Genomic DNA, 56667 nt, shown 5'->3' on the forward strand with positions numbered 1-56667 from the left:
ACGAGGAACAACAACGCGAGCGCAGCATCGCCGCGCTAAAACGCCGAGCAGCCACGCTCGGATTCCAGATCAACCCCATCGGGACCGCTGCATGAAAACCGCCCTGGCTATTTTTGTTTCTTGAGAGAAGCGGGCGCATGGCTTCGTTGCCGCTCAGCACGCCGGACGACAGGCCGCGGTGCTGCTGGAGCAGCTGGATCACCTTGAGCACGCGGGGCAGACGCTCACTGGCATCCAGCTCCTTCTCGGCATAGGCGATGCTCTCCCGCAACGACAGGGCCAGCTGGAACAGAAGCGCGCCGACCACCAGCAGGGCGATCAGCCCGAGCAGGACAAACTTGACCGGGAAACGCAGCCGATTGAGCAGCAGGATCGCAGGGGCAAATAGTACTTTCATGGGATCTCCGACAGGGGGGCTGCACCGAATGTGAAAAAGTTTTCAGCTTATCGACCGCCCTGCCGGTGAACTTGAGGGCTCCCCGCCACGATAAACCCGCAGCGCTCGGCCCGCCCGGGACAGACGCCGCCTACCCCGCCAGCTCCCCGTCGCGCAGGTGCAGCACCCGGCTGGTCCGGCTGGCCAGCTGCGGGTCGTGGGTGACGATGACGAAGGCCGTGCCCTGCTCCTCGGCCAGCTCCAGCATCAGCGCGAACACCTTCTCGGCGGTCTGGCGGTCGAGGTTGCCGGTGGGCTCGTCGGCGAGCACGCAGGCCGGCCGGGTCACCAGCGCGCGGGCGATGGCCGCCCGCTGGCGCTCGCCGCCGGAAAGCTCGCCCGGCGTGTGCTCGAGGCGATGCCCGAGGCCCACCGCCTTCAGCGTCTCGGCGGCGCGGGCCAGGGCCTCCTCCCGCGGCAGGCGTCGCACGAAGAGCGGCATCGCCACGTTCTCGAGGGCCGAGAACTCGCCCAGCAGGTGGTGGAACTGGTAGATGAAGCCCAGCGACTCGTTGCGCAGGCGGCCCCGCTCGGCGTCGGAGATGGCCGAGAAGTCGCGGCCGAGCAGCTTCACCTCGCCCGCCGAGGGCACGTCCAGCCCGCCCAGCAGGTGCAGCAGCGTGCTCTTGCCCGAGCCCGACGAGCCGATCACCGAAACCCGCTCGCCCCGCGCCACCGACAGGCTGACGCCGCGCAGCACGTCCACCGCGTCGGCCCCCTCGCGGAACGACTTGGACAGGCCCCGGCACTCGATCACCGGCCGATCCATCGGCACATCACTCATAACGCAGGGCCTCCGCCGGGTTGAGCCGCGACGCGCGCCAGCTCGGATAAAGGGTCGCCACCAGCGTGAGCACGAAGGAGACGCTGGAGATCGCGATCACGTCGGCCCACTGCAGCTCGGAGGGCAGGTCGGAGATGTAGTAAACATCCTTGGCCAGGAACTGGATGCCGAAGGCCCGCTCGATGGCCGGCACCACCACGTCGATGTTGAGGGCCAGCGAGACCCCGCCGAGCACCCCGAGCCCCAGTCCGATCAGGCCGATCAGCGCCCCCTGGATCACGAAGATGGCCATGATCGAGCCCGGGCTCGCGCCCAGGGTGCGCAGGATCGCGATGTCGGCCTGCTTGTCCTGCACCGCCATCACCAGCGTGGACACGATGTTGAAGGCCGCCACCGCGACGATCAGCAGCAGGATGATGAACATCACGTTCTTCTCGATCTGGACGGCGCGGAAGAAGTTGGCGTGGCTCCTGGTCCAGTCGGAGATCAGGGTGTCGGCGTCCACATACTGCATCAGCTCGCGGGCCACCCGCGGCGCGGCGAAGAGGTCGTCGAGCTTGAGGCGCACGCCGGAGACGCGGTCTTCCATGCGGTAGAGCGCCTGGGCGTCCTGCAGGTGGATGAGCGCCAGGCTGGAGTCGTACTCGAACATCCCCACCTCGAAGATGCCCACCACCGTGAACTGCTTGAGCCGCGGCAGGATCGCCGCCGGCGTGACGAGGCCCTGGGGCGCGATCAGGGTCACCTTCTCGCCCGGGCCCACCCGTAGCGCCCGTGCCAGGTCGGCCCCCAGCACGATGCCGAAGGTGCCCGGCTGCAGATCGTCAAAGCGGCCAAAGCGCATGTGCTTGGCGAAGTCGGCCACCTTGTCCTCGGCATCCGGCAGCACGCCGCGGACCAGCGTGCCGCGCACGGTCTGGTCGAAGGACAGCATGCCCTGGGCCTGCACGAAGGGCGCCGCGGCGCGCACCTGCGGGTGTCTGGCCGCATCGTCGGCGACCCGCTGCCAGTTGGACAGCTCGCCGTCGAAGCCGGAGATCTGCACATGGGACGCGACGCCCAGGATGCGCGTGCGCAGCTCGGTCTGGAAGCCGTTCATCACCGACAGCACGACGATCAGCGCCGCCACGCCGAGGGCAATGCCCAGCATCGAGACCAGCGAAATGAAGGATATGAAGCGATTGCGGCCCTGCGCCCTCCGCCTGGAGCGGGTGTAGCGCAGCCCGACGAGGAATTCGTAGGACATCAGCAATGAACCGTGAGCGCCCGGGAAGGCACGAGGCCGCATTGTGCCGGAGTTGGGCAGCGCTGGGTATCTCGCCCGCCGCGACGGCGGCACGGGTGTCAGCCCTGTCACGCCGACGCCATGACTCCGGGTGACAACTTTGCAAATCATTGTCATGCTGCCACAAAACACTCCGGCCCCCGTGGCCGCCTCCTTCGTACGCGCCGAAAGCCCCCATGACCCTCAGGTTACGCCTCGCCCTCGCCGTGGCCTTGCTGGCCGCGAGCCCCGTCACCCGCGCCCAGACCGCCACCGTCACCCACGCCAGCGCCCTGCGCGAACACCCGGACAACAGCGCCCGCAGCATCATGGAAGTGCACCGGCGGGCAAGCGTGCGCATCCTCGAAACCCGCCGCGACTGGATCAAGGTCGAAGCCGACGGCCTGCGCAGCGGCTGGCTCCCCGAGCGCGACCTGGACATCGGCGCCGGCGAGGCCTTTGTCGCCCTGCAGACGCCCCCGGCCCCGCCCGCCGCCATCGAGCTGCCCCGCGTGCAGCCGCGCAGCCAGCCGCGCGCCTCCCATCACGCGTTGCTGCTGCCCGTCGGCGGCAGCGCGGACAACGCCACCGACGCGAACGCCATCGCCCGCCTGATGGGCGTACCCGACGCCAACATCCAGCAACCGCCCCCCGAGGGCCTCGCCACGCCCGACGGGCTGCGCGAGGCCCTGGCCCGCTTCGACGCCCGCGTCGGCCCGGGCGACCGGGCCTTCATCTACCTCGCCGGCCCGGGTGGCCCTTGCGCCGAGGGCGTGCTCACCGCCTCCCGCCAGACCTTCGGCGTCGACGAGCTGGCGCGCCACGCCGGTCTCCTCGCCCGCAAGGCCGGACGGCTGGTGGTGGTCACCGACATCGCCGCGGGCGGCGCGGGGGCCTGCCGCGGCGAGGCCCGACCGCGCTTCCCGGCCGGCCACAACATGCTGGTGATCCGCGCCGGCGGCAGGCACGAAGACGGCGCGAGCGGCATCGCCACCCGGGCACTGCGCGCCTGCCTCGACGGCAGCGCCCCGCTGGAGAGCCGCAGCGGACTGCCGGGCGGCGAGGACTGGCGCCGCTGCGCCCAGCAGCAACTCGACCCGCGCACCGGCGGGCGCCTGCAGCTGAGCCTCGCCGGCAACCCGGCCCTGGCGCCAGCCCCGGCACAGGCGCCGGTCGGCGGCGCCGTCCAGCCGGCCGACCTGCTCGAAGCCCTGCACGCCCAGCGCAGCGAGGCGCGGCGGGTCAGCGCCACCCTCGCCAGCAGCATCGTGCCCGAGGGCGGGGCGCGTCGCCTCATCGTGACCGGCCCGGAGGGCGGCCACCTCTACGTGCTGGGCACCCACAACGGCGCGTTCACCCTGCTCCATCCGGGTGCCGCCTCCAGCGTCGAGCGCTTCGGCGGCCAGGCCACCGTCCCGCTGCCGCCGGGCCGGCTGCGCGTCCTCGCCCTCGTCACCGACGCGCCGCGCAACTTCCTGCGGGCCGGCTTCGGCGGCAACGGCACCTACGCCATCGCCCCCGCCGACGGACGCACCCTGCGCGACCTGCCGCTGGAGGTCATCGACGGCGACAACAGCCCCGCCTGCACCCGCAGCGAAACCCGCAACATGGGCCCGGAGCAGGCCCGGCGCTGCTCGACGGCCTTCGGCTCGGCCCTCGTCGACCTGCCGGCGGACCCCTGAGCCGCAGCGGGGGGCGCCCCGTGATAGACTCGCGGCCGGTTTTTTGTTTGCCGATCCGGCACTTACCTGCCCTTCAGGTCGCCCGCCCATGCAGTTTCACCTCGTCTTGCCCGGCCTCGGCTGGGCCGCCGGCCCGTCGGCCGCCCAGCCCGAGCTGCCCGCCCTCGCCGCCCTGCTCGGCCATGCGCAACACCGCTGGCTGCCGGCGACGGCCCCCGAACCCTGGCTCGCCGGGCGTTTCGGGCTGGCCTCCACCCGGCTCCCCTACGCCGCCCTGCGCCGCGCCGGCGAAGCCACGCCCTCCCGGGCCGACACCCACTGGCTGTGCGCCGACCCGGTGCATCTGCGCTTCGCCCGCGAGCACCTGATCCTCACCGACGCCGGCACGCTCGCCGTCCGCCGCGACGAAGCCGACACCCTCATCGCCGGCCTCAACGAGACCTTCGCCGACATCGGCCGCTTCGAGGCGCCGACGCCCGAGCGCTGGTACCTGGCCCTGGCCGACGAACCGCAGCCCTTCTTCCACCCCCTGGCCGACGTCAATGGCCGGCCGGTACAGCTCTTCATGCCGGAGGGCAACGACATCGCGCGCTGGGCCCGCCTCTCCAACGAGATCGAGGTGTGGCTCTACAACCACCCGGTCAATGCCGCCCGCGAGGCCGCCGGCCAGCGCACCATCAACGGCGTATGGCTGTGGGGCGCCGGCCCCCAGGGCATGCCGCTCAAGGCCCCGGCCCCCCACGTCCAGGCCGACACGCCGGTGACCCGCGGCCTGGCCCACCAAGCCGGCGCCAGCCTGAGCCCGGCCGACCGCTTCCGCCCACCGGCCGGCGACGGCTTCGCTCATGTGGACCACCTCCACCTGCCGGCCCTGCACCATGACGCCGACGCCTGGCGGGCCGCCCTCGAGCGCATCGAGCGCGACTGGTTCGCGCCGCTCCTCGCCGCCCTCAAGGCCAAGCGGATCCGCCGCCTGCTGATCAGCGCCCCCGGCGACAAGCACAGCCTCGAGATTTCGGTCGAAGCCGGCGGCTTCTGGAAGTTCTGGCGCAAGCCCAGGCCCCTCGCCGCCCTGCTCGCCACCGCCCCGCAAGCCCAAGCCCAGAATCCATGACCCGCATCCTGCCCCGCCCGGCGCCTGCCCGCGCCGTGACCCGCCTGATCGAGGCCGGCACCCACCCGCTCCTCGCCCGCATCTACGCCGCCCGCGGCATCGAGAGCCGCGACGAGCTCGACTACAGCCTCAAGTCGCTGCTCCCGCCGGCCCGCCTGAAGGGCGTCGAGGACGCCGCCCGCCTGCTCGCCGACGCCATCGAGGCCGGCGCGCGGATGGTCATCGTCGCCGACTACGACTGCGACGGCGCCACCGCCTGCGCGGTGGGCATCCGCGCGCTGCGGGCCTTCGGTGCGGAGGTCGGCTACCTCGTGCCCAACCGCTTCGAATACGGCTACGGCCTCACCCCGGCCATCGTCGAGCTGGCCATGGGCCTCGAACCCGAGGTGCTGATCACCGTCGACAACGGCATCGCCAGCGTCGAGGGCGTCGCCGCCGCGCGGGACCACGGCATCGCCACCGTCATCACCGACCACCACCTGCCCGGCGACGACCTGCCCGAGGCCGACGTGATCGTGAACCCCAACCAGCCCGGCTGCGACTTCCCGAGCAAGGCGCTGGCGGGCGTCGGCGTGATGTTCTACACCATGCTCGCCCTGCGCGCCGAGCTGCGCGAGCGCGGCGCCTTCGCGGGCAAGGCCGAACCCAACCTGGCCGAGCTGCTCGACCTGGTGGCGCTGGGCACCGTCGCCGACGTGGTCAGGCTCGACCACAACAACCGCATCCTGGTCGCCCAGGGCCTCCAGCGGATGCGCGCCGACCGTATGCAGCCGGGCATCCGCGCCCTGTTCGCGGCGGCCGGCCGCGACGCCAGCCGGGCCACCACCTTCGACATGGGCTTCGCCCTCGGCCCGCGCCTCAACGCCGCCGGCCGCCTGGCCGACATGTCGCTGGGCATCGAGTGCCTGATCACCGACGACATGGGCCGCGCTCTCAACATCGCCCAGGAGCTCGACAGCCTCAACCGCGAACGCCGCGCCATCGAGGCCGACATGCAGCAGGAGGCCATGGCCGGGCTCGAGCACCTCGACCCGGGCAGCCGCGCCAGCCTGACCCTCTTCGAGCCCGAGTGGCACCAGGGCGTGATCGGCATCCTGGCCGGCCGGATCAAGGAGAAGTTCCACCGCCCGACCATCGCCTTCGCCCGGGGCAACGACGGCGAGATCAAGGGCTCGGGGCGCTCCATCCCCGGCCTGCACCTGCGCGACGCGCTGGATCTGGTCACCAAGCAGGCGCCGGACCTCATCCTGCGCTTCGGCGGCCACGCGATGGCCGCCGGCCTGACGATCCGCGAGCACGACCTGCCCCGCTTCGAGGCGCTCTTCGAGGAGGTGGTGCGGAACCTGATCGACCCGGCCGACCTCACCCGCCGCCTCGAGACCGACGGCGCCCTCGAGGACAGCCTCTACAACCTCGAGACCGCCCGCCTGCTGGAGCGCGAAATCTGGGGCCAGGGCTTCGCCCCGCCGGTGTTCGACGACGTGTTCCGGGTCGAGAACCAGCGCATCCTCAAGGAAAAGCACCTCAAGCTGCAGCTGCGCAAGGGCAACACCCGCATCGACGCGATCCAGTTCAACAACGCCGAACCCGCCGCCCAGAACATCCACGCGGCCTTCCGGCTGGCGGTGAATGAATACAACGGGGTCGCCGGCGTCCAGCTGATGCTGGAGCACTTCGAGGCCGCCTGACGCCCCTCGGCGACCGGCGCAAAAAAACCCGCTCGCGCGGGTTTTTTTATTCGGCGCCCCCTCGACAGGGCTGATGCGGCCAACCGGGGGAAGCGTGGCGGCCGCCAGGACAGCCGCAGGCCGGGTCAGTAACGACCACCGCCGCCAAAACCACCGCCACTGCCGGGACCGCGCCGGCCGGCACCACCGCTGCCACCGAAGCCACCCGAACCACCACCCGGGCCGCGGCGACCGCCACCACCAAAGCCACCGCTGCGGGGCTCCGGCGGGCGGGCTTCGTTAACCGTGAGGTTGCGGCCGTCCATGTTCTTGCCGTTGAGCGCGGCGATGGCCGCCTGCGCCTCCTGCTCCGACCCCATCTCGACGAAGCCGAACCCCTTCGAACGGTTGGTCTCGCGATCCATGATCACCTGCGCCGACAGCACGGCGCCGAAGCCGGCGAACATCTCTTCAAGGCGGCTCTTGTCCACGCTGTAGGCAAGGTTGCCCACATAAAGCTTAGTACCCAATTGACGCGCTCCATTTGTGAAAGGCGGCCAGGAAGAGGTCCGCTAAACCACACAATAGCAAGGCATTTCGGCAACGTCGAATGTTTTTGCCCGTTTTGACAAGGCCCGGGGCGGCGGCTCCGGCTGCCCCCGGCTCAGGCCGCCAGCCAGCTCGCGCCGCCGGCCACCAGGATCAGCGCCGGGATCACCACGAAATACATGCGCATCGCGGCGCGCAGGCGCGAGCCCTGGCCGACGAGCCCCATGTAGTGGCGGATCACCAGCAGCCCCTTGACCGCCACGATGAGCGCCACCAGCAGGGCGGTGGCGGGCGCCGGCCAGCCCTCCTCGCCGAGCCAGGCGCTGCCCAGGGTCAGCGTCACCAGCGCCAGCCACACCAGGGTGATGCGTTGTTCCCGTGTCCTCATGGTCTGGCCCTCCCTCAGCGCAACACGTAGAGCAGCGGAAAGATCACGATCCAGGCTAGGTCGGTGGCGTGCCAGTACAGCGTGGCCGCCTCGAGGCCCTCGTGGTCGTCGGCGCTGTAGGCACCGAAGGCATTGCGCAGGATGACCCAGATCAGGCCCAGGCAGCCCCACACCACGTGCACCAGGTGATTGAAGGTGAGGTAGTAGTACATGGCCACGAAGCTGTTGCCGGTGCCGACGACGCCATGCTCGACGTTCCAGTTGAACTCCCAGGCCTTGATGCCCAGAAAGGCGAGGCCGCCGATGAGGGTGAGGATCAGCCAGTTGCCGGCACGGCGCCGGTCGTTGCGCTGGATCGCCAGCAGGGCCCGCACGGCACAGTAGCCGCTGGTCAGCATCACCACGGTGTTGGCCACGCCGCAGGCGGTGTACAGCATCGCCGGCCCGCGCTGGAAGTCTTCCGGGTGGCTGTGCTTGAACCAGGCGTAGGCAAGGAACATCAGCGCGAACTCGGTGAGCTCGCACAGGATGCCCACCCAGATGCCCCGGTTGCCGGGCACCTGGCCCTCGAGCTCCGTCGATGGCGGCCCCATCGACCCGATCGCGCCCATCGGCTTCATTGCCAGCTCCATCGTGCCTGCTCCTGTAGGGGGGTGTCCGCGGAGGATGCGGACCACCCATCACATACCCTACCGCTTTATCGGAACACGCTGGGCGGCAAATTTTTCCGTCGTTTGACGGTTGTCAAGGAGCGCGTTTTTGCCCGGCGGGGCGCCCCGCCGGAAGGTCACTTCTTGGCGTGGGGGTTCAGGAAGCCCCGCATCCAGCGGGTGAGGCGCGGCATCACGACCCAGGTCATGGTCATCACGATCAGCGCGGTGAGCAGGGCCGTGCGCGGCAGGAAGGGCAGCCCCTGAAGGTAGGGCAGCACGAAATACAGGAAGAAGGACACCGTGGGGAAGATGCCCAGCCAGGTCACCAGCGCCATCCGGGCGCGGGGCGGATGCATCGACGCCGGCACCACCGCCGGCGCGAACCAGGCCTCGAGGCCCGACAGGCTGCGGTACTCGGGCTCGGCCTCGGCCACCTCGCGCATGCGGGCATGGATCGCCGAGCGGGCCGGGCAGGCGTCCCAGGCCGCCAGGTCGGCCTCGGAGGCAAAGTTGACCACCACCTGATAGTCGCCACCCGGCGCCTCGGGGGGCAGCAGGTCGGCCGCCAGGAAGCCCTTGCTGGCCCGCATCTGGCCGAACATCTCGCGGACGAGCGCCTCGTAGGCGGCCTCCTGGCCCGGCCGGGCGCGCCGGCGGGCGATGCGGGTCACGTGGCCGGGCATGGCCGGCGCCGAAGCGGCGATGGGTTTGCTGGGTTCCATTTTTGGGGCGATCAAAAGGGGGTACGGGGTTGTACGAAGGGAGGGTTCCGCCCGGAGCCGGGGGCCCGCCGACAAGGCCGGCAGCCCCCCGGTGCAGGGCTTACACGTTGGCGATCGAGACCGCGCGGCTGTTGAGGTAGGGCTCGAGGGCTTCCGGGCCGCCCTCGGAGCCGTAGCCGGAATCCTTCACGCCGCCGAAGGGCATCTCGGGCAGCGGCAGCGCCGGCTGGTTGATCCACAGCATGCCGGCCTCGACGCGCTGGCTCAGCAGGTGGGCGTTCTTCAGCGAACGGGTGAAGGCGTAGGCGGCCAGGCCGTAGGGCAGGCGGTTGGCCTCGGCGATGGCTTCCTCGAGGGTGTTGAAACCGCGGATCGCCGCCACCGGGCCAAAGGGCTCGTCGTTGAAGACCCTGGCGTCGAGGGGCACGTCGGTGATCACCGTGGGGGCGAAGAAGTTGCCCTGCTCGCCCAGGCGGACACCGCCGGCGACCACCGTGGCGCCGCGTTGCACGGCGTCTTCAAGCAGGCTGGTCATAGCCACGACGCGGCGCGGGTTGGCCAGCGGGCCCATCTGGGTGCCTTCGGCCAGGCCGTCGCCCACCTTAAGGGACTGGGCGTGGCGGGCCAGCGCGGCGGCAAAGTCGTTGCGGACGCTCTCGTGCACCAGGAAGCGGGTCGGCGAGATGCACACCTGGCCGGCATTCCGGAACTTGGCCGCGCCGGAGCTCTTGACGGCCAGTTCGAGGTCGGCATCTTCGGCGATGATCACCGGGGCGTGGCCGCCCAGCTCCATCGTGACGCGCTTCATGTGCTGGCCGGCCAGGGCGGCGAGCTGCTTGCCGACCACCGTCGAGCCGGTGAAGCTGACCTTGCGGATCACCGGATGGGGGATCAGGTAGCTGGAGATCTCGGCCGGGTTGCCATACACCAGGCCGACCACGCCGGCCGGCACACCGGCATCGACGAAGGCGCGCAGCAGCGCGGCGGGCGCAGCCGGGGTCTCCTCGGCGGCCTTGACGAGGATCGAACAGCCGGTGGTCAGCGCCGCCGACACCTTGCGCACGGCCTGGTTGATCGGGAAGTTCCACGGCGTGAAGGCGGCCACCGGGCCCACCGGGTCCTTCACCACCATCTGGCGCACCGCCGGGTTGCGGCTCGGCACGAGGCGGCCATAGACGCGCAGGCCCTCGTCGGCGAACCACTCGATGATGTCGGCCGCCGCCATCGTCTCGATCTTCGCTTCGGCCAGGGGCTTGCCGTTTTCCTGGGTCAGGACGGCGGCGATGCTGTCGGCGCGCTCGCGGACCAGGGCAGCGGCGCGGCGCATGGTGCGGGCCCGCTCGATGGCCGGCACGTCGCGCCAGGCCTCGAAGCCCTTCTGGGCCGCGGCCAGCGCCCGGTCCAGGTCGGCGACACCGGCGTGGGCGACGCGGCCGATCTCGGCACCGGTGGCCGGGTTGAAGACGGGCAGCGTGCGCCCGTCGGCGGCATCCTGCCATTCGCCATTGATCAGCAACTGGGTGTTCGGGTAGCTCATTCGGCAATCCTTTCCGGTGGGGGTTGATTCAGCCGCCGATTGTCGGGCATCCGTCGCCGGCCGGTCCAGCACAACCGCGGTGGCTCGGACGCAGCCACTCAGGCCGGGCAGTTGCCCCGTCCCAGCTGGCCGAGGGACTTCTTGAGGCTGCCGATCACCTCGCTCAGCACCCGGTGCTGGCTGTGCCAGATGGGGGCGGCGGCGATGGCCTGGTCGGCGGTCTTGAGGGCGTTGCGGAAGAGCGCGTTCTCGACGCGCAGGCGCTCGATCTCGTTGGCGGCCTGTTCGCGCAGGGCATTGTGGTCGGGGTTCACACGCAGGGTTTCGACGATGTCCATTTGCTTGTCCTCTCTTGCCGGGCCCGCCGCGCCCCGGGAGTCGGGAGGAAGGCGGCGGCCTCTGATATGGATTGCAGTCTAGGGTGGCACAACCTATATTTGAAATCGATTATCCATATCAGACCCATAATCACGGCAGATCACTCATGAACAAGCACCCCACCGACCTGCGCCGCATCGACCTCAACCTGCTGGTCTCGCTGGACGCGCTGCTCGCCGAATGCAACGTGACCCGCGCCGCCGAACGCCTCCACCTGAGCCAGCCGGCCCTGTCGGCGCAGCTCGCCAAGCTGCGGCAGATCTTCGGCGACCCGCTGCTGCTGCCCGCCGAGACCGGCCGCGGCATGACCCCGACGGCCCGCGCCCTGGCCCTCGCCGCCCCCCTCAGCTCGGCCCTCAAGGACCTCGAGGCGGTAGTCTGCCACCAGCCGAGCTTCGACCCCTTCACCGATGTGCGCACCTTCCAGGTGGCGGCCAACGACAACGCGATGACGGTGATCGGCCTGCCCCTCATCGAGAAGCTCTCCGCCCACGCCGGCCCCGGCGTGCGCATCGCCTTCCGCACCCCCGAGGTGGCGCTGATCGCCGGCCAGATGGAGCGCGGCGAGGTGGACCTGCTGATCGCCACCGAGCGCCTCGTGCCCGACACCATGAAGACCCGCCGGCTGATCGAGGGGCGCTTCGTGATGGCCCAACGCAAGGGCCACCCCCGCGGCAACGGCCCCCTCGACCTCGACGCCTACTGCGCGCTGCAGCACGTGCTCGTCGCCGAGATCGGCGGCCGCCTGAGCGGCTATGTGGACGAGGCCCTCGAGAAGATCGGCCGCCGGCGCAACGTGGTGCTTTCAGTCGAAAAATTCATGCTTGTACCCGAGATCCTGCGCAACTCCGACTACGTGTGCACCCTGCCCGCGACGCTGATGGCGCGCTTCGCCGGCGCCCTCGACATGTTCGAGCTGCCCTATGACGACAAGGGCTTCCGCCTCGGCCTCGCCTGGCATCCGCGTAACCATGCCGATCCAGCCGTCAGCTGGCTGCGCGAACTGGTGATCCGGCTGGTGCCGGGCTGAGCATGGCGTGTGGCATATGTATCAAGGGGTCAAGAAACCACCTTGCCGGGCCGATAACAATTGCGTAAAAAACCTTGCTCCTGGCATGGCCAGCGCGCTCCGCAAAATCGACACGCAAATAGGACACGACGTGCAGTTCCAGGCCCCTTCCAACCCCACGACCTCTTCCGCCCAACGCCCCGCCCCCCGCGCCCCGCTGCGCCATCGCCTCGCCGCCCTCGCCCTGCTCCTCGGCGCCGCCGGGCCCGGGATCGGCGGCGAAGACTTCATCTATGTGGTGCGCCCGGGCGACAGCCCCTGGAACATCACCACGCGCTACCTCAAGAGCCTCGAACACTGGCCGCGGCTCCAGCGCTACAACCGCATCCTGGCGCCCGAGGCGATCCCCACCGGCACCCAGCTGCGCATCCCCCTCGACTGGCTGCGCAGCCAGGCCCGCCCGGTGCGCATCGAAGATCTCCAGGGCCGGGTCGAGGTGGTCCACCGGGGCGTGCCCCGAGCGCTCGAGCGGGGGATGGCCGTCGCCGAGGGCAGCCTCCTGCGAACCGGCGCCGACGGCAGCCTCACGCTGCGCCTGCCCGACGGCAGCCGCAGCCTGCTCGGCCCGGATTCCGAACTGCGCCTCGATTCCGCCCGGCAACCCGCGATCGCCCCCGGTGGGCAGATCAGGATGGAGCTGCGCAGCGGCCACGTCGAGAACAAGGTCCCCGACAAGCGCAAGAGCGGCGGGCGCTTCATCATCGACACCCCGTCCGGCGTCACCGCGGTGCGCGGCACCCACTTCCGGGTCAGCGAAGCCGGCCAGGTGCTGCGCACCGAAACCCTCGAAGGCGAGGTCGAGCTCCGCAACCGGGCCGGCCGCAGCGTCATGAAGGCCGGCACCGGCGTCAGCGCCCCCGCCGGCCAGCCCCCCCGCGCAGCCAGGCCGCTGCTCCCCGCCCCCAGCCTGGACGGGCTGCCCGAGCGCATCGACCGCCTGCCGGTCAGCCTCGACCTGCCCGCCGTCGCCGGCGCGGTGCGCTACCGCACCCAGTTCGCGCCGGAGGCAGGCTTCTCGGTGATCGAGTCCGACCTGTCCGCCGCCCAGCCCCAGGCGCGCGCCCCGGCCGAGCTTCCCGACGGGGTCCACCGCATCCGCGTGCGGGCCGTCGCCGCGGACGGCCTCGAAGGCTTCGACGCCGAGCGCAGCATCCTTGTCGACGCCCGCCCCGAGCCCCCCTTCCCCAGCCAGCCGACCCCCGGCAGCAGCGTCGCCGAGGAGCGGCCGGCCTTCCGCTGGGCGCGCATCGCCGAGGCCAGCCGCTACCACTTCCAGCTCGCCAGCGATGCCGGCTTCAGGCAGCTCATCGTCGAGCGCGACGACCTCACCGACAACGGCGTCGAGCTGGCGGACGGCCTCGCGCCGGGAAGCTACTTCTGGCGCGTCGCCGTGACCACCGCCGCCGAAGGTCGCGGGCCGTTCTCCGACCCCCAGGGCTTCCGCCGCCCGCCCCCGGGCCCCCAGGCGGAGCCGCCCCGGCTGGGCGTCGGCACCCTCGAGCTGCGCTGGCGGGCCAGCGGCGCCGACCACCGCTATCAGGTTCAGCTGAGCACCGACCCATCGTTCGCCAGCCCCGAGCACGACCTCCAGACCGACACCCCCGCCCTGTCGATGACGCCCCCGTCCCCCGGCGTCCACCACGTGCGCATCCGCAGCCTCGAACCCGGCAATCCGCCGGGCCCGTGGGGCAAGCCGCAGCAGGTCGACATCCCGCGGGATTACTGGAAAGCGCTGCTGCTGGTGGTGCCCGCCCTCTTCCTGGTGCTGTGAACCCCACGTCGCGGATCCGCCGCTGGCTCCTGGCGCGCTGGGGCTGGCTGCTCGTCGCCCTCGCCGCCGCCCTGGCGGTGCTGGCCGAGCTGAGCGCCGTGGCGCGGGTCGACCTCCTGCTGTACGACGGCCTCGAAGCGCTGACCGCTCCCGCCCGGGCTCCGGCGGCGCAGGCGGTCATCGTCGCCGTCGACGAACGCAGCATCGCCGCGCTCGGGCGCTGGCCCTGGGATCGCGACCTCCACGGCCAGCTGCTCGACCGGCTCACCGACGCGGGCGCCGCCGCGGTGGGCATGTCCATCCTGTTCACCGAGCCCGGCAGCGGCGACCACCGGCTGGCGGCGGCCCTCGCCCGCTCCGGCCGCGTGAGCCTGCCGGTAGCCCCCGCCGAGGCCGACGACGGCGACGGCGTGCGGGCCCTCCTGCCGCTGCCGGGCCTGGCCGCCGCCGCCGCCGCCCTCGGTCATGTGGACGTGGAGCTCGACGCCGACGCCCTGGCCCGCCGGACCTTCCGCCAGGCCGGTGTCGGCGGCGCCGGCTGGCCGGCCCTGTCCCTGGCCGTCGCGGAAACCGTGCAGGCGGAACGCCCGCCCACGCCCGGCGCCGACGCGCCCGCCCACGCTTCGGCCCACCAGTGGGTGCGCGCCGGCGAGATGCTGCTGCCCTACCCCCGGCCCGGCGACACCCCGCCGGTCTACTCGTACATCGACATCCTCCGCGACCCGGCCCTCGCCGCCGGGCTGGCCGGCAAGGCCGTCTTCGTGGGTGCCGTGGCGGCGGGCCTGGATGCCGGGCTGGCCACCCCGGGCACCGCCAACGGACGCCCGATGCCCGCCGTCGAATTCCACGCCCGTGCCTACGAAGCGCTGATGAGCGGACGGGTCCACCACACCGCCAGCACCACCCTGACCCTGTCGGCAACCCTGCTCCTGCTGCTCCCGGCGATGGTCTTCCGTCCGACGCGGCGGGCGCTACGGATTCCCCTCGCCACCGGCGGGCTGCTGCTGCCCTTCGCCGCCAGCGGCGTGCTGCTCCGGGAGGCACAGGTGTGGGTGCCCCCCGCCGCGGCGACGGGGGGCCTCATCGCGGGGCACCTGCTGACGCTGGTGCTGCGCCTCGTGGACACCCGGCGGCACCTGCAGCGGGCCCACCGCCAGGCCGACGCCACCCTGCGCTCCATCGCCGACGGGGTGATCTCCGTCGATGGCAAGGGCGCCATCGTGTTCATGAACCCGGTGGCCGGGCGGCTGCTCGGCGCCAGCCTGGCCGAACTCGGCGGACAGCCGGTCGGCCCCCTGCTGGGCCGCTTCACCGCCGAAGCCTCCCGGCTCGGCCAGCTCCTCCGGCGCTGCCTCACCGACGGCAGGCAGGTCACGCTGCCCGCGCCCCTGGCCTGGACCAGCGCCGACGGCGCCCGCCACATGCTCACCCTGACCCTCACCCCCATCGCCAGCGACGAAGGCGGCGCGGTGCTGGCCTTCCACGACGTCACCGAGAGCGTCGCCTCCACCCAGCGGCTGCGCCACGAAGCCACCCACGACCCCCTCACCGGGCTGCCCAACCGCAGCCTGCTGCTCGACCGGCTGCAGCGGGCGATCGCCCGCAGTACCCGCGCGGGCAGCATGGTGGCGGTGCTGTTCATCGACCTCGACCGCTTCAAGCGCATCAACGACAGTCTCGGCCACCACTGCGGCGACCTCGTGCTGCAGAACGTGGCCCGCCGCCTCACCGCCGCGGTGCGCACCGAAGACACCGTGGCGCGCTGGGGCGGCGACGAGTTCATCGTCCTGCTCGACGGCCTCGCCGACCGCCACTCGGTCGCCACCATCGCCACCAAGATCCTCGAACTGCTCGACCGGGAGATCGAAGGCGTGGACGTGCACGGGCTGTCCCTCGCCTGCAGCATCGGCATCAGCCTCGGCCCCCAGGACAGCACCGACGCCGACGCCCTGCTGTCGATGGCCGACAAGGCGATGTACCGGGGCAAGGAGGACGGCGGACGGCGCTTCACCTTCTACGCCGCCGAGATGAACACCTGGTCGCGGGACCGGCTCAGCATCGAGAGCGCCCTGCGCGGCGCCCTCGCCAACGGCGAGTTCGAGCTGTTCTACCAGCCCCAGGTGTCGATCACCGGGCGGCGGCTGGTGGGCTTCGAGTCCCTGATCCGCTGGCGCCGCCCCGGCGTCGGCCTGGTCCCGCCCGACCAGTTCATTCCCGCCGCCGAGGAGAGCGGCCACATCCGCGCGATGGGCGAGTGGGTCGTCCGCGAAGCCGCCGCCCAGCTCGCCCGCTGGTCCGCCGAGGGCCTGCCGCTGGTGCCGGTGGCGGTGAACGTCTCCTCCCGCCAGTGCGCCGACATGGCGATCGTCGACACCATCCGCCACGCCCTCGCCGAGAGCCGCCTGGCCCCGCAGCTGCTCAAGATCGAGCTGACCGAGTCCACCGCCATGCACAAGCCGGACTTCGTCGCCGAGCTGCTCGCCCGGGTCGCCGAGCTGGGTGTCGGCGTGTCGGTGGACGACTTCGGCACCGGCTATTCATCCCTGTCCCATCTCAAGCGCTTTCCGGTCTCCGAGCTCAAGATCGACCGCAGCTTCGTGGCCGGCATCACCCACGCCGGAGACGACGCCGCCATCGTCCAGGGCACCATCGCCCTCGCCCACGGGCTGGGCAAGAGCGTCGTCGCCGAGGGCGTCGAAACCGCCGAGCAACTCGAGTTCCTCACCCGACTCGGCTGCGACACGGCCCAGGGCTGGCTGTTCTCCCGTCCCCTGCCGGCCGCCGAGGTGCGCGCCTGGCTCGCCCGCGCCCCCCTCGACTGACCGGCTCAGACCACCCAGCGGGCGCCCGCCGCACCCTCCGGCGGCCGGGCCACGAAACCCGGCGCCTGCTCCGGGCCTGAGCGGGCGGCGGGCAGCTTGAGGCGCATGAAGGGTTTCTCGACCGCATACCAGCTGAGGGCGCCGGCCAGGATGGACAGCCCCCCCACCAGGCCCATCATCAGGTACACATCGAGGGTCGGAAAATGCCACAGCAGGATCTTGTTGATCGGCCAGGCATACAGGTAGATGCCGTAGGAGACATCCGGCAGGCGGTTGAACCCGCGCAAGGGGGTGCCGGCATGGGCGTAATGCAGGATCGCGTAGCCCCAGAAGAGGCACAGTCCCGGCTCGGCCAGCGGCCTCGAGAACAGGCAGGCCACAAAGAGCAGCAGCGCCGCCCGAGCCAGCGCGGGCGTCCAGGGCAGCGCATCGCGGTACAGATAAAAGCAGCAGCCCGCCGAGAACGCCATCAGCAGCCGGAGATACAGCTCGCCGGCAAACGACGCCACGCCGGACGCGGCCAGCACATGCAGCAGCGCGCTCGGCGCAAACACCGCCGGCCAGAAGTGCCGCCGACGGAACAGCCCGGCCAGGCCGGCCACCAGCACCAGCATGTAGCACTGGAATTCGTAGGGAATCGACCACACCGCGCCATTGAGGAAGGGGTAGGCCGTACCGGCGAACACCGGCGGGGTCACGACCAGTTCCAGCCGGGCCAGGCCGGCGACGAAGCCGCCCCACCAGAACTGGTGGAAATAATCCGCCCCGCCGTAGAGCGGCCCGACGACGAGCGCGCAGAACAGCGACGCGGCGATGAAGCCGGGATAGATGCGCAGCACCCGGCTCGCGACGAAGCGCCCGACCTGCGGCCGGCTCACCCAGCTCTTGACGATCAGGAAGCCGCTCAGGATGAAGAAGCTGTCGACGGCCAGCTCGCCGAACGAGAGGGTGCCGAACAGCCGGGACAGCCACTCGTTGCTGCGGTCGCCGTCCTGCAACTCGGGGGCGTGAGAGACGATCACCAGCGCCGCAAACACGAAGCGCAGCAGATTGAAATTGTTCCGATGAGCCTTGCATTGCATTTGAATTCCCCGGAAGCATCGATTACAGGGGATTCTATTGCCCGCCCGCACCCATCAATTGTGGCGATTCGTGAAGAAACAAAAAACGACAAAAAGTTTAAAAACCCATTAAATACAATGTGATACACAACATCTTACGTCAGCGCAAGATCCCCCGGAAAGCAGGAAAGCCAGCGCCCGCAATGCCCCTCCCAGCCGGCCACCAAAAAATCCAAAATAAATATTCATTCCATTTTCGGAAAGCCTCCACAGCCACCCCGGGCGCCATGTAACCTGAGGTTCACGTTTGTTTAATATAATCGCGGCCCTGACGCCTCCCGACGCGACTTTACCGGGACACAGAGCCCTGCCACGGCTCGAGCGATGGCCATCCCGGTATGTCACGGCCTTGGGCATATCGGCCGCAAGGAGCATCGTCAGAGCCCCTGCCGGTTTACCGCCGGACAATTCAAAGGGGCCACTCCAGCACCACCGGCTTCCATCGTGTGGGTAAACGGGTCCGCCCGTCGAGTCAGGGCGAGCCCGAAGACTGGCATGCACGCCACAACACTTGAACATGCCCGCCATAGTCCGGCTCCCCGCACAACCCAGAGGTCAACAATGCATTCGGGAATTTCCGGGCACCGTCCTGTCACGTCAACCATCATCCGTTACCTGGCGCAGGTTGTCCTGGCCCTCGGCGCCAGCCATACTGCCCTCGCCGGCGATGACTACGAGGAGTGGACCGCCCGCTTCCAGACAACCTATGTCCGGCAGGTCAAGCCGGCCATGAATGCGGCCTACAGCGGCCCCAACAGCCTGCAGGCCGACAAGGAGTTCAGCTACACCGGGACCGCCACGGCCTATCTGGGCTTCCGCCCGTGGAGGGGGGGCGAGCTTTATCTCAATCCCGAAGTAACCCAAGGGCGCCCGTTCTCCGGCCTCGCAGGCTCCAGCGGTTTCACCAACGGCGAACTGACCCGCACCGCCGGCTCGACGCCCAAGCTCTACCGCCAACGCCTTTTCCTTCGCCAGACCTGGGGACAGGGCGGCGGCAGCGAACAGCTCGAGGCCGATCTCAACCAGATGGCCGGCACTGTTGACAAGAACCGCGTCGTCCTGACCGTGGGCAACTTCTCGAGCCTCGATGTCTTTGACGACAACGCCTACGCGAAGGACCCCCGGGTCCATTTCATGAACGCGGGTTTCATGGCTCCCCTTGCTTACGATTACGCCGCCGATGCCCGTGGCTTCGGCTGGGGCTTTGCCCTCGAATGGTATCGGGACGACTGGGTGCTGCGCCTCGGGCGGATGACCGGCCCGAAAAAGCCGAACATGCTTCCGATCGACTACCAGATCGGCAAGCACTACGGTGACCAAGTGGAACTGGAACACGCCCACGAGCTGTGGGCCCGGCCAGGCCGAGTCCGGCTGCTGGCCTGGCGGAACCGCGCCAACATCGCTTCGTTCAGGAACGCCCTCCACTATCTCAAGGCCAACCCGGATGCCGACCCGCAGACGATTCTCGCGGTCCGCAACGGAGAGAAGATCAAGTATGGCCTGGGCGTGAACATCGAACAGGCCCTCACCGACAACCTGGGCTTCTTCCTGCGCACCATGAAGGCCAACGGGCACACAGAGACCTATGCCTTCACGGAAACCGATGCGTCGATCGGCACCGGTCTTTCCTTGAAAGGGGGCGGTTGGGGGCGTGGCATGGATACGCTGGGTATCGGTTTCCTGCGCAACAGCATCTCCAAGGAGCGGCGTCACTACCTGGAAGCCGGAGGCATCTCGTTCTTCATTGGCGATGGCGCCCTCAACTACCGGCCAGAGCAGATCTTCGAGACCTATTACAGCCTGAAGGCCTGGAAGAATACCTTCGTCACGGCCGACTACCAGCGCATGTGGAACCCGGCTTACAACGCCGACCGCGGACCGGCCAACTTCTATGCGGTGCGTGTCCACGCCGAGTTCTGAGCATGACCCTGCAAGCCATCGAGAACATCAATCTCGCATCCCTGGCGGACTCGCTGCTGAGCCTGGTGGCGGCCTTCATACTGGGCGGTCTGATCGGCTTCGAGCGGCAGTACCGCCAACGCACGGCCGGCCTGCGGACCAATGTGCTGGTTGCCGTCGGGGCTGCGCTTTTCGTGGATATCGCCAACCGGCTCAATGGACACCAGGGGGCCATCAGCGTGATGTCTTACGTCGTGTCGGGCATCGGCTTCCTCGGCGCGGGGGTGATCATGCGCGAAGAAGGCAATGTGCGCGGCCTCAACACCGCCGCCACCCTGTGGGGCTCGGCGGCGGTGGGTGCGGCCGCCGGCGCCGACATGCTGCTGGAGGCGATTCTCGGCGCGAGCTTCGTGCTGGCATCGAACACACTTCTGCGCCCGGTGGTGAACCGCATCAACCGTGAGCCCATCGACACGCAGGCCGTCGAAGTCACCAACACGGTTTACCTCATCGCCCGCCGCGAGCACCAGAAGGAGGCCTTGCGCTTTCTGGAAGAGACACTCGAAGCTGCCAGGCATACGACGCGGGACCTGGTCGTGCACGCGTTTGGCTCCGACGCGGTCGAGATCGAAGCGGTACTGCTGGCTACCGGCGTCGACGGCGCCGAACTCGAGCGCATCACACGAAAACTGGCGGAGCAGGCTTACGTCATCCAGGCCTTCTGGAGCCCCAGCACCACCGAGTGACGCAGCCGCGACCGCTCGCCTCACGGCCTCTCGGCCGAGCCCCTGACCGCCGGCGTTTTGCCCCGCGGGACGTCGCCGCCTAGCCCTCGTTTGGGCAGGGGGCCGGCGACCATTGTTCGTCCAATCAAAACAGTGTTTTCAATCATTCTGGCTTTATTTCCTCACAGGAAACAACCAGAATGCACGCCCTATCGTCCCGAAGAGCCGCCTGCAGCCTGCCGGCGCGGCTTTCGGAGCGGACAACGACTCCACACGAAAACCATGCGTCGTCCCCACTTCAACCCCTATCTGCTGCTGGCCCTGACCTCCCTGTTCTGGGCCGGCAACATGGTGATGAGCCGCGGCCTGCGGGCCGACCTGCCGCCGGTGGCACTGGCCTTCTGGCGCTGGGTCACCGCCTTCTGCTGCGTGCTGCCGCTGGCCCTGCCCCATCTGCGTGCCCAGTGGCCGCTGCTGCGGGCGGCCTGGAAGAAGCTGATCTTTCTCGGCATCTTCGGGGTGGGCTTCTACAACACCTTCTCCTACGTGGCGGTGCAGTACACCACCGCCACCAGCGCGACCCTGCTCAACTCCTTCATCCCGGTGGTGACCAGCGTGCTGGCGCTGGCCTTCTTCGGGCGGCGCCTGTCGCGACCCGAGGTGATCGGCGGGCTGATCTCGCTGGTCGGGGTCGTGCTGCTGATCAGCCGCGGCAGCATCGCCACGCTGCTCGGGCTGGAGCTCAACACCGGCGACCTGTGGATGCTGCTGGCGGTGCTGTCGTGGAGCCTCTACACCGCCTTCCTGCAGTGGCGGCCCCAGGGGGTGCACCCGATGCTGCTGCTGGCGGCCTTCATCGTGGTGGGCCTGGCGGTGATGGCGCCGATGTACGCCTGGGAGCTGTCCACCGGCGCCGCCGTGAACCTGCACGCCGGCTCCCTGGCCGGCATCCTGTACGCGGGCGTGGTGGCGGCCTTCCTGGGCTTCGTGTGCTTCAACGCCGGCGTGGCCCGGGTGGGGCCGGCGGTGGGCTCGCTGTTCATCCACCTGATGCCGGTGTTCGCGTCGATCTTGTCGGCGCTGGTGCTGGGCGAGACACCCGCCTGGTACCACTACGCGGGGATGGCGCTCGTCTTCAGCGGCATCCTGCTGACCACCCGCAAGCCTGCCCATCAGCCGATGCCGGCCCCGGCCCGCTGAGCTTTCCGCATCTCCCCACGCTTCCAAGGACTCACCATGCTCGCTCACCTCGAACGCCCGACCGCCCGGGCTCCCGGCCTGCGGCAGATCTTCGCCGACTTCGGCCTCACCTACTTCGCCAACGGCCTGATCGGCTTCATCTTCTCGGCCACCGGGCCGGTGGCCATCATCCTGTCGGTGGGCACCCGGGGCGGCCTCAGTCAGGCCGAGCTGGCCTCGTGGGTTTTCGGCGTGTTCTTCATCAACGGGCTGATCACCCTGGCCATGAGCTGGCGCTACCAGACCCCCCTGGGCTTTGCGTGGACCATCCCCGGCACGGTGCTGGTGGGGCCGGCGCTGCAGCACCTGAGCTTCGCCGAGGTGATCGGCGCCTTCTATGCCACCAGCGTGCTGATCCTGGTGCTGGGGGCCAGCGGCTGGGTCAAGCGGCTGATGTCGTCGCTGCCGATGCCCATCGTGATGGGCATGGTGGCGGGGGTGTTCCTGCGCTTCGGGCTGGACCTGGTGCGCGCGCTGCACAGCGACGTGGGCATCGCCGGCCCGATGGTGGTGGCCTTTTTGCTGCTGTCGGCGAGCGCCACCTGGGGCAAGCGCATCCCGCCGGTGATCGGCGCGCTGGTGGTGGGCGCCATCGCGATCGGCCTGCTCGGCCGGGTGGACGCCTCGGTGGTGCACAGCTTCGCCTTCGCCGCGCCGGTGGTGCAGGCGCCGGTGTGGTCGGTGGGCGCGCTGGTCGAGCTGGTCGTGCCGCTGGCGATCACCGTGCTGGTGGTGCAGAACGGCCAGGGCGTGGCGGTGCTGAACTCGGTCAAGCACCAGCCGCCGGTCAATACCATCGCCTTCGTGTCGGGCATCGGCGCGGCCCTGAGCGCCACCGTCGGCGCCGTGAGCAGCTGCCTCACCGGCCCCACCAACGCCCTGCTCACCTCCTCGGGCGAGCATCACCGCCAGTACACCGCCGCCCTCACCTTCGGCACCTTCGGCGTGCTGTTCGGGCTGATGGCGCCCACCTTCACCGGGCTGATGCTGGCCGCGCCCAAGGAATACATCATGGTGCTGGGCGGCCTGGCGATGCTGCGCGTGCTGCAGGGCGCCTTCGTGGCATCCTTCGGGGGCGGCAAGTTCACCCTCGGCGCGCTCATCAGCCTGTGCGTCACCGTGGCCGACCTGGGCATCCTCAACATCGGCGCCGCCTTCTGGGGCCTGGTGGCCGGCTTCGGGGTATCGTGGCTGATGGAGAAGCGCGACTTCCAGGCCCTCGCCAACGCCAACTGACCAGCCCAGGGAGGCTCACCATGTTCAAGCACCTGCTCGTCCCCACCGACGGTTCCGACCTCTCCCGGCTCGCCGCCGCGAAGGCGATCGCCTTCGCCGGCGAGACCGGCGCCCGCCTCACCTTCTTCGTCGCGCTGCCGCAGCACCCGGTGTCCTTCCACGAGGGCTACGGCCTCACCGACGCCGGCACCCGGGCGCGCCTGATCGCCACCGCCGAGCAGCAGGGCCGCGCCATCCTCGACCCGCTGGTGGCCGAGGCCACGGCAGCCGGAGTCTCCGCCGAGGCCGCCGCCACGCCCTGCGCGACGGTGCACGACGGCATCATCGCCGCCGCCGCCCACCACGGCTGCGACCTGATCTTCATGGCCTCCCACGGCCGGCGCGGCATCGGCGCGCTGCTGCTGGGCAGCGAGACCCAGAAGGTGCTCACCCACTCCACGATCCCGGTGCTGGTGCACCGTTGACCCGGCCCGCCCCTTGACCGCCCCCCACGCCTCCGCCGGCGCCATCGTGCGCCAGCTCTTCCACCACGCCTGGCCGATCCTGGTCGCGCAGCTACTGTCGATGGCGATGATGATCGCCGACACCCTGATCGCCGGGCGCTACGGCACCCTCGACCTCGCCGGGGTGGCCATCGGCAGCAGCTTCTACATCTCGGTGGTGATGCTGCTGGGGGGCATCCTGCAGGCGGTGGCGCCCACCGTGGCCCACCACGTGGGCGCCGGCCGCACCGGGGAGATCGGCCCCGCGCTGCAACAGGGCTTCTGGCTCGCCGCGATGCTGGCGCTGCCGGGGGTCGCGGTGCTGCTGGCGCCGGGTCCGCTGCTGGCGCTGGCCGAGGTGCCACCGGACGTGGCGGAGCTGGCGTCCCGTTACCTCGCCGCCACCGCCGCGGGCCTGCCGGCGCTGCTCTTCTATCGCAGCTTCTACGCCTTCAACAACGCCGTCGGCCGGCCGCGGGCGCTGATGGCGATCAGCGCCATCGTGACCAGCGTGCATCTGCCGCTGGCCTGGGCGCTCACCAACGGCGCGGCGGGCCTGCCCGAACTGGGCGGCGCCGGCTGCGGCGTATCGACGGCCATCATCAACTGGCTGGCCCTGCTGTGCGGCCTGACCTACCTGGTGCGCAACCGGGCCTACCGGCAGTACCACCTCTTCAGCCGCTGGCGGCCGCCCCACCCGGGCGAACTCGGCAAGCTGCTGCGGCTGGGCCTGCCGATGGGGCTGTCCACCTTCATCGACATCAGCTCCTTCACACTGATCGCGATCCTGGTGGCACGGCTGGGGGTGGAGACCGTCGCCGGCCACCGGGTGATCGCCAACTTCACCGGGGTGATCTACATGCTGCCGCTGGCCCTGTCGATCGCCACGATGGTGCTGGTCGGGCAGGCCGTCGGCGCCAACGACCCGGCCCGGGCCCGGCTCACCGCACGGCTGGGCATGGGCCTCGCCGGCGGGGTGGCGCTGGTGATGGGCATCCTGCTGTGGCTGCTGCGGGAGCCGTTGGTGGGCTTGTCCACCACCGACCCGGCAGTGCAGGGGGTGGCGCTGGGGCTGGTGCTCTACCTGTGCTTCTACCAGGGCTTCGACGGCCTGCAGACGGTGGCCGCCCACGCCCTGCGCGGCTACAAGGTGACGCTGCTGCCGATGGTGCTGCACACCGTCTGCTTCTGGGGCATCGGCCTGTCGGGCGGCTACTGGCTGAGCTTCCACGCCCCGTGGCGCGCCGGCACGCCGTCGGTGGCCGGGTTCTGGGAGGGTTGCGTGGTGGCCACCGTCGCCGCGACGCTGCTCTTCGGCGCCCTGCTCCGCCGGGTCTCGCGGGACAGGCTGTAGCGGGTTCCGGCCCCCGACGCGGCGCCCATCGGAAGCCCCGCGCCGCCGGCCGCCGCGGTGACGGCCCGAGCGCTTCGGGGCGGCCGCATCAATCCGCCGGCAGTTCGCCCAGCGCGGCCTCGCAGGCGGCGATGTTGGCCTGGTGGGAGCGGCGCATCTCCTCCAGCATCGCCCGCGCCTCGGCGTCCTGGACCACAGGCAGCAGCGCCTCGATCCTGCGCACCACCCAGGCCTGGCCCTTGTTCACAAAATGCAGGCGGGCGGCGAGGCCGTCGATGGCCAGAGTCTTGCCGACGAAGGCGCCGGTCTCGTGGGACGCGGCCCCGCCCAGGCGGCGGAGGGTCTGGTAGAGCAGCACGGCGTTGGCGCCCTCGTCCTTCTGCAGCGCCTTGAGCAGCGCGTGGAGCGGCGACGAGACCTCCACGCTGTCGCGCAGCACCGCCAGCACGCGGGCACCGGCCCGCTCGGCCTCCAGCAGGGCGTTGAGCCCGTCCACCACGGCCGGGTCGGGCGCCTCGCCGAAGTAGCCCGGAAACTCGGCCGCGTAACACGGGGGCGAACTGCAGGACGGCGGCGGATTGGAATCGTCGGTGTCGTGGGCCATGGTGTCCTCCGGGGGCTAGGTCGGCTCGGTCGGCGCGGGGCGGACGACGAAGACCGCCGGATCGTCGCCATGCTCCAGCAGCACGCGGCGCACCCGCGCCTGCCACAGCTCGCCAAACTGCCGGGCCTCGGCGGGGCGGGCGTGGCCGCTGAGGCAGGCCTGCATCAGCGGCGCCATCCGGGGGTCGGCGGGCACCTCGCGCAGGTGGGCCACGGCGTCCACGGCGGCGCCGGTGTCGAGGCGGGTGAAGCGCAGGTCGAGGGGCTGGCGGGCGTCGAAATCGAGCAGGCCGCGCCGGTCGAAGCGCCCCGCCAGGCCCTTGAAGCCGGTGTCGGTGGTAGCGCCGGTGAGCAGGCTGACCACGTTGGCGATCACGCCGGTGACACCCGCCGTGCGGGACTCGCGGAAGGCCACCCTGACCCCGCCCCGCTCCGGCAGCGCCTCGCCGTACAGGGCGCGCAGGGCCTGGTGGGTCAGCCAGTAGGCGCCGGCGACGGTGGGGCAGGAGTGGCCGGCGAGGCGCACCGCGTCGGGATAGGCGTATTCGATGATGCCGCCGTCGCAGGCCCCGAGAAAGTCTGCCAGCGGATCGTGCAGGCGGATGCGCGGCACGGCATCGAAGAAATCCGGGTAGCGCATCGCGCCTCCTTGCATCGGAAAACCCCAGCTTGGCAACGCGCCGCTTGGCCCGCCTTGATCCGGAACAGGTGGCCGCGCAAACATTGAAGCGACCACCGGATGGGCCCGCCGGAGCGCGCCCGGCACGATGCCGGAAGGCTCAATGCACCTTGCCGTCGATGCGCGGCGCGGTGAGGCGCGGCAGCAGGCGCAGGCCGAGGATGCCGAAGGCCAGCAGCCACGCCCCCGCCGACAGGTGGATCCAGCGCCCATAGGCGGCCGGCAGCAGCTGGGGCAGCACGATGCGGGCCACCAGCCCCGCCAGCATGATCCACAACACCAGCTTGTCGGCGCTGTCGAACACCACCTTGCGGCCGGTGTGACCCTTGGAGATGCGCACGAACATCGCCGGGATGATCAGCCCCATCACGCCGAAGGTGAACAGATGCACCGACACGCTGCCGACCCAGGCCGGCGCGGCGAGCAGACCGGCGGCCTCGACGAGGAGCTGGGCAAGGATGGCGAGATAGCCGAGAAACATCACCGCCAGGTCGATGCGGGTGAAGCCCAGGCCCGGCCGCCAGCCCACAAAGCGCACGGCCAGCAGCAGCGCCAGCAGGCCGAGGAGCACCGCCGCCAGCGGCACCGGCAGCCAGGCCTGGAACACCAGCGCCAGCCCGAGCAGCTTGATGGCACCGTCGAGCCGCCGGTCACGCAGCAGCTCCACCTGGAACAGGCCCTTCATGAACTGGGTCAGGGTGCGCTCCAGCATCACCAGGAAGGCCATCCGGTAGAGGCCAATGGCCATCGTCACCCCGGCGTGGAAATGCGCCTCGTCCAGCACCAGCAGCTTGGCCGCGACAAAGGCCGGCAGTACGACGTAAAAGAAAGGGTTGTCGGCGAAGCTGTCCTGCCGGCGATGGCGCAGCAGCGTCCACAGCAGCATCGCCACGATGGCGGCGAGGAACAGCAGGTTGGAGAGCCGGAACAGCAGCGGCGGCCAGCCGGCGCCGAAGGCCATGCCCACCCGCTCGAACAGCCAGGCCGCCACCAGCCCGATCAGCGGCAGCCCGTGCCAGCCGCGCACCTGCACCCAGTTCTTGGTGGCGGTGAGCAGGAAGCCTCCCATCACCGCCCAGCCAAAGCCGAAGAACATCTCGTGGGCGTGCCACTGGAGGGCGCTCACCGGGCTGGCCGGCGGCGGCAACGCGCCGGTGAACATCAGCGCCCACAGCAGCGGAAAAGCCAGCCCGGCGAGGCAGGCGAGCAGAAAGAAGGGACGGAAGCCGACGAGCCAGAGGGGATGGGCGGAGGGGTTCATGGGTGGGCCGGAGCAGTGCCATCGAGACCACCGAACCCTACGCCGCCCGGTCGCCCCCCGCCTTGACCCGGAACAGGTTACCCGGGCCACCCGGGCACGACCGGTCAGTGGCCGTGACCGTGCCCATGGCCATGGCCCCGCTCGCCCCAGCCGCGCCCCTCGCCCCGGCCCTCGTCGTGACGCTCCCGGCGGCCCTCGCCGCGGCGATCGGAGTAATCGGGTCGACCGTCGTCGTAACCGTAGGCCCGCGGCGGCGGGGCATCGACGTACTGGTAGCCGTGGTGCTCCCGGTAGCGGGGCGCGTAAACATCGCGATACCAGCCGTCCTGGACGAAATAGACCGGATAGCCGCAGGCGTTGTAGCGCCCGCAGTAGCGGCTCCATTTGCGGGCATGGCCGGGCGGCACGCGCAGGTACAGGGGCTCGCGGACCACACGGACCGGCGCCGGCTGGATCACCACGGGCTGCGGATACATCACCATCGGGCGGGGAAAGCCGCCGATATCGAGGCGGCCGTAAAAATTGGGGTCGCCGATGCTGATCGACACGCCCACGTCGGCGGCCAGCGCGCCGTGGGCGAGGGTCGCCAGCGCGACGGCGGACAAAATTCGCTTCATCGTGAAATCTCCGTTTTGAACCGGCGAGCGGCCCGCCCATCCTGTGCCACCCTGGTTGCGGCCCACCGCGACAGGCGACACGCCCCGGTTGCGGCAACTCTAGCCGGGCGGCACGGCGCGGGCTGTAAGCGACTGTAAGCACATGCTGCGGAGCCCCGGCGGCGCGGAGGTCAGGCCACCAGCGAGAAGACGGTCACCCGGTCGCGCCCCCGATGCTTGGCCACATACATGGCGGCATCGGCGTGCACCATCAGCGCGGCGGCGTCGGCGCCGTGGTCGGGATACAGCGCGATGCCGATGCTCGACGAGACCTCGAGCCACAGGTCGGCCAGATGGAAGGGTTCGGCGAGGGCCGCGCGGATCTTCTCGGCGACGATCTCGGCGTCGGGAAGGGTGTCGATGAGGGGCAGCAGCACGACGAACTCGTCGCCGCCGATGCGCCCCACGGTATCCGACTCGCGCACGCAGCCGCGCATGCGGATCGCCACCTCCCGCAGCAGCAGGTCGCCCACCGCGTGGCCATGGGCGTCGTTCACCGGCTTGAAGCGGTCGAGATCGATGTACAGCAGGCCGACCCGGCGGCCATTGCGCCGCGCCGCGGCGATGGCCTGGCGAAGGCGGTCGGTGAGCACCGCGCGGTTGGGCAGCTCGGTGAGCGGGTCGTGCTGGGCCATGTAGGCGATGCGCGCCTGGGTGGCCCGACGCTCGGAGATGTCGCGGGCCACGCCGTGCAGCTCGACCACGCCGGTGCGGGGATTGCGGCAGCAGGTGCTCAGGACCTCCACCCACACGCCGCCGCCATGCTTGCACGGCAGGTGCAGCTCGTCGGTGCGGAAGGCGGGCGTGCCGGGCGACAGCGACAGGAAGGTATCGACGCCCTTGCGGATGAGTCCCTTCACGTCGTCGATCACGGCGGGGTCGACGGCGGCCAGCAGGGAGGTGCCGACCAGCTCGGCCGGCGTGTAGCCCAGGAGCCGCTCGACCGACGGGCTCACGTAGCGGAAGCACAGGGTTTCGGCGTCGGCGGTCCACACCACGTCGAGCATGGTTTCGGTGAGGAGGCGGTATTTTTCTTCGCCGGCCTGCAGCTCGGCCACCGCCCGCTCCCCGTCGGCCATGCTGCGCTTGAGACGGCGGTTGATGCGATGGACGTAGATCGCCACCGCGCTCATCAACGCGGTGATCGCCAGCGTGAAGCCCAGGTAGGTGCGCAGCCCCTCCATGTCGGCCCCGGTGGCGGAGGCATACAGGAAACCGTCGAGATCGAACTCCGGCGGCAGCATGCCGATGCCCGCGTAGGTCTCGGCGATGTGCCGCCAGCGCCCGGCGCTCATGTAGCCGATCTCCACCACGTCGGCGCGGATCAGCGACTGCATCTGGCGGGCGGCGAAGAGCTGGAAGTCGAGGGGCTGCGCCGGGGCGTAGCGATCACGGATCAGCGCGGCGATCTCGCCGGGGTAGGCCATGGCGTATTCCCAGCCCCGCAGGCTGGCCTCGCGGAAGGCCTTGACCAGCTCGGGACGGGACTTCAGCAAGGCCTCGGAGGTGAACAGATTGTCACCGTAGAAGTCGATGCCCATCGAGCGCGGGGTGAAGATCTGGTAATCGAACCCTTCCCTGTCGAGGAAATACGGCTCGTAGGACAGGTACGCCGACATGGCGTCCACCTTGCCGTTGATGAGGTCGCGGGGGTCGAAGGAGTGCTCGACCACCCGCAGGGCGTCGTCGGCGAGGCCCTCGCGACGCAGGTATGCGGTGAGCTCGTCCATCCCGGGCTCGATCATCACCCGCCGGCCGGCCAGGTCATGGATGGATTGGGTCGCCGACTCCCGCCGGGCGATGAACGCCGCCGGCGAATGCTGGAAGATCGTGGCCACCACCACCACCGGCCGCCCGGCATGGCGGTGGAGCAGCAACGAGCTCGTGCCGACGCCGAAATCCGCCTGCCCCGAGACCACCTGCGCCGGCACGTCCAGCCCCGGCTGGGCCTCCTTCAGGCGCACCTCGAGCCCGGCCTCCCGGTAGTACCCCTTCTCGAGGGCGGCGTAGTAGCCGGCGAACTGGAAGTTGTGGGTCCACTTGAGCTGCAGTGTGACCGGCGTCGCCGCCAGAGCGGGAGAAAGCCCGAAGGCCAGCAGCACCCCGCCGCCTAGCGCGCGCGACGCCCGGCCGGACAGCCAACAAGCCATGAACCACAGAAGTGAGGGCATCGCAGGACAGCGGAATCGGATTCATGCAGTTTAACGGCTGACAGCATCGCAAATTAATACCTTCATCATCAACATCCACCGCTGTCATAAATGTTGTCAATGACCTTCGCGCCCCGGGGGTGACGCACACCTCGACGCGGCAATGCGGCCCCGCGCCTGCCTACCGGCAAGCAGCGGCACCTTGGCCAGCGCCATCCAGGGAACATGCGACCCGGGCCGTTCTTCAACGATAGATCAGCCCACCCCCTATGCAAGGACTGGCCCGGCGGGCACAAAGGGGCTGATGACCGCGGGCAGCGCCGTGGCGAATGGAGGGAAGCAGAGAAGAAAAAAGGAGACGATACGCCGCATGGACCGGCCGGGGTGGCCGACAACGTCCGACCATGCGGGGTGATGCCCGCCGCGCGGCGCCCTCCCCCGCCCGCCCCGGGAAAAGTCAGGGCAGGCAGGTTGAGGGCAGCCTCAAAGTCCGGCGAGCGCGGCCACCCGGGCCGGATCGGCGCCGCTGATGCAGACCCGCTTGGCGCGGGAGGTCTCGCCGCTGAGCAGCCCGACCGCCGACCGGGGCACCCCGCAAGCCTTGGCGAGGAAGCCGAGGAGTTCGGCGTTGGCCTTGCCGTCCACCGGCGGCGCAGCGAGGCGGATCTTGAGGGCCTCGCCATGCAGCCCGGCAATGCCGGACCTCCTGGCGCCGGGCTGGATGTGCAGGGTGAGGATCAGGCTGCCGTCGGCAGCCTGGACACACCAGGTCATGCTCAGGCCACGCCGATCAGCATGAGCTTGACCATCGCCAGCGCGCTCAGGGCCACCTGCAGCAGCAGAAACAGCGCGATGGGGCTCAGATCGACCCCGCCGATCAGCGGGATGATGCGCCGGAACGGGCGCAGGAAAGGCTCGGAGAGGGCGTTGATGACGCCCGCCATCGGCGCATAGGGATTGACCCATGACAGGATCGCCGACATCAGCACCACGCCCATCAGCAGGTACAGCGCCACCCGGAGCGTCTCCAGCAAGCCCACGCCCCACATCACGGCCAGCAGGCCGAACGGGTTGGCCGCGCCGATGCGGCCCATCAGGCCCAGCACCACGAACATCACCAGCACCTGCACCACCCAGGCCGGCAGCAGGCTGGCCAGGTCCAGCCCGCCAAGGCCGGGGATGAAGCGCCGCAGGGGCAGCACCAGCCAGTCGGTGGTGGCCACGACGAACTGGCCGATCGGGTTACGGAACGACACCCGCTGCCACTGCATGATGAAGCGCGCCAGCAGCACGCCGGTCAACAGGCTGCCGAGGGTTTCGATGACGGTGAGCAGAAGACTTGCCAGCATGACGCCTCCCCCGCTCAGTCGCGGCCGAGCTCGTCGCCGAGTTCGCGGCCGCGGGTTTCCGCCGCCACCACGGCCCGCCGGATCACGTCCGGGAAGCCGTCTGCGGCCATCGAGGCCAGCGCCGCGGCGGTCGTGCCGCCCTTGGAGGTCACGCGCTCGCGCAGCACGGCGGGCGACTCGGGGCTGCCGGCGGCCAGCCGGGCCGCGCCGAGCACGGTGTCGATGGCCAGCTTGCGGGCGGTATCGGCGTCGAAGCCGAGGGCCTCGCCGGAGGCCTGCAGGCATTCGATGAAGTGGAACACGTAGGCCGGCCCGCTGCCCGAGATGGCCGTGACGCCGTCGATCTGCGCCTCGTCGGCCACCCACACGGTGGAGCCCACCGCCGCCAGCACCTGCTCGGCGGCGGCCCGCCCGGCAGCGCTCACCGAAGCGTCGGCGAACAGGCCGGTGATGCCGGCGCCGATCAGCGCCGGGGTGTTGGGCATGCAGCGCACCAGGTTGCCGTGGCCGCCCAGCCAGCGCCCGATGTCGGCCAGACGCAGGCCGGCGGCGATGCTCACCACCAGCTGGCGGTCGAGCCGGCCGGCGATCGGCGCCACCGCGGCGCGGAGCTGCTGGGGCTTGACCGCCAGCACCAGCACGTCGCAGGCCAGCGCCTGGTCGTCGATGGATTCCACGGCGCGCACGCCGAAGTCGGCGGCGAGGCGGGCCCGGCCTTCGCCGGAGAGCTCGACCACCTGCACGTCCGCCGCCTGGAAGCCGCGCTTGAGGAGACCGCCGATCAGGGCCGCGGCCATGTTGCCGCCGCCGAGGAAGGTAATTTTCATTGCCGTCTTTCCGTCAGTAGGAATCGAAAAAATGCAGGCCACCGGAGCTGATCGGGGCGCCTGCCGGGAATACATGCGACGCCGGCGGGTTGCCAGACCACGCCATGCCGCCGGGTTTCAGGATCGCGAACCGAAGATCGCCGTGCCGACGCGGACCATCGTGGAACCCTCGGCGATCGCCGCCTCGAGATCGTCGGACATGCCCATCGACAGGGTGTCGAGGGCGAGGCCCTCGGCGTTGAGCCGGTCGCACAAGGCGCGCAGGGCCGCAAAGCGCGCCCGCTGCAGGGCCACGTCGGAGGTCGGCTCGGGGATCGCCATCAGGCCGCGCAGGCGCAGCCGCGGCAGGGCCGCCACCGCGTGGGCCAGCGCCGGCAGCTCATCGGGGGCCACGCCGCTCTTGCTCGCCTCGCCGCTCACATTGACCTGGATGCACACCGCGAGGGGCGGCAGATGCACGTCCCGCTGGGCCGACAGGCGCTCGGCGATCTTCAGGCGGTCGATGGAATGCACCCACGCGAAGCGGTTGGCCACCTGGCGCGTCTTGTTGCTCTGGAGGGGGCCGATGAAATGCCATTCGAGACCCAGCCCGGCCAGCGCGTCGACCTTCTCGGCGCCCTCCTGCACGTAGTTCTCGCCGAAGGCGCGCTGCCCGGCGGCGGCGGCCTCGCGCACGCAGTCGGCCGGCCAGGTCTTGCTGACGGCCAGCAGGCGTACGTCGGCGGCATCCCGCCCGGCCGCCTCGGCGGCCCGCGCAATGCGAATGACAAGGTTTTGGAGGCGGGCGGAAAGCCCTGACTTATAATCTTGCAAAGCTAAAGTTTCGGAAGCCCGGGGCCGTCGAGTATAGCACCGGCCCGAAGCCCGGATTTCTTGCCCGGGCTCGCCCCTCCACCCTCAAAAGCGACGAGTCACCACCATGGACATCACCGAACTGCTCGCCTTCACCGTCAAGAACAAGGCCTCCGACCTGCACATCTCCTCCGGTCTCCCGCCGATGATCCGCGTCCACGGCGACGTGCGCCGGATCAACCTGCCGGCGCTCACCCACAAGGACGTGCACGGCATGGTGTATGACATCATGAACGACGCCCAGCGCAAGCAGTACGAGGAGTTCCTCGAGACCGACTTCTCCTTCGAGATCCCCAACCTGGCCCGCTTCCGGGTCAATGCCTTCAACCAGAACCGCGGCGCGGCGGCGGTGTTCCGGGTGATTCCGTCCAAGGTGCTGACCCTCGAGGAGCTCAACTGCCCGAAGATCTTCAAGGAGATCGCCAACCAGCCCCGCGGCATCGTGCTGGTCACCGGCCCCACCGGCTCGGGCAAGTCCACCACGCTGGCGGCGATGGTCGACTACGTCAACGAAAACGAATACGGCCACATCCTCACCATCGAGGACCCGATCGAATTCGTGCACGACGCCAAGCGCTGCCTGATCAACCAGCGGGAGGTCGCCCGCGACACCCAGTCCTTCAACGCCGCGCTGCGCTCGGCCCTGCGGGAAGACCCGGACGTGATCCTGGTCGGCGAGCTGCGCGACCTCGAAACCATCCGCCTCGCCCTCACCGCCGCCGAGACCGGCCACCTGGTGTTCGGCACCCTGCACACCTCCTCCGCCGCCAAGACGGTCGACCGTATCGTCGACGTCTTCCCGGCCGCCGAAAAGGACATGGTGCGGGCCATGATGTCCGAATCCCTGCGGGCGGTGATCTCCCAGACCCTGCTCAAGACCAAGGACGGCGCCGGCCGCGTGGCCGCCCACGAGATCATGATCGGCACCCCGGCCATCCGCAACCTGATCCGCGAGAACAAGGTGGCCCAGATGTACTCGGCCATCCAGACCGGCCAGGGCGTCGGCATGCAGACCCTCGACCAGTGCCTGGCCGATCTGGTGCGGCGCAACATCGTTTCCGGGGCGGAAGCCCGGCTTCGTGCCGCCAACAAGGACAACTTCACGGCCTGACCGGCACTTTATCCCGGACAATTACCGACTGACGCCGGCCCGCCCGGCAACTGGAACACACCATGGAACGCGACCAGGCACTCAAGTTCATGAACGACCTGCTGAAGCTGATGCTCCAGAAGAACGGGTCCGATCTTTTCATCACCGCCAACTTTCCGCCGGCCATCAAGATCGACGGCAAGATCGTGCCTCAGTCGAACCAGCAGCTCACCCACACCCACACCGCCGAGCTGGCGCGGGTGATCATGAGCGACCGCCAGGCCCAGGAGTTCGAGGCCACCAAGGAGTGCAACTTCGCGATCTCGCCGGCGGGCATCGGGCGCTTCCGGGCCAACGCCTTCATCCAGCAGGGGCAGGTCGGCCTCGTGCTGCGGACCATTCCCCAGCGTATCCCCAACTTCGACGAGCTCGGCCTGCCGCCGGTGCTCAAGGAGATCGCCATGTCCAAGCGCGGGCTGGTGATCTTCGTCGGCGGCACCGGCACCGGCAAGACCACCTCGCTGGCGGCAATGGTGGACTACCGCAACGAGAAGAGCTTCGGGCACATCATCACCATCGAAGACCCGATCGAGTTCGTCCACGCCCATAAAAACTGCATCGTCACCCAGCGCGAGGTCGGCATCGACACCGACTCCTGGGAGCCGGCTCTCAAGAACACCCTGCGCCAGGCCCCCGACGTGATCCTGATGGGCGAGATCCGCGACCGCGAGACGATGGACTACGCCATCGCCTTCGCCGAAACCGGCCACCTGTGCCTGGCCACCCTCCACGCCAACAGCGCCAACCAGGCCATCGACCGGATCATCAACTTCTTCCCCGAAGAGCGCCGCCAGCAGCTCTTGATGGACCTCTCCCTCAACCTGCGCGCGCTGATCTCCCAGCGCCTGCTGCCGATGTGCGACCGCAAGGGCCGCGTGCCGGCGGTCGAGGTGATGCTCAACTCGCCGCTGATCTCCGACCTCATCTTCAAGGGCGAGATCCCGGGCATCAAGGACGTCATGAAGCGCTCCAGCGAGCTCGGCATGCAGACCTTCGACCAGAGCCTGTTCGACCTCTACGAGCGCAACCTCATCACCTACGAAGACGCCCTGCGCAACGCCGACTCCATGAACGACCTGCGCCTGCAGATCAAGCTCAAGAGCCGCCGCGGCGACCGGGGCGACATGATGTCCGGCATCCAGAACCTCGACATCGTGTGAATGGGCGCATAAAGCGACCGCGCGCTCCGATCCTGCGACTGCGATGCGCGCCGTACGCATGTACGGCCGTGCTTCTCGTTGCGACCTCGAGCCGCTCGCTACGCTTTCTGGGCGCCTTTTTCCGCGGGAGACGGATGCCTGGCGGCAAGGGTGCCGCCAGCGTCAGCTGAAGTTTTTTAGTCTGCAGCTTTGTCGGCCGGTTTGGGCTTCCGGGCCGAGCCGGCGATCATCTGGTACTCGAACAGCCGGCATTCGATGGCGCCGTTGAAGAGCGGCGTGCGCTTGCTGGCCTTGAGGCGGACACCCTTGGGCAGGGCCGGGTCGCCGGTGAAGAAGTAGCAGCGCCAGCCGGCCCAGTGGGCCTTGAGGGCGTCGCCCAGCTTCGGGTAGAAGGCCTCCAGCTCGGCGGTGTCCGACAGGCGCACGCCGTAGGGCGGGTTGGCCACCAGCACGCCGGCCGGCGCCGGGGCCACGAGGTCGAGCAGGTCGGCCCGCGTCACCTCCACACACCCTTCCAGGCCCGCGCTGCGCAGGTTAACGAAGGCCTTGCGCTGCTGGGATTCGAGGATGTCCGAGCCGTAGATCGCCAGCTTGCGCGGCGGCTGGCGGCGGGCCTCGGCGGCCTGGCGGATCGGCAGCCAGGTGTCGCGCTCGTAGTGCCTGAAACGCTCGAACGCGAAATGCCGGCCCAGGCCCGGCGCCACGTCGAGGGCCATCTGGGCCGCCTCGATCAGGAAGGTGCCGCTGCCGCACATCGGGTCGCACAGGGCCTCCTCGCCCGGCTTCCAGCCGGTGAGCCTGAGGATGCCGGCGGCCAGGTTCTCCTTGAGCGGAGCCTCCACCGCGGCCTGCTTGAAGCCGCGCTTGTAGAGCGGGTCGCCCGAGGTGTCGAGGTAGAGCGTGACCGTGTCGGCCGACAGGAACGCATGGATGCGCATGTCCGGCGCCTGGGTGTCGACGCTCGGCCGCTTGCCCGCCACGGTGCGGAAGTGGTCGCACACGGCGTCCTTGATCTTCAGCGTGACGAACTCCAGGCTGCGCAGCGGCGACTTGTGGGCGGTGACGAAGACGCGGATGGTCTGCTCGGGCGTGAACCAGCGGGCCCAGGTGGGCGCGTAGGCGATCCGGTAGACATCCTCCTCGCTGCGGTAGCGGCCCAGCGTGATCTGCCACAGCACGCGGGTGGCGATGCGGCTCTCGAGGTTGGCGCGGTAGCACAGGGCCCAGTCGCCGGCAAACTGCACGCCGCCGGGCACGGCTTTCGGGTCGGTGGCACCGAGGGCGGCGAGTTCGTCGGCGAGGAGCGGCTCGAGGCCGCGGGGGCATGGGGCAAAGAAGTTCAAGACGGGAATCCAGTAGAAAGATCAGAAGGGCTTCAGAACGACCAGGAACACGCAGGCAAACAGCACCAGCACCGGGATCTCGTTGAAGAAGCGGTACCACACGTGGCTGCGGGTATTGCGGCCTTCGGCGAAGGCGCGCATCAGGCGGCCGCAATACAGGTGATAGACGATCAGGAAGGTCACCAGCGCGGTCTTCAGGTGCAGCCAGCCACCGGAAAAACCAAAGCCGAACCACAGCCACATGCCCAGCCCCACAGCCAGGATGCCCAGCGGGGTCATGAAGCGATACAGCTTGTTCTCCATCATCGCGAGGCGGTCGAGGGTGGCCTTGTCGGTGACCATCGCGTGGTTCACGAACAGCCGCGGCAGGTAGAACAGGCCGGCGAACCAGCTGGTGACGAGGATGATGTGCAGGGCCTTGATGCTCAGATACAACATGGGGCGGACTCTCTATTCAATGGGGGTTCAGGAAACACGCCCGCCCCGCGCCCGCAGCGCGTCGGCGACCGTGGGGAAGCGCAGGCCGGCCCGCAGCTCGCGCTTGATGCGCGCGTTGCCGATGCGGCGGGACTCGGACATGAAAGACAAAGTCATCGGTGACACCCGGCTCGCCAGCTCGTCCCGCGACAGGCGGGGCGGACGCGGCAGGCCGCAGGCATCGGCGACGAGGTCGAAATAATCGCCCATCCGGAGCTGGCTGTCGTCACAGGCGTTGTAGGCCCGCCCGGGCTTGCCGCGGAAGAGGCTCAGGGCCAGCAGCCAGGCCAGGTCGTCGGCGTGGATGTGGTTGGTGAACACGTCGTCGTCGGCTTGCAGCACCGGATCGCCCTTCTCCAGGCGGGCCAGCGGCAGGCGCGCATCCGAGTCGTAGATCCCCGGCGCCCGCAGCAGGCTCACCCGGCAGCCGGTGCGCCGCCCGAAGCCCCGCAGCAGCCCCTCGGCCGCCACGCGCCGCGCCCCCCGGGCGGAGGTCGGACGCGGCGGCCGGGTTTCGTCCAGCCAGTCGCCGCCGCAGTCGCCATAGACGCCGGTGGTACTTATATAGACTAGCCGTCGTGGTAGACTCCCGCGATGCTGCAGCGCCGCCAGCAGCCGGCCGGTGCGGGGGTCGCCCTGCCCCGTGGCGGGCGGTGGCGCGCAGTGCAGCACGTAGTCGGCAATGCCGGCGAGCCGCCCCAGCGAGCTGGGCTGATCGAGGTCCGCAACCAGGGCCCGGGCGCCCAGCGCCCGCAGCGCAGCGCGCTCCTCGGGGCGACGGACCACGGCGCAGACCCGGAAGCGGCGGGCGAGCCACGGAATGATCCGGCGGGCCACGTCGCCGCTGCCGACGATGAGCACCTGTTTCATTTTTCGACGATTCATTTAGCGATTATCTCACGGCCACCCATCATGTCGTTCCAGGTCACCCTCCAGCCGAGCGGGCTCGGCTTCTCCGCCTCCTCCGACGAAACCGTCCTCGAAGCCGCCCTGGCCGGCGGGCTGATCCTTCCCTACAGCTGCCGCGACGGCGCCTGCGGGGTGTGCAAGAGCAAGGTGCTGTCGGGCGAGGTCGACCACGGGCGCTACGCCGAATCCACCCTGACCGCCGCCGAGCGGGACGCCGGCATGGCGCTGCTGTGCTGCGCCCGCCCCCGCTCCGACCTCGTCGTCGAGGTGCGCCAGGTCAACCGCGCCGGCGACATCCCGGTCAAGAAGCTGCCCTGCCGCGTCCAGAAGCTCGTCCGCGCCGCCGACGACGTGATCGTCCTCGAACTGAAGCTGCCGGCGAGCGAAAAGTTCCAGTTCATCGCCGGCCAGTACATCGACATCCTGCTGGCCGACGGCAAGCGGCGCAGCTTCTCGATCGCCAACTCGCCGACCAGCGCCGACCACCTCGAGCTGCACATCCGCCACGTCCCCGGCGGGCAGTTCACCACCCACGTCTTCGAGAAGCTCAAGGAGAAGGACATCCTGCGCTTCGAGGGCCCCCTCGGCGGCTTCCGGCTGCAGGACTCCCCCAAGCCGGCCATCCTGCTGGCGGGCGGCACCGGCTTTGCGCCGATCAAGAGCATTGTCGAGAACGCCATCGCCACCGGGCAGACCCGCCCGCTGACCCTCTACTGGGGCAGCCGCAACCTCGCCGGCCTGTACCAGCTCGACCTGGCCCGCGGCTGGGAGGCGCGCCTGCCGGGCTTCCGCTTCGTGCCGGTGCTCTCCGAGGCGCAGCCGGCCGACAACTGGAGCGGCCGCCAGGGCCTCGCCCACGCCGCCCTGATGGCCGACCTGCCGGACCTCTCCGGGCATGAGGTGTATGCCTGCGGCTCGCCGGCCATGATCGACGCCGCCCGCGCCGACCTCACCGGGCAGTGCGGCCTGCCGGCCGACGCCTTCTTCGCCGACGCCTTCAGCTTCTCGAGCGATCCCACCCCCACCTGAGCCCCGGCCCCGGAACCCGAGCCCATGAGCAACGCCCTGATCACCCGCGAGCCGGTCATCAACAAACAGTACAAGATCACCGCCAACCGGCTGATCATGCACGCCGCCTCGGTTGCCCAGGCGGTGGAGAGCCTGCAGAGCCTGGCCGACGTGTGGCCCTCGACCCACCCGGTGTTCATCAGCCTGTACCGGCTGGTGCCCACCCCCGACCTGCTCGCGTGGTCCGCCCCCGACAACGCGATGGTCGAGATCCCCGCCCAGGCCATCACCAACCCGCTGACCCTGTCGCTGATCCCCCGCCTGCAGGAGGCCGGCATCAGCCTCAACCTCACCTGGTACCAGCCCGACACGGTGGCGCCGCCCGGCGTGCCGTGGCGCTTCGTGATCATCGACGCCAAGCGTCAGTCCCTGCCCCTCAACCCGCCGGGCCTGGCCATCGCCTGGGGGCTCGGCGACGTGCCCGAGTTCCGCGACGCCGTCGCCCAGGGCTACGACGGGGCCTCCGGCTGGTTCTTCCTGCGCGGCCTGAAGACCGACGGCAAGCTCGCCCCGTCCCACGCCCAGATCGTCCGGCTGCTCAGCCTGGTGCGCCGCAACGCCGAGGTGAAGGACATCGAGCACGTCCTCAAGCAGGACGTCGCCCTCTCCTACAAGCTGCTGCGCTACATCAACTCGGCCGGCTTCGGCCTGATGTGCGAGATCCAGTCCTTCCGCCACGCGGTCACCATTCTGGGTTACGAAAAACTCCATAAATGGCTTTCCGTACTGCTCATTTCGGCCAGTCGGGACCCCTCCGCACCGGCCCTGATGCAGACCGCCATTGCCCGCGGCCGCTTCATGGAGAAGATCGGGGCCGCGTTTTTCGAGAAGGGCGAACTCGACAACCTGTTCATCACCGGCGCCTTCTCGATGCTCCACCTGCTCCTCGGCGCCAGCCTCCAGACCGCCCTCGACGAGATGCACCTCCCCTCCGCCATCTATGACGCACTGATAAGCGGCGAGGGCGTCTACGCCCCCTTCCTCAAGCTCGCGCAAGCCCTGGAAAGCTTCGACGACAAGCCTCTCGCGGGTCTTTCCAAGGAGCTCCACATCACGCCGGAGGAGGTCAACCGGGCCCATCTCGAAGCCCTCGCCTTCGCCGACAGCCTGCAGTTCAGCTGACACAAGCCCCCCGCCAAGCCCAGACTCTGACCGCCGGCGCGAAATGGGTCACACTCTTTTGCCCAAGCCCCACCTCGGGCACGCATAAGTCACAGGCAGCAAGCGGGAGGCTACGGTTAGAATTCAAAGCACTAAATTTATGAAAACCGTGCTTCGTCTTTATGCCCACGACCCGAATATTCAAAATGCGACGTCCTTCGGCTGTTCCGACATCGCGTCTGCCCGCTTTGCGCGAAAGCGCAACGGCGCTGCTTCGGGCTCTCTCCAGCGGCAACCCGACACCCCATGACATCGCCCGGGCCATCTCCCTCGACCCGGTCCTGGTCTTCGAGCTGCTGCTGACGGCACCGCTGGGCGGCAACGACGCCGAGAAGCTCCTCGACGCCATCGCCAACCGCATCGCCGGCATCGACGCCGGCCTGCTGCAGGGCTGGTCCCTGCGCCACGTCATCCAGCAAACCCATCACCGGGTCAGCGCCCGCTCCCACCGCCACCACGCCCTGCACAGCCAGTTCGTGGCCGAGCTGTCCCTGCACCTGGCCCTCGAGACCAGCTACCCCCGGCCGGACGAGGCCTACTGCGCCGGCCTGCTGCACGACCTCGGCCTGCTGTGGTTCAGCGAATACAGCGACGACTACCGCCAGATCCAGCTCGACGCCATCGACGAGCGCGCCCTGGCCATCGCCGAGTGGGAACGCTACGGCTTCGACCACGCCGAGCTGTCCTCCGACCTCGCTGCCCGCTGCGGCTTCCCGGCCAGCGTCGTGGACGCCATCGCGCTGCACCAGGCCGAGCCGGAGGGCATCATCAACGCCCACCCGCTGGTGCGCATCCTCGCCGCCGCCGAAGAGCTCGCCGGCTACCGCGGCAACCAGTCCGCCGCCAGCCTCGACAGCGCCAGCCGGCTCACCGGCGTCGAAGGCGGCGTGCTGGTGAGCCTGATCGCCGACACCGCCCGCGGCCTGCAGGACCGCCTGAAGGGCCTCGAGCTCAGCATCGAGCCCGCGATGCTCACCCAGCCGTGGGCGATCTCGTCCATCGACAAGGAAGAGCCGCCCGCCGACACCAGCATCGCCCGCACCGCCCTCGGCGCCTTCTCCCGCGGCGCCTTCAATGACGCCGCCACCGCCCGCCAGGGCTTCGACGTGGCGAGCCGCCTGCTCCTCGGGCTCGACGCGCCGGTGCTGTTCGTGCGCAACTTCACCGAAGACTTCCTGGTCGGCGCGGCCCACCCCACCCACCCGGGGCTGGATCAGCTGCAGATCGCCATCGCCGACGAATACAGCACCCTCGCCCAGGCCTTCCGCAACGACGGCGAGACGCGCTTCGAGCTGGGCGCACGCCCGCCCGGCCGCAACACCTCCGACTGGCAGCTGGCCCGCTGGCTCGACTCCGACGGCCTGCTCTGCGTGCCCTGGCGCAACCCCAACGAGGCCGGCGTCGCGGTGTTCCCCTGCGCCAGCAACGAGATTCCCGGCGACGACGTCGAGCCCGGCCTGCGCCGCATCGTCACCCAGGCCGCGACCACCCGCATGTCCGAGCGCCGGGCCGACGAGAAGATGCGCCAGGAGCTCGAGGACAGCATCGCCCGCCGCTACGTGGACCACGCCCGGCGCATCGCCCACGAGGCCAGCAACCCGCTCACCGTGATCAAGACCTACCTCGGGATGATCGACGAGCGGCTCGACGACCCGACCCTCAAGGAGCAGTTCGCGCTGCTCAGCGACGAGCTCGACCGGGTCAGCACCCTCGTGCGCCGGACCAGCGACTTCAGCTCGATCACCCCCTCGGGCCCGGCCCACAGCGGTGTCGCCGAGATCCTCCACGACCTGCGCGCCCTCTACGGGGAGGCCCTGTTCTCGCGCCGCGGCATCCACTTCGAGCTGCGCGCGCCGGCCAACCTGCCGCCCGCGGCGATCCCCCCCGACGCCCTCAAGCAGGTGCTGCTCAACCTCTTCAAGAACGCCGCCGAGGCCATCCCCGAAGGCGGCAAGCTCACCGTCGCGGCGGTCACCGGCATCAACGCCAACGGCAGCCGCTGCATGGAGATCCGCGTAGTGGACAACGGCCCCGGCCTGCCCGCCGAGCGCATCGACACCCTGTTCACGCCCAACGCCCACAGCAACGACAAGCCCGGCGGCAGCGGCATCGGCCTGCCGGTGGTGCGCGACCTCGTGACCGCCTACGGCGGCACCATCCTGTGCCGCAGCCAGCCCGGCTCCGGCACCCTGTTCCAGATTTTCGTGCCACTGGCGGCAATGCCCTGAGTTGATGCATCATTGCGCCGCTATGTAACGCAGCATGCCCGGGAGTCACGATGGTCATCCCCTGGGAAGGTCCTTTCTTCCCAACCGACGAGGGCCGGCGCAACGCCGCCGAGACCCTCACCCGCATCCTTGTCGTCGACGATGAGCCGTCCCTGACGCGCTCCGTCGCGGCCCTGCTCCAGAGCAAGGACCGCCTGATCGAGGACTGCACCTCCGTCGCCGAGACCCTCGCACGCCTCAACACCCGCGCCTACGACCTGCTGATCATCGACTACCGCCTGCCCGACGCCTCCGGCCTGGCGGTGATGGACTGGCTGCTCAGCCACGAGCGCCGCGAATCCACGATCATGATCAGCGGCGAAGAATCCATGGATGCCGCCGTGGGCGCCCTGCGCCGCGGCGCCGACGACTTCCTGCTCAAGCCCTACAGCCCCGAACAGCTGCGCCGGGCCGTCGCCAACGCCCTGCAGAAGCGCCACGCCGAGCGCAACAACCGGCTCCTCCAGCAGCGCCTGCAGTCGTCCGAGCAGATGCACCGCTACCTGGTCGAGAACTCCCTCGACCTCATCTACACCCTCGACGCCGAGGGCCGCTTCAACTACCTCAACCCGCGCATCGAATCGCTCCTCGGCCACCCGCGCAACGGGTTGATCGGCAAGCATTTCTCCGAGATCGTGCACCCCGAGGACCTCGACCGGGCACGCTTCTGCTTTGCCGAACGGCGCACCGGCCCACGGGCCGCCAGCAACATCGAGCTGCGCCTCAACCGCAACCCCTTCGGCCCCGACAGCAACGACGACGACGGCCCGGTGAGCATCGTGCTCAACGCGATGGGCATCTACCGGCGCGCCGACTCCCGCGCCGCCGCCCACTTCGTCGGCACCTACGGCGCGGCGCGCACGCTGCCCGCCACCCGCCGTGCCGACGACGACGTCCCGCCCGCCCGCTTCGGCTACCACGACCCGATCACCCAGTTACCCAACCGGGAGCTCTTCCACGACCGGCTCAACCTCGCGATCACCCAGGCCAAGCGCCGCAAGGGCCTGATCGCGGTGATGCAGATCAACGTCAGCCGCCACCCGCGCGGCGGCGACCCCCTCGAGCAGGGCGACGCCGACACCCTGCAGCGCTCGATCGCGCTGCGGCTCAAGCAGTGCCTGCGCCGCGGCGACACCCTCACCCGCCACCGGGGTGACGAGTTCATCGCGCTGCTGCCCGACATCAACAGCGAACCCGATGCCCGCGCCATCGCCGAAAAGATCCTGCAGGCCTTCCAGGCCCCGGTCGTGATCGACGAGCACGAACACCTCGCCAGCCTCAGCATCGGGATCGCGATCCACCCCCAGGACGGGCACAGCGCCGAAGACCTCATCCAGTTCGCCGGGGTGGCGATGCACCAGATCAAGGGCAGCGGCAGCAGCTTCAGCTTCTTCTCCCCCGAGATGCACGCCAGCTACCGCAGCCGGGCCTCCCTCGAGAAGGAGCTGCGCCACGCCGTCACCCACAACGAGCTCGAGCTGCACTACCAGCCCCTGGTCAGCCTGTCCCGCGACCGCATCAGCGGCATGGAGGCGCTGGTGCGCTGGCGCCACCCGACCCACGGCCTGGTGGCGCCCGCCCGCTTCATCCATTCGGCCGAAGAGGCCGGGATCATGCACGAGATCAGCCGCTGGGTGCTCGACACCGCCTGCGCGCAGATCGCCCTGTGGCGCCGGCAGTTCCCCGAGCTGCGCCTCACCACCAACCTCTCCCCGCGCGACTTCGAGCATGCCGACCTGGCCGACACGGTACAGCGGGCCCTCACGCGCCACGGCCTGCCGCCGGCCAGCCTCGAGCTCGAAGTGAGCGAGAGCCTGCTGTGCGGCGACCTGCACAACGTCGCCCCCGGCCTGCGCGACCTGCGCAACCTGGGCGTCGGCATCAGCCTGGACGACTTCGGCACCAGCTACTCGTCCCTGGCCAACCTGCCCCGCTACGGCATCAGCCGCATCAAGATCGACCGCAGCTTCGTCAAGAACATCCAGAGCCAGTCCAGCCACCCGGTCATCAACGCGATCGCCGGCGTCGCCCGGGGCTTCGACATCCAGCTCACCGCCGAAGGCGTGGAGCGCGGCGACCAGCGCTCGGCCCTGGAAACCCTCGGCTGCGACGAAATGCAGGGCTTCCTGTTCTCCCGCCCCCTCGACGCCGCCGCCGCCGGCGAGCTGCTGGCCGGCTTCCGCCCCTCCCGCCTCCCGGCCGGCACCGCCTGAGCGCGCCGCCCGGCGGCTGCCGCACAACTGCCTTCGGCGTTTCGCACAGGCGTCACATACGACGCTTAGATTGCCCCCATCGCCAAAGCCTGCAGGAGAACGCCATGGGAGTCTTTCGCCTCGTCCTCGCCCACCCCGCACGCCCGGACGCCCCGCGCATCGTTGCCGAACACCTCGACCCCGGCCTGCTCAAGCAGCGGGGCTATGAGATCGCCCGCAGCCTCGGCGACGAATCCGCCCTGTGGGCCGCCCCCCCGGGCAACGGATGCAGCCACGGCTTCGCGCTGCACTGCCGCAGCGGCCACGCCCTGTCGATCGTGCCCCACCCGGGCGCCGACTGAAGCGGCCCGGCGGGCCGGCGGCATCTGGCCGGCCCCACGCGGCTCAAAGATCCGCCAGCGGCGTCTTGGCGCTGGCCGGCGCCCTCACCGTCAGCTGGGCGATCACCTCGGCCAGGCCCAGGTGCAGCCCCTCCAGCGTGTCGTCCGGCAGGCCCTGCAGCGCCTGGGGCAGCACCCCCTCGGTCGGCCCCGGCGCGGCGGCCAGCACCTGGGCCGCGTGCTCCGTCAGATGGAAACCGTCCTCGCCCTGCTCCCCCTTGGTGTGGGAGCAGAAGATCAGCCCCTGCGCTTCGAGCCGGGCCAGCAGATCTCTGCAGAGGGTCTGGTGGATGGACATCCGGGTGGCCAGCTCCGACGCCCCGGCGCCGGGCGCGCGGGCAATCTCGTCGAGCAGCCACAACTGCGAACCGGACACACCGCAGTGCTCCTCGATGTACTGGAAATGCTGACGGACGGAACCGTAGATCACCCGAAACTGCCCGAGCACGGCGGCGGCCGTCGGATGGGCGGGTGCTTTTTGCGTGAGAGTCATGGATCTTGAACTTTATGAGTTGAAAGCATGACGAGCGGGAAGCCGGCCCATGCTGGTGCAAGCCGCTTCCCGCATCGCTCTCAAGGCTTGACCATCCACGCCGCCGGCAAGTTCCACCGGCAGGCGGCGCCGCTCAGCGCCGGAAGGGAATCAGGTCGCCGGGCGTGAAGCCCTTTTCGCGCAAGCGCGCCTGGGCCGCCAGCGCATCACGCCGATCGGAGAAGGGCCCGACCAGCACCCGGGTCTCGAGGTGGGACGGCACCCCCTCGGCAGACAGGCGGGCCCTCAGCACCTCCGCCTGCTCGGCACTCGGGTAGGCCCCGAGCTGGAGGTAGAAGGCGCCCTCGGCCGCCGTCTTGCGGACCGGGGCCGACGGCCCCTCCGGAGCGGCGGCGGCCCGTGGCGCGGCCTCGGAGGCCACCTGCGCCGGAGCGGGTCGCGCCGCAGCCGGGGTGGGCGGGATCACACCGCTCGCCGCCGGGACCGCTGCCGCCACCGGCACAGCCGGAGCCGCGGCACCAGCCGGTGCGGCCGCAGCCGTCACCTTGGCCGGGGGCGTCGTCGCCGTCCGCGCCGGCGGCACGGGTGCCGGCTGGGAAGCCGGCTCGGCGGCCTTGCGTGCCGGCTCGCCGCGGGCCGCCGATGCTGCGCTGCCCGCAGCGTGGGCCGGGCGCTCGGTCGGGCGCCCCCCCTCTGCCACGCCGGCCGGCGACTCGAGGTGCTCGCCGCGGCCGGCCTTGCCCGGCGCGGGCAGGACCGGCGGCGGCACCTCCTCCACCGGCGCGGGCGCCGGAGGCACGGCCTCGCCCCCCGCGCGGACCACGTCGGGCGGCGCATCGCGGCCCACCTCGGGCATCACCTGGGCCGGCGCGATGGGTTTGGTCGGCAGCGCCGCCTCCTCGACGGGCGGCGGGCGCGACTGCTGGTCGAACACCGCCAGCCCGCCCAGCAGCAACCCGATCAGGCCCACCGCAATGCCCGCCCGCATCCACAACTGACGGCGGGAATCGTCCTCCCCGACCGCATCCTCGTCGGCGGTTTTCCGCTCTTCGCTCATGCTCCATCCTCCGCCCGCGCCAGCGCGCATACCAGTTCCGCCTCGGCCACCGAGATCCCGCAGTGATCGGCGATCTGCGCCGCGGCGACCCCCCGGCCGGCCAGCAGCATCGCCTCGGAATGCTGGGGCGACACCGGGCGCACGTATTGCTGCGAGGCCGGCGCCTGGGGCGGCGGGATCTGGGCCTCGGCCCGATCCAGGGCGCCCTGGATCTCGTTCATGTCGAGACGCAGCGCGACCAGCTCGCTACGCAGGAAATCCTGCTCGGTGCGCAGCTGGCCGATGTCGCGGCGCAGCTGCTGGATCTCGAGCTCGTTCATCTCGGCCAGCGGAATCTCGGGAAGGCCCGCCGCGAAACCGCCTGCGGGCGGGGGCTCGGCGGCCGCCGCGGCGACGGCCGGCGGCGCCGCGACGACCTCGGTCTGCGGGGCGACCTCGGCCGCGGGCCGGCGCACCCGGCGTGGCCGCGCCAGGCGGAAGAGGATGAGCACCAGATACAGGGACAACACACCGACCAGCGCCCAGATCGCCTCCCTCACGCCCAGCTCGGTCATCGCGGAGGCTCCGCCGGCGCGGCCGCGGACGCCGACGCGACGCCCGTGCACGGGTGGATGAGATGCCCCGGACCGCATTCAAGCCCGAATGCTCCCCACTTCGACTGGAACCCTATGCTCGCGATGATCTTTCCCCTGGTGACTGAAGCCCGTCCGTCGCAGGGCCGGGCTGGAGGCGAAGACCGGCGGCGCCCGCTCCGGGTGAAAGAACGCGGTCGGCAGCTCAAAAGCCAGCATCCAGGCACTCTTTACGGGCGGTACGCAGCGGTCTGCTGCCGTTCCGGGATGATAGCCTTGCACCTCTCCACCGACAATGCGGCGCCCCCCGGGCGCGGCGCTTTTCATGATGCTCTACTTCAAGAACATTCTCGCGGCGCTCCTCCTGCCCCCCCTCGGGCCCCTGGTGCTGGTCGCCCTCGGGCTGCTGCTGCTCGGACGCCGTCCGCGCCTCGGCCGGATCGTGGCGTGGAGCGGCCTCGCCGTCGGCGTCGCGATGATCACCCCGGCGACGGTGGGCAAGCTGATAGACGGCCTGGAGGACATCCCGGTGGTCGACCCGGTGCGCCTCGCCGATGCCGGCGCCATCGTGATCCTGAGCGGCGGGCTGCGCGACTACGCGCCCGAATACGGCGGCCCGACGGTCAACCGCGTCACCCTGGAGCGGGTCCGCTACGGGGCCCGGCTGGCCCGCCAGAGCGGCCTGCCGGTGCTGGTCTCCGGCGGCACGCCGAGCCGCCAGGCCGGCGCCCTGGGGCCGGGGGAAGCGCAGCTGATGAAGCGGGTGCTGGAAGAGGATTTCCGGGTGCCGGTGCGGTGGGTCGAGGGCCGCTCCCTCGACACCCGCCAGAACGCCGACTTCAGCGCACCGATGCTCCGCGAGGCCGGCGTGGGCAAGGTCGTGCTGGTGACCCACGCGGCCCACATGCACCGCGCGATGGAAGCCTTCGAGCAAGCCGGCATCGCGGTGATCCCCGCCCCCACCGCCTTCCTCGGCGGCCGCGGCAGGAACGACAACCTGCTGCCCAGCCTGCCCGCCATCAACAGCGCCTACGCCGGCGGCTATGCCGCCCACGAGTGGGCGGGCATCCTGGCCTACCGGCTCAGCCGTTGAAGCGCGGCTTGCGCTTGTCGAGGAAGGCGCCGATGCCCTCGTCGAAGTCCGCCCGCGCCGCGCAGCGCGCAAAGGCCTCGGCCTCCAGCTGGAGCTGGGCGTCGAGGCTCTGGTCGGGGGACTGGTTGAGCAGGCGCTTGATCTCGGCGTAGGCCTCTTTGGGGCCGCGCAGGATGCGCCCGACGAGCGCATCCACCGCCGCGTCGAGCTCGGCGAGGGGCACGACCTTGTTGGCCACGCCCAGGCGCAGCGCCTCGGCGGCATCGAAACGGTCGGCCATGGTGAGCAGCTCGAAAGCCTTGTGGCGCCCGACGATGCGCGGCAGGAACCACGACACGCCGCCGTCGCCCGACAGGGCGATGCTGCTGTAGGCGGTGGTGAAGTAGGCCGAGTCGGCCGCCAGCACCATGTCGCAGCCCAGCGCCAGCGACAGCCCGAAGCCGGCGCAGGCCCCATGCACGCGGCCGATCACCGGCACGCGCAGGGCGGCCAGGGCCTCGACGCTGCGGTTGATGTCCTGCTCGATGGTGGCGCGGAAGCTGGCGATGCGGCTCTCGGGCGACAGGTGCAGCTGGCCGGCGAAATCCTTCAGGTCGCCGCCGGCCATGAAGTGCTCGCCCGCCCCCCGGATGACGACCACCCGCAGGTCGTCCCGGTGGGCGAGCCGGGAGGTGGCCTCGGAGAGGGCGCCCATCATCTCGAAGGAGAGCGCGTTGAGTGCCGCCGGGCGGTTGAGGGTCAGGGTAGCGACGCCGTCGGCGACGTCGAGGAGGATGGTGGAGCTCATGGTGGGTCCTTAACGGGGAAATCCCTCAATTTGACCCGGAAAAAACGCCCGCGGGAAGCACCCCACCGCCGCGAGCGCCCAGCCCGACGCCCCGACGACGCAGCCCGGACCGGCGATTGCGCTGCCCGAGGGCTCCACGCGCGCCCTCAAAAGGGGCAGCGGCGGCCGTCAAAGCACCATGCTTGATGCTTTTTGCAGCAACAGCAGAGCCTCGGCGCGGCGACGCCGCTGAAAAAAGCATCAATGCCGGAGCGCTTGGGCTACGGCATCGCTGCAAAAAGCATCAACGCCGGGGCTCCCGGGCTGCGACTTTAAGGCCTGGAGCCGCGCTGCCGCTGCAAAAAGCAGCAGGAGCGCCGGTCGCGGCCCGGCGATCACCGCCTTCGGCTGCGGCGCCCGCGCCTCTCAAGGATACGCGGGGCCGCCCCAGGTTGCCTTGCTTCCACGGGGGGCGGGCTGGGCGGAGCCCAGCCCTGGGAGCGGTCACACCTTCTCGAACACCCCCGCCGCACCCATGCCGGTGCCGATGCACATCGAGATCATCCCGTAGCGGGCCTGGCCGCGCTGCATCGCGCTCATCAGGGTGGCGGTGCGGATCGCCCCGGTGGCGCCGAGGGGGTGGCCGAGGGCGATCGCGCCGCCGAGGGGGTTCACCTTCGCCGGGTCGAGCTCGAGCTGCCGGGCCACCGCCAGGGCCTGGGCGGCGAAGGCTTCATTGAGCTCAATCCAGTCGAGCGCGTCCTGCGCGATGCCCGCCGCCTTGAGGGCCCGCGGGATCGCCTCGACCGGGCCGATGCCCATCACCTCGGGCGGCACCCCGGCCACCGCGTAGCTGCGGAAGCGGGCGATCGGGGTGACGCCGTAGCGCTTCACCGCCGCCTCCGACATCAGCAGCACCGCTGCGGCGCCGTCGGACATCTGCGAGCTGTTGCCGGCGGTCACCGAGCCACGGGCGGCGAACACGGGCTTCAACTTGCCGAGGGTCTCGAGGGAGGCATCCGCCCGCGGGCCTTCGTCGGTGTCGCACAGGCGTTCGCTGACCCGCACGGCGCCGCCCTCGCCCGGCTGGTAGCTGCTCACCAGGTAGGGCGTGATCTCGTCCCGGAAGGCGCCGGCGGCGATCGCCGCCACCGCGCGCCGGTTGGACTCGACCGCGAAGGCGTCCTGGTCGGCACGGCTGATCTGCCAGCGCTCGGCCACCTTCTCGGCGGTGAGGCCCATGCCGTAGGCGATGGCGAGGTTCTTGTCGCGGGCGAAGATCGCCGGGTTCAGCGAGATCTTGTTGCCCATGATCTGGGGCATCACGCTCATGCTCTCGGTGCCGGCGGCGATCATCACGTCGGCTTCGCCGAGGCGGATGCGCGCCGCGGCGTCGGCCACCGCCTGCAGGCCCGAGGCGCAGAAGCGGTTGATGGTGATGCCCGGCACGGTGTTGGGCAGCCCGGCCAACAGGAGGCCGATGCGCGCGACGTTCATGCCCTGCTCGGCCTCGGGCATCGCGCAGCCGACGACCACGTCGCCGATCTCGGTGGGGTCGAGGCCCGGCACCTTGGCGACGACGGCCTTCAGCACGTGGGCCAGCATGTCGTCGGGGCGCACGCTCTTGAACATGCCGTTGCGTTTGGCCACCGGCGTGCGGGTGGCGGCGACGATGTAGGCGTCCTGGATCTGTTTGCTCATGGTGCTCCTCCCCTCAGTTGCGCAGCGGCTTGCCGGTTTCCAGCATGTGCACGATGCGTTGCTGGGTCTTCTCGGTCTTGAGCAGGTCGACGAAGAGCGCGCGCTCCACATCCAGCAGCCACTGCTCGGGCACCCGGCTGTTGGTGTCCACCTCGCCGCCGCACAGGGCGGTGGCGGCGGCCCTGGCGACGCGGTAATCCCAGGCCGAGATGAAGCCGCCCTCCCGCATGTTGATCAGCATCATCTCGCAGGTGGCGATGCCATTGCGGCCGGCCACCGGCACCGCGCGCTGCACCGGCGGCGCCTGCCAGCCGGCCTCGGCGAGCGCCCGGGCGCGGTGGAGGGCGACGTGCAGCAGCTCGCGGGGGTTGAAGACGATGTCGTCGGAGGGCAACGCAAAGCCCAGCTCGACGGCCTGCAGCGCGCTCTTCGAGACGGTGGCCATCGCGACGGTCTGGAAGAAGTTCTGGATGAAGGGGAACACGTCGCCCCCGGCGGCGCGGGCGGCCATGCCAGCGGCGCGCAGCGCGAGCTCCTTGCTGCCGCCGCCGGCCGGGATCAGGCCGACCCCCACCTCGACGAGGCCCACGTAGCTCTCGAGGGCCAGCACCCGGTGGCTGGCGTGCATCGCAAACTCGCAGCCGCCGCCCAGCGCCATGCCCTGCACCGCGGCGACGGTGGGCACCGCGGAATGCCTGAGGGCCATGGCGGCCTGCTGGAAGCGGGCGACGGTCTTTTCGAGGAGGTCGAACTGGCCGGCCTGGCAGGCATCCGCCACCTGCTGTAGGTTGGCGCCCACTGCGAAGGGGGCGTCGTGCCAGATCACCAGGCCGTCGAGGTCGCGCTCGGCGCGGGCGATGGCCTCCAGCAGGCCGTCCATCACCTCGTTGCCGATGGCGTGCATCTTGGATTTGAAGGAGACGATGCCGATGCGGGCGTCCCGGGCCGGCAGGCACCACAGGCGCACACCGTCGTTCTCCCACAGGGTGAGGCCGGCATCGGGCGCGGCTTCGCCGAGCACCTGCTCGGGGTAGAGCTGGCGGCGATACACCGGCAGGGTCCGCCGCGGCTTGAGGGCGGATTCCGCGGCGCTCCAGGAGCCGGCGGGGGCATGCACGCCCTGGCGGCCGTCGAAGACCCAGGCGGGCAGCGGCGCGGCGCTCATCGCGAGGCCGGCGTCGATGTCGGCCCGGATGGCCTCGGCGATGGCTTGCCAGCCGGCGGCCTGCCAGGTCTCGAAGGGGCCCTGGCTCCAGCCGAAACCCCAGCGCATGGCAAGGTCGATGTCGCGGGCGTTGTCGGCGATGGCGCCGAGCTGCACCGCGCAGTAGTGGAAGACGTCGCGGAAGATCGCCCACAAAAACTGCGCCTGCGGGTGGCTGCTGGCGCGCAGCTGGGCGAACTTGTCGGCCGGGTTGCGCTGCTTGAGGATCGCCAGCACCTCGGGGGCGACCTCGCCGGCGCTGGGGCGATAGGCCTGGCTGGCGAGGTCGAGCACGGTGATGGTCTTGCCGTCCTTCCGGTAGATGCCGCCCTTGGTCTTCTGGCCGAGGGCACCCTGGGCGATGAGGCCGGCGAGCCAGTCGGGGTTCTTGAAGTAGGCGTGCCAGGGGTCGTCGGCCAGGGTGGCCTGCATGGTGCCGACCACGTGGGCCAGGGTGTCGAGGCCGACCACGTCGGCAGTGCGGTAGGTGGCACTCTTGGGGCGGCCGATCAGCGGGCCGGTGAGGGCGTCGACCTCGTCGAAGCCGAGGCCGAGGCGCGCGGTGTGGTGCATCACCGCCACGATCGACATCACGCCGATGCGGTTGGCGACGAAGTTGGGAGTGTCCTTGGCGCGGACGATGCTCTTGCCGAGCCGGGTGGTGAGCCAGGCTTCCAGGTCGTCGAGCATCGCCGGCTGGGTGCGCGCGGTGGCGATCAGCTCGACCAGCGCCATGTAGCGCGGCGGGTTGAAGAAGTGAATGCCGCAGAAGCGGTCGCGCAGGGCCTCGGGCAGGCCCGCGTCGAGGGCGGCGATCGACAGCCCCGAGGTGTTGGAGGCGAAGATGGCGTCCGGGCGGATGTAAGGCGCGACCCTGGCGTAGAGGTCGAGCTTCCACTCGAGCTTCTCGGCGATGGCTTCGACGATCAGGTCGCAGCCACGCAGCTGCTCGAGGCCATCGCCGTAGTTGGCGACGTCGATGAACTGGGCCCGGTCCTTGGTGGCGAGGGGCGCCGGGTCGAGCTTCTTGAGGCCGTCCACGGCCTTGCGGGCGATGCCGCTGGGGTCGCCCTCCTTCGCCGGCAGGTCGAACAGGACCACCGGCACGCCGGCATTGGCGCAGTGGGCGGCGATCTGCGCCCCCATCACGCCGGCGCCCAGCACCGCCACCTTGCGAATGATCAGTCTGCTCACGCGTTTCTCCTTTGCTTGTGGCCCGGGGGGCCGGGTTGCCTGCAGCCTGGGACGACGCCCAGCCTGCCGGAGCACCGGCCCCGGCAGGCCGTTATCGCTCTCAAGGCAACCCGGGGCCGCCCCGGGTTGCCTTGCCCTGCACGGGGGCGGGCTCGGAGGAGCCCGGCCCTGGGGGCGCTCAGAACGCCATCGAGTACTGGGCGCCGAGGATCCACACGCGGGCGTCGTAAACACCCTTCACGTAGCCCTTGTCAGTCCGGGGATTGGCGGGCGTGCTCTGGTTGTTGTCGATGTGCGACTCGGGCACGAAGAGGTAGGCCACACCAAGATCAAGCCGGGCATCCTTGTCGAGCTTCAACTGGGCCCCGGTGGAAAACCAGGTCCGGTTGTTGTCAGGCAGGGACACCAGCCGATGCTGGGCGCCGGGCACCGGCGTCTGGTCGTAGGCGACACCGAACTTGAGCTTGACCGTGTCGTTGAGGCGATAGTTGGCGCCGAGGGCGTAGCGCCAGGTGTCACGGAAGCGGGTGTCGAGCTTCTCGACGTCCCCCGTGGAGGGCACGATGTTCACCGCCGGAATGCTGCTCCAGCCGGTCCACGAGATGTCGCCGAGCATCTCCCACTTATCGTTGAGGCTCTGGGCCACCGACAGGATGAAGGTATCGGGCAGCTCCACGTCCGCCGTGGCGCTCCGGGTGCCTATCGCGGCGGCGGCGGGGCCCGACGGCTGCAGGCGGCCCTCCAGTTCGTGCTTGATCTTCGAGCGGTAAGACACGCCGACCTTGGTGCTGGGGCTCAGGGTGAACAACGCGCCGATGTTCCAGCCCCAGCTATTGTCGGAGGCGCTCAAGGTCGCGCGGGTTCCGTTGAGGGCCATCACCTGCGGGAGCGGCACGGCGGACGACGATACCAGCCGGGCATACTCGACCTCCATGCGCTGGAAGTTGATACCGGCACCTACCGACACCTTCTCATTCACCCGCCAGGCGATGCTCGGGTTGATGTTGTAGGTTTTGATGTCGAACTTGAGCGCATGGGCGCCGCCGACCCACGGGCTGCTGTATTCGGTCATCAGCCCGAACGGTGCGCCAAAGCCGACACCGGCATAGACATCCTTGGTCAGCGCCCACGACATGTAAGCATTGGGCAGGAAGGCCCAGCTACCCGCATCGCCGCCGTTGCCCGCGTTGTTGAAGGCGCCGACGCTGGAGTCCTGATTCTTGAACTTGAAGGTCGGCCGCACGAGGGAGAGCCCCACCGACACCTCCCGGTCCTTCAGCTGGGTCATCCCCGCCGGGTTGAAGAAGATCGTACTGGCGTTCTCGGCCACCGCGGCCGAGCCGGCGTAGGCGTTGCCGATGCCGCTGGCGTTCTGTTCGAGCAGCTGGAAGCCGGCAGCGGCGGCCTGGCCGCTGGCGAGGCCCGCGGCCAGCAGGGGCATCAGGCGGGCAATGGTCTTCATTTTCATGGCATCTCCTCAGGTGTGGCGCGCTTTTTTATAGCGCCGGGGATGCGCGGGCCCCGGGCGGATGCGGTTCGGGGCAGCCGGCGCCCCGCGTGGCAGTGAATCTTACCGGCCCGCCGCCCCGGCGGCGCGGGAATGATGGAGCGGCCCGCCGGTGAAGGGCGCGAAGCCGGTGCCGAATATGACCCCGGCGTCGGCCAGGTCGGCATCGGCGACCACGCCCCTCGCCACGCAATCGTCGGCCGCCGCCAGCAGCGGCGCCAGGATGCGCCGGGCCAGCCCCTCCGGGACCGCCGGCGCGGCGGCCTTGCGGGCCTTGCCGGCCTCCCAGCGGTAGAAGCCCTGCCCGCTCTTCTTGCCGAGCTGGCCAGCGGCCACCTTGTCGGCCAGGGCACGGGGCAGCACCGCCTCGGCGCCGGCCAGGGCCTTGCCCGCAGCCACGGCGATGTCGAGGCCGACGGTGTCGATCAGCTCGATCGGCCCCATCGGCATGCCGAAGGCGGTAAGCGCCGCGTCGATGGCCTCGGGGGCGATGCCCTCGTCCACGCAACGAAGCGCCTCGTACATGTAGGGCCCGAGCACCGCATTGACCAGGAAGCCCGGCGCGTCCCGCACCGGCAGCGGCAGCTTGTCGAGCTTGCGCACGAAGGCCGCAGCGCGCCCGAAGGCTTCCTCGCCGCTGGCTGCGGTGCGCACCACCTCGACCAGCGGCATCATCGCCACCGGGTTGAAGAAATGCACCCCCACCAGCCGCGACGGGTCGGCGAGGGCCATGGCGATGTCGGCGATGCGCAGGCTGGAGGTGTTGGAGGCGATCAGCGCGTCGGGCCGGGCACGGGCCTCCACGCTGGCGAGCAGCGCGCGCTTGGCCTCGAGGTTCTCGAAGATCGCCTCGATCACCACGTCGGCCCGGGCCACACCGTGGCCGCCCGGGTCGGGGATCAGGCGGTCGAGGGCGAAGCGCACCTCCCGCGGCTGGCCGCGGAACTTGCGCTCGAAGCGCTTCGCGGCCCGGGCGATGGCCGGCGCGATGCGCTCGATGGTCTGGTCCTGCAGGGTCACGATCATGCCGCGCAGGGCGCACTCGGCGGCGATGTCGCCGCCCATCACGCCGGCGCCCACCACATGCACCCGCCTCGGCGCAAAGTCGGCGTCCTTGCCGAAGGCCTTCAGGCGCTCCTGCAGGTGGAACACCCGTACCAGGTTCTTGGCGGTGGGCGAGCGGAAGATCGCCTCCAGCGACGCGGGCGCGTCGGCGGGCACCGCCAGCGCGTTGCCGCCGTGGCGGGCCCAGATGTCGATGATCGCGAAGGGCGCCGGATAATGCCCGGGGCGCACCTTGGCGGCGGTCTGCCGCCGTGCCTGGCGGGCCACGACGGCCTTCAGCGGGCCGTTGAGGAGGCGCTGCATGAGGGGCAGCTCCCGCGGGGCGCGGCCGGACAACAGCGTGAGGCGGGCGGCGCTGTCCATCACCCGCGGCGGCACGCAGTCGTCAGCAAGGCCGAGGCATTTCGCCTTGCGGGCATCGACGCCCTTGCCGGTGAGCATCAGGTCGAGGGCCGCCGCCGGGCCAATCAGCCGGGGCAGGCGCAGCATGCCGCCCCAGGCCGGGTAAATGCCCAGCATCACCTCGGGCAGCGCCATCCGGGTGGCGGGCTCGTCCACCGCGATGCGGTAGCGGCAGGCCAGCGCCAGCTCGAGGCCGCCGCCCAGGCAGTGGCCGCG

49 protein-coding genes and 1 pseudogene (1 of these 50 only partly in view) are annotated in these 56667 nt (G+C 70.1%); 20 read left to right on the forward strand and 30 right to left on the reverse strand.

Features of this window, described 5'->3' with window-relative positions:
• From ACE3OU_RS10795 to ACE3OU_RS10805, 3 genes and pseudogenes are all read right to left on the reverse strand, one after another.
• Positions 1 to 397: pseudogene (locus ACE3OU_RS10795) on the reverse strand (hypothetical protein); the annotation flags it as partial.
• Positions 398 to 527: 130 nt separating this feature from the next.
• Complete coding sequence (gene lolD / locus ACE3OU_RS10800) at positions 528 to 1220, reverse strand: lipoprotein-releasing ABC transporter ATP-binding protein LolD (RefSeq protein ID WP_374241566.1); 693 nt, start codon at positions 1218 to 1220, stop codon at positions 528 to 530.
• The gene (locus tag ACE3OU_RS10805) at positions 1213 to 2466 is read right to left on the reverse strand and encodes a lipoprotein-releasing ABC transporter permease subunit (RefSeq protein ID WP_374241567.1); all 1254 of its coding nucleotides are present in this window, start codon (positions 2464 to 2466) and stop codon (positions 1213 to 1215) included. The genes lolD and ACE3OU_RS10805 overlap by 8 nt, the downstream gene beginning before the upstream one ends.
• Positions 2467 to 2681: 215 nt before the next feature.
• Here ACE3OU_RS10805 and ACE3OU_RS10810 point away from each other — a divergent pair, with 215 nt between their 5' ends.
• The 3 genes from ACE3OU_RS10810 (at position 2682) to recJ (ending at position 6968) form a co-directional block, all read left to right on the forward strand.
• A complete protein-coding gene (locus ACE3OU_RS10810; protein WP_374241568.1) occupies positions 2682 to 4166 on the forward strand; it encodes an SH3 domain-containing protein in 1485 nt (494 codons plus the stop codon).
• 88 nt (positions 4167 to 4254) lie between these two features.
• The gene (locus tag ACE3OU_RS10815) at positions 4255 to 5280 is read left to right on the forward strand and encodes a hypothetical protein (RefSeq protein ID WP_374241569.1); all 1026 of its coding nucleotides are present in this window, start codon (positions 4255 to 4257) and stop codon (positions 5278 to 5280) included.
• A complete protein-coding gene (recJ, locus tag ACE3OU_RS10820) occupies positions 5277 to 6968 on the forward strand; it encodes a single-stranded-DNA-specific exonuclease RecJ (RefSeq protein ID WP_374241570.1) in 1692 nt (563 codons plus the stop codon). Before ACE3OU_RS10815 ends, recJ begins: the two co-directional genes overlap by 4 nt.
• A 125-nt stretch (positions 6969 to 7093) precedes the next feature.
• Here recJ and ACE3OU_RS10825 read toward each other — a convergent pair whose 3' ends face one another.
• From ACE3OU_RS10825 to ACE3OU_RS10850, 6 genes are all read right to left on the reverse strand, one after another.
• Positions 7094 to 7477, reverse strand: coding sequence for an RNA recognition motif domain-containing protein (locus ACE3OU_RS10825; RefSeq protein ID WP_374241571.1), 384 nt, complete (start codon positions 7475 to 7477; stop codon positions 7094 to 7096).
• A 134-nt stretch (positions 7478 to 7611) separates the two neighbouring features.
• Complete coding sequence (locus ACE3OU_RS10830) at positions 7612 to 7884, reverse strand: cytochrome C oxidase subunit IV family protein (RefSeq protein ID WP_374241572.1); 273 nt, start codon at positions 7882 to 7884, stop codon at positions 7612 to 7614.
• A 14-nt stretch (positions 7885 to 7898) separates the two neighbouring features.
• Entirely contained in the window at positions 7899 to 8516 is a 618-nt protein-coding gene (locus ACE3OU_RS10835) for a cytochrome c oxidase subunit 3 family protein (protein WP_374241573.1), read from the reverse strand.
• 155 nt (positions 8517 to 8671) lie between these two features.
• Positions 8672 to 9259 (reverse strand): antibiotic biosynthesis monooxygenase, encoded by a 588-nt coding sequence (locus ACE3OU_RS10840; protein ID WP_374241574.1) that lies wholly within the window; start codon positions 9257 to 9259, stop codon positions 8672 to 8674.
• Positions 9260 to 9359: 100 nt separating this feature from the next.
• Positions 9360 to 10796: an NAD-dependent succinate-semialdehyde dehydrogenase gene (locus ACE3OU_RS10845; protein ID WP_374241575.1), complete on the reverse strand. Its 1437-nt coding sequence runs from the start codon at positions 10794 to 10796 to the stop codon at positions 9360 to 9362.
• Positions 10797 to 10894: 98 nt separating this feature from the next.
• Entirely contained in the window at positions 10895 to 11134 is a 240-nt protein-coding gene (locus ACE3OU_RS10850; protein WP_374241576.1) for a hypothetical protein, read from the reverse strand.
• Between the two features lie 146 nt (positions 11135 to 11280).
• Between ACE3OU_RS10850 and ACE3OU_RS10855 the strand changes: the two genes are divergently transcribed.
• From ACE3OU_RS10855 to ACE3OU_RS10865, 3 genes are all read left to right on the forward strand, one after another.
• The gene (locus ACE3OU_RS10855; RefSeq protein ID WP_374241577.1) at positions 11281 to 12204 is read left to right on the forward strand and encodes a LysR family transcriptional regulator; all 924 of its coding nucleotides are present in this window, start codon (positions 11281 to 11283) and stop codon (positions 12202 to 12204) included.
• A 130-nt stretch (positions 12205 to 12334) separates the two neighbouring features.
• Positions 12335 to 14014 carry a FecR domain-containing protein gene (locus tag ACE3OU_RS10860; RefSeq protein ID WP_374241578.1) on the forward strand — a complete coding sequence of 560 codons (1680 nt, stop codon included), beginning with the start codon at positions 12335 to 12337 and terminating at the stop codon, positions 14012 to 14014.
• Complete coding sequence (locus ACE3OU_RS10865) at positions 14011 to 16836, forward strand: EAL domain-containing protein (protein WP_374241579.1); 2826 nt, start codon at positions 14011 to 14013, stop codon at positions 16834 to 16836. The genes ACE3OU_RS10860 and ACE3OU_RS10865 overlap by 4 nt, the downstream gene beginning before the upstream one ends.
• Positions 16837 to 16841: 5 nt before the next feature.
• On the opposite strand, the gene ACE3OU_RS10870 is transcribed toward ACE3OU_RS10865, so the two are convergent.
• Positions 16842 to 17918: an acyltransferase family protein gene (locus tag ACE3OU_RS10870; protein WP_374241580.1), complete on the reverse strand. Its 1077-nt coding sequence runs from the start codon at positions 17916 to 17918 to the stop codon at positions 16842 to 16844.
• Between the two features lie 600 nt (positions 17919 to 18518).
• On the opposite strand from ACE3OU_RS10870, the gene ACE3OU_RS10875 reads away from it, so the two are divergent.
• From ACE3OU_RS10875 to ACE3OU_RS10900, 6 genes are all read left to right on the forward strand, one after another.
• Positions 18519 to 19877, forward strand: a complete 1359-nt coding sequence (locus tag ACE3OU_RS10875; protein WP_374241581.1) for a carbohydrate porin — start codon at positions 18519 to 18521, stop codon at positions 19875 to 19877.
• A 2-nt stretch (positions 19878 to 19879) separates the two neighbouring features.
• Entirely contained in the window at positions 19880 to 20602 is a 723-nt protein-coding gene (locus ACE3OU_RS10880) for an MgtC/SapB family protein (RefSeq protein ID WP_374241582.1), read from the forward strand.
• 261 nt (positions 20603 to 20863) lie between these two features.
• Positions 20864 to 21781: a DMT family transporter gene (locus ACE3OU_RS10885; protein ID WP_374241583.1), complete on the forward strand. Its 918-nt coding sequence runs from the start codon at positions 20864 to 20866 to the stop codon at positions 21779 to 21781.
• A 36-nt stretch (positions 21782 to 21817) separates the two neighbouring features.
• Positions 21818 to 23056 (forward strand): benzoate/H(+) symporter BenE family transporter, encoded by a 1239-nt coding sequence (locus ACE3OU_RS10890; protein WP_374241584.1) that lies wholly within the window; start codon positions 21818 to 21820, stop codon positions 23054 to 23056.
• 20 nt (positions 23057 to 23076) lie between these two features.
• Entirely contained in the window at positions 23077 to 23520 is a 444-nt protein-coding gene (locus ACE3OU_RS10895; RefSeq protein WP_374241585.1) for a universal stress protein, read from the forward strand.
• 13 nt (positions 23521 to 23533) lie between these two features.
• On the forward strand, positions 23534 to 24892 hold the full coding sequence (locus ACE3OU_RS10900; protein WP_374241586.1) for an MATE family efflux transporter: 1359 nt from the start codon (positions 23534 to 23536) through the stop codon (positions 24890 to 24892).
• Positions 24893 to 24980: 88 nt separating this feature from the next.
• Here the strand turns inward: ACE3OU_RS10900 and ACE3OU_RS10905 are convergent, their stop codons facing one another.
• The 9 genes from ACE3OU_RS10905 to ACE3OU_RS10945 form a co-directional block, all read right to left on the reverse strand.
• On the reverse strand, positions 24981 to 25496 hold the full coding sequence (locus tag ACE3OU_RS10905) for a DUF6306 domain-containing protein (protein WP_374241587.1): 516 nt from the start codon (positions 25494 to 25496) through the stop codon (positions 24981 to 24983).
• Positions 25497 to 25511: 15 nt separating this feature from the next.
• The gene (locus tag ACE3OU_RS10910) at positions 25512 to 26135 is read right to left on the reverse strand and encodes a hypothetical protein (RefSeq protein ID WP_374241588.1); all 624 of its coding nucleotides are present in this window, start codon (positions 26133 to 26135) and stop codon (positions 25512 to 25514) included.
• A gap of 139 nt (positions 26136 to 26274) precedes the next feature.
• Complete coding sequence (locus ACE3OU_RS10915; RefSeq protein ID WP_374241589.1) at positions 26275 to 27435, reverse strand: NnrS family protein; 1161 nt, start codon at positions 27433 to 27435, stop codon at positions 26275 to 26277.
• A 104-nt stretch (positions 27436 to 27539) separates the two neighbouring features.
• A complete protein-coding gene (locus ACE3OU_RS10920) occupies positions 27540 to 28052 on the reverse strand; it encodes a hypothetical protein (protein WP_374241590.1) in 513 nt (170 codons plus the stop codon).
• 170 nt (positions 28053 to 28222) lie between these two features.
• Positions 28223 to 30262, reverse strand: coding sequence for an ABC transporter substrate-binding protein (locus tag ACE3OU_RS10925; RefSeq protein ID WP_374241591.1), 2040 nt, complete (start codon positions 30260 to 30262; stop codon positions 28223 to 28225).
• 462 nt (positions 30263 to 30724) lie between these two features.
• Positions 30725 to 31015 carry a DUF167 family protein gene (locus tag ACE3OU_RS10930; protein WP_374241592.1) on the reverse strand — a complete coding sequence of 97 codons (291 nt, stop codon included), beginning with the start codon at positions 31013 to 31015 and terminating at the stop codon, positions 30725 to 30727.
• A gap of 2 nt (positions 31016 to 31017) precedes the next feature.
• Positions 31018 to 31590, reverse strand: coding sequence for a YggT family protein (locus ACE3OU_RS10935; protein ID WP_374241593.1), 573 nt, complete (start codon positions 31588 to 31590; stop codon positions 31018 to 31020).
• A 14-nt stretch (positions 31591 to 31604) separates the two neighbouring features.
• Entirely contained in the window at positions 31605 to 32417 is an 813-nt protein-coding gene (proC, locus tag ACE3OU_RS10940) for a pyrroline-5-carboxylate reductase (protein WP_374241594.1), read from the reverse strand.
• A 117-nt stretch (positions 32418 to 32534) separates the two neighbouring features.
• Positions 32535 to 33230: a YggS family pyridoxal phosphate-dependent enzyme gene (locus ACE3OU_RS10945; protein ID WP_374241595.1), complete on the reverse strand. Its 696-nt coding sequence runs from the start codon at positions 33228 to 33230 to the stop codon at positions 32535 to 32537.
• 106 nt (positions 33231 to 33336) lie between these two features.
• Between ACE3OU_RS10945 and ACE3OU_RS10950 the strand changes: the two genes are divergently transcribed.
• Together ACE3OU_RS10950 and ACE3OU_RS10955 are read left to right on the forward strand one after the other, a co-directional pair.
• Positions 33337 to 34380, forward strand: coding sequence for a type IV pilus twitching motility protein PilT (locus ACE3OU_RS10950; protein ID WP_374241596.1), 1044 nt, complete (start codon positions 33337 to 33339; stop codon positions 34378 to 34380).
• A gap of 62 nt (positions 34381 to 34442) precedes the next feature.
• Positions 34443 to 35579 (forward strand): PilT/PilU family type 4a pilus ATPase, encoded by a 1137-nt coding sequence (locus ACE3OU_RS10955; protein ID WP_374241597.1) that lies wholly within the window; start codon positions 34443 to 34445, stop codon positions 35577 to 35579.
• A gap of 176 nt (positions 35580 to 35755) precedes the next feature.
• Here the strand turns inward: ACE3OU_RS10955 and ACE3OU_RS10960 are convergent, their stop codons facing one another.
• The 3 genes from ACE3OU_RS10960 to ACE3OU_RS10970 are packed head-to-tail and all read right to left on the reverse strand — an operon-like array spanning position 35756 to position 38269.
• Positions 35756 to 36922, reverse strand: a complete 1167-nt coding sequence (locus tag ACE3OU_RS10960) for a class I SAM-dependent RNA methyltransferase (protein WP_374241598.1) — start codon at positions 36920 to 36922, stop codon at positions 35756 to 35758.
• Positions 36923 to 36943: 21 nt separating this feature from the next.
• Positions 36944 to 37360, reverse strand: a complete 417-nt coding sequence (locus tag ACE3OU_RS10965; RefSeq protein WP_374241599.1) for a CopD family protein — start codon at positions 37358 to 37360, stop codon at positions 36944 to 36946.
• Between the two features lie 27 nt (positions 37361 to 37387).
• Positions 37388 to 38269: an NAD(P)H-binding protein gene (locus tag ACE3OU_RS10970; protein ID WP_374241601.1), complete on the reverse strand. Its 882-nt coding sequence runs from the start codon at positions 38267 to 38269 to the stop codon at positions 37388 to 37390.
• A gap of 42 nt (positions 38270 to 38311) precedes the next feature.
• Between ACE3OU_RS10970 and ACE3OU_RS10975 the strand changes: the two genes are divergently transcribed.
• The 5 genes from ACE3OU_RS10975 (at position 38312) to ACE3OU_RS10995 (ending at position 45358) form a co-directional block, all read left to right on the forward strand.
• Positions 38312 to 39337, forward strand: coding sequence for a CDP-6-deoxy-delta-3,4-glucoseen reductase (locus ACE3OU_RS10975; protein ID WP_374241602.1), 1026 nt, complete (start codon positions 38312 to 38314; stop codon positions 39335 to 39337).
• A 24-nt stretch (positions 39338 to 39361) separates the two neighbouring features.
• Complete coding sequence (locus tag ACE3OU_RS10980; RefSeq protein WP_374241603.1) at positions 39362 to 40498, forward strand: EAL and HDOD domain-containing protein; 1137 nt, start codon at positions 39362 to 39364, stop codon at positions 40496 to 40498.
• A 227-nt stretch (positions 40499 to 40725) separates the two neighbouring features.
• Positions 40726 to 42765 (forward strand): ATP-binding protein, encoded by a 2040-nt coding sequence (locus ACE3OU_RS10985; RefSeq protein ID WP_374241604.1) that lies wholly within the window; start codon positions 40726 to 40728, stop codon positions 42763 to 42765.
• Positions 42766 to 42815: 50 nt separating this feature from the next.
• Positions 42816 to 45017 (forward strand): EAL domain-containing protein, encoded by a 2202-nt coding sequence (locus ACE3OU_RS10990; RefSeq protein WP_374241605.1) that lies wholly within the window; start codon positions 42816 to 42818, stop codon positions 45015 to 45017.
• 104 nt (positions 45018 to 45121) lie between these two features.
• Positions 45122 to 45358 carry a hypothetical protein gene (locus tag ACE3OU_RS10995; protein WP_374241606.1) on the forward strand — a complete coding sequence of 79 codons (237 nt, stop codon included), beginning with the start codon at positions 45122 to 45124 and terminating at the stop codon, positions 45356 to 45358.
• A 43-nt stretch (positions 45359 to 45401) separates the two neighbouring features.
• Here the strand turns inward: ACE3OU_RS10995 and ACE3OU_RS11000 are convergent, their stop codons facing one another.
• The 3 genes from ACE3OU_RS11000 to ACE3OU_RS11010 form a co-directional block, all read right to left on the reverse strand.
• Entirely contained in the window at positions 45402 to 45890 is a 489-nt protein-coding gene (locus ACE3OU_RS11000; protein WP_374241607.1) for a MarR family winged helix-turn-helix transcriptional regulator, read from the reverse strand.
• Positions 45891 to 46023: 133 nt separating this feature from the next.
• Complete coding sequence (locus ACE3OU_RS11005) at positions 46024 to 46947, reverse strand: SPOR domain-containing protein (protein ID WP_374241608.1); 924 nt, start codon at positions 46945 to 46947, stop codon at positions 46024 to 46026.
• On the reverse strand, positions 46944 to 47501 hold the full coding sequence (locus ACE3OU_RS11010) for a hypothetical protein (protein WP_374241609.1): 558 nt from the start codon (positions 47499 to 47501) through the stop codon (positions 46944 to 46946). Before ACE3OU_RS11010 ends, ACE3OU_RS11005 begins: the two co-directional genes overlap by 4 nt.
• Positions 47502 to 47844: 343 nt before the next feature.
• Here ACE3OU_RS11010 and ACE3OU_RS11015 point away from each other — a divergent pair, with 343 nt between their 5' ends.
• A complete protein-coding gene (locus ACE3OU_RS11015; RefSeq protein ID WP_374241610.1) occupies positions 47845 to 48612 on the forward strand; it encodes a YdcF family protein in 768 nt (255 codons plus the stop codon).
• On the opposite strand, the gene ACE3OU_RS11020 is transcribed toward ACE3OU_RS11015, so the two are convergent.
• The 5 genes from ACE3OU_RS11020 to ACE3OU_RS11040 form a co-directional block, all read right to left on the reverse strand.
• Positions 48602 to 49399, reverse strand: a complete 798-nt coding sequence (locus ACE3OU_RS11020) for an enoyl-CoA hydratase/isomerase family protein (protein WP_374241611.1) — start codon at positions 49397 to 49399, stop codon at positions 48602 to 48604. The two genes, ACE3OU_RS11015 and ACE3OU_RS11020, sit on opposite strands and share 11 nt — an antisense overlap.
• Before the next feature lie 483 nt (positions 49400 to 49882).
• Positions 49883 to 51079 carry an acetyl-CoA C-acyltransferase gene (locus ACE3OU_RS11025; RefSeq protein ID WP_374241612.1) on the reverse strand — a complete coding sequence of 399 codons (1197 nt, stop codon included), beginning with the start codon at positions 51077 to 51079 and terminating at the stop codon, positions 49883 to 49885.
• Between the two features lie 13 nt (positions 51080 to 51092).
• Complete coding sequence (locus tag ACE3OU_RS11030; RefSeq protein WP_374241613.1) at positions 51093 to 53477, reverse strand: 3-hydroxyacyl-CoA dehydrogenase/enoyl-CoA hydratase family protein; 2385 nt, start codon at positions 53475 to 53477, stop codon at positions 51093 to 51095.
• 178 nt (positions 53478 to 53655) lie between these two features.
• On the reverse strand, positions 53656 to 54945 hold the full coding sequence (locus ACE3OU_RS11035; RefSeq protein ID WP_374241614.1) for an OmpP1/FadL family transporter: 1290 nt from the start codon (positions 54943 to 54945) through the stop codon (positions 53656 to 53658).
• 102 nt (positions 54946 to 55047) lie between these two features.
• Positions 55048 to 56667 carry the 3' portion of a 3-hydroxyacyl-CoA dehydrogenase NAD-binding domain-containing protein gene (locus ACE3OU_RS11040; protein ID WP_374241615.1) on the reverse strand. It continues 318 nt past the right edge of the window, so 1620 of the gene's 1938 nt are visible here — the last part of the coding sequence; the start codon falls outside the window, past its right edge — the gene reads right to left on this strand; it ends in the stop codon at positions 55048 to 55050.

Origin of the sequence: Zoogloea sp. (assembly GCF_041908905.1) — a bacterium.
GTDB lineage: Bacteria > Pseudomonadota > Gammaproteobacteria > Burkholderiales > Rhodocyclaceae > Zoogloea.

Bases quoted from the DNA above. Each gene is read 5' to 3' on its own strand.
- lolD (WP_374241566.1), bottom strand. From the start codon at position 1,220: ATGAGTGATGTGCCGATGGATCGGCCGGTGATCGAGTGCCGGGGCCTG.
- ACE3OU_RS10805 (WP_374241567.1), bottom strand. From the start codon at position 2,466: ATGTCCTACGAATTCCTCGTCGGGCTGCGCTACACCCGCTCCAGGCGG.
- ACE3OU_RS10810 (WP_374241568.1), top strand. From the start codon at position 2,682: ATGACCCTCAGGTTACGCCTCGCCCTCGCCGTGGCCTTGCTGGCCGCG.
- ACE3OU_RS10815 (WP_374241569.1), top strand. From the start codon at position 4,255: ATGCAGTTTCACCTCGTCTTGCCCGGCCTCGGCTGGGCCGCCGGCCCG.
- recJ (WP_374241570.1), top strand. From the start codon at position 5,277: ATGACCCGCATCCTGCCCCGCCCGGCGCCTGCCCGCGCCGTGACCCGC.
- ACE3OU_RS10830 (WP_374241572.1), bottom strand. From the start codon at position 7,884: ATGAGGACACGGGAACAACGCATCACCCTGGTGTGGCTGGCGCTGGTG.
- ACE3OU_RS10835 (WP_374241573.1), bottom strand. From the start codon at position 8,516: ATGGAGCTGGCAATGAAGCCGATGGGCGCGATCGGGTCGATGGGGCCG.
- ACE3OU_RS10840 (WP_374241574.1), bottom strand. From the start codon at position 9,259: ATGGAACCCAGCAAACCCATCGCCGCTTCGGCGCCGGCCATGCCCGGC.
- ACE3OU_RS10845 (WP_374241575.1), bottom strand. From the start codon at position 10,796: ATGAGCTACCCGAACACCCAGTTGCTGATCAATGGCGAATGGCAGGAT.
- ACE3OU_RS10850 (WP_374241576.1), bottom strand. From the start codon at position 11,134: ATGGACATCGTCGAAACCCTGCGTGTGAACCCCGACCACAATGCCCTG.
- ACE3OU_RS10855 (WP_374241577.1), top strand. From the start codon at position 11,281: ATGAACAAGCACCCCACCGACCTGCGCCGCATCGACCTCAACCTGCTG.
- ACE3OU_RS10870 (WP_374241580.1), bottom strand. From the start codon at position 17,918: ATGCAATGCAAGGCTCATCGGAACAATTTCAATCTGCTGCGCTTCGTG.
- ACE3OU_RS10875 (WP_374241581.1), top strand. From the start codon at position 18,519: ATGCATTCGGGAATTTCCGGGCACCGTCCTGTCACGTCAACCATCATC.
- ACE3OU_RS10880 (WP_374241582.1), top strand. From the start codon at position 19,880: ATGACCCTGCAAGCCATCGAGAACATCAATCTCGCATCCCTGGCGGAC.
- ACE3OU_RS10885 (WP_374241583.1), top strand. From the start codon at position 20,864: ATGCGTCGTCCCCACTTCAACCCCTATCTGCTGCTGGCCCTGACCTCC.
- ACE3OU_RS10890 (WP_374241584.1), top strand. From the start codon at position 21,818: ATGCTCGCTCACCTCGAACGCCCGACCGCCCGGGCTCCCGGCCTGCGG.
- ACE3OU_RS10895 (WP_374241585.1), top strand. From the start codon at position 23,077: ATGTTCAAGCACCTGCTCGTCCCCACCGACGGTTCCGACCTCTCCCGG.
- ACE3OU_RS10905 (WP_374241587.1), bottom strand. From the start codon at position 25,496: ATGGCCCACGACACCGACGATTCCAATCCGCCGCCGTCCTGCAGTTCG.
- ACE3OU_RS10910 (WP_374241588.1), bottom strand. From the start codon at position 26,135: ATGCGCTACCCGGATTTCTTCGATGCCGTGCCGCGCATCCGCCTGCAC.
- ACE3OU_RS10915 (WP_374241589.1), bottom strand. From the start codon at position 27,435: ATGAACCCCTCCGCCCATCCCCTCTGGCTCGTCGGCTTCCGTCCCTTC.
- ACE3OU_RS10920 (WP_374241590.1), bottom strand. From the start codon at position 28,052: ATGAAGCGAATTTTGTCCGCCGTCGCGCTGGCGACCCTCGCCCACGGC.
- ACE3OU_RS10925 (WP_374241591.1), bottom strand. From the start codon at position 30,262: ATGCCCTCACTTCTGTGGTTCATGGCTTGTTGGCTGTCCGGCCGGGCG.
- ACE3OU_RS10930 (WP_374241592.1), bottom strand. From the start codon at position 31,015: ATGACCTGGTGTGTCCAGGCTGCCGACGGCAGCCTGATCCTCACCCTG.
- ACE3OU_RS10935 (WP_374241593.1), bottom strand. From the start codon at position 31,590: ATGCTGGCAAGTCTTCTGCTCACCGTCATCGAAACCCTCGGCAGCCTG.
- proC (WP_374241594.1), bottom strand. From the start codon at position 32,417: ATGAAAATTACCTTCCTCGGCGGCGGCAACATGGCCGCGGCCCTGATC.
- ACE3OU_RS10950 (WP_374241596.1), top strand. From the start codon at position 33,337: ATGGACATCACCGAACTGCTCGCCTTCACCGTCAAGAACAAGGCCTCC.
- ACE3OU_RS10955 (WP_374241597.1), top strand. From the start codon at position 34,443: ATGGAACGCGACCAGGCACTCAAGTTCATGAACGACCTGCTGAAGCTG.
- ACE3OU_RS10965 (WP_374241599.1), bottom strand. From the start codon at position 37,360: ATGTTGTATCTGAGCATCAAGGCCCTGCACATCATCCTCGTCACCAGC.
- ACE3OU_RS10970 (WP_374241601.1), bottom strand. From the start codon at position 38,269: ATGAAACAGGTGCTCATCGTCGGCAGCGGCGACGTGGCCCGCCGGATC.
- ACE3OU_RS10975 (WP_374241602.1), top strand. From the start codon at position 38,312: ATGTCGTTCCAGGTCACCCTCCAGCCGAGCGGGCTCGGCTTCTCCGCC.
- ACE3OU_RS10980 (WP_374241603.1), top strand. From the start codon at position 39,362: ATGAGCAACGCCCTGATCACCCGCGAGCCGGTCATCAACAAACAGTAC.
- ACE3OU_RS10990 (WP_374241605.1), top strand. From the start codon at position 42,816: ATGGTCATCCCCTGGGAAGGTCCTTTCTTCCCAACCGACGAGGGCCGG.
- ACE3OU_RS10995 (WP_374241606.1), top strand. From the start codon at position 45,122: ATGGGAGTCTTTCGCCTCGTCCTCGCCCACCCCGCACGCCCGGACGCC.
- ACE3OU_RS11000 (WP_374241607.1), bottom strand. From the start codon at position 45,890: ATGACTCTCACGCAAAAAGCACCCGCCCATCCGACGGCCGCCGCCGTG.
- ACE3OU_RS11005 (WP_374241608.1), bottom strand. From the start codon at position 46,947: ATGAGCGAAGAGCGGAAAACCGCCGACGAGGATGCGGTCGGGGAGGAC.
- ACE3OU_RS11010 (WP_374241609.1), bottom strand. From the start codon at position 47,501: ATGACCGAGCTGGGCGTGAGGGAGGCGATCTGGGCGCTGGTCGGTGTG.
- ACE3OU_RS11015 (WP_374241610.1), top strand. From the start codon at position 47,845: ATGATGCTCTACTTCAAGAACATTCTCGCGGCGCTCCTCCTGCCCCCC.
- ACE3OU_RS11020 (WP_374241611.1), bottom strand. From the start codon at position 49,399: ATGAGCTCCACCATCCTCCTCGACGTCGCCGACGGCGTCGCTACCCTG.
- ACE3OU_RS11025 (WP_374241612.1), bottom strand. From the start codon at position 51,079: ATGAGCAAACAGATCCAGGACGCCTACATCGTCGCCGCCACCCGCACG.
- ACE3OU_RS11035 (WP_374241614.1), bottom strand. From the start codon at position 54,945: ATGAAAATGAAGACCATTGCCCGCCTGATGCCCCTGCTGGCCGCGGGC.